Genomic DNA, 57671 nt, shown 5'->3' with positions numbered 1-57671 from the left:
AAGGTGATTCTTTTGAGAAATATTACGCCTTTCAAGGAACTGGATTTTGCCAAAACCAATTTTATTGCAACTATTTCTCACGAATTGAAAACTCCGATTTCAGCAATAAAAATGGGAGTTCAATTGTTGGGAAATCAAAAATTTGGAGCGCTTAACGAGCAGCAGCAAGAATTGTTGAAGAGTATCAATGAAGATGGACAACGTTTGCTGGATATCACCGGTGAATTGCTCAATCTTTCTCAGGTAGAATCCGGAAATATTAGATTAACCGTAGAAAAATGTTCTCCCAAAGAAATTGTACAGACCGCAGTGAAAAATGTTGAGAAATTAGCGGAACAAAAAAATATTTCAATCAATACAGAATATCTTTTGGAAGATCAGGATTTTGTGGCTGCAGACTTTGATAAAACAGTGTGGGTGATGAATAATTTTCTTACCAATGCCGTAAAACACTCTTTCCAGGATGAAGAAATTAAAGTTTTTGTGGAAAGGATAGAAGATTTTATCCAGTTTAGTATTATTGATACAGGTAGCGGGATTGATGAAAAATACCATCGTCAGATTTTTGACCGTTATTTTCAGGTTCCGGGAGAACATCAGAACGGTACCGGACTCGGTTTGGCCATTTCTAAAAACTTCATTGAAAAACAGAATGGCGAAATCGGTGTAAAGAGTGCTTTGAATAATGGAAGTACATTTTATTTCAGACTTCCTATTGCTTAAAGTTTTCTATATTTGAATTATATCAAAATAGAGAATTCTAAAAGCATATGAAAGAGCATCATTTTTATTCCAGTAAAATTAAAAGCATTATTTTGCTGATTATTTCATCTGCTTTTACGATAGGACTTTCTCAACTTAACTTCGGAGATGAAAATCTCTTTGTAATGGTGATGCTTTCTTTGGGGATTAGTCTTTTTTCATTTGGAATCCTGTATTCTATATTACTGTTGGTACGAACAGAACCTTTACTTACGGTAACGGATAAGCAGATTATTGTTTATAATGTATTAAGAAAGCCCACGTTTATCCGTTTTGACGATGTTGCCTTATTTTTTATATCAGATATGCGTCATTATGGGATTAAAACTTCGGAATATATTTATGTTATCATGAAGAAACCTAAAGAAAATGAGAATATCATAGACAAGGTAACTTTAACAATATTTCCTCAGTTTAAAGGAATCCGTTACAGTATCCAGACTGATATGTTGAATGTGAAAGCAAAGGTTCTACTGGAGCTGTTGAATAGTAGAATAAGACCTTATAATTTATAGGATAGCGAAAATTTTAAAAATCTTAAGATAGGCTAAATAAATTTGATTATCAATTCATTTATGATGAACACATCAGACTTAAAACTTGATTTAATCAATCGTATCGCTCAATTAAAAGAAGCCGGGATCGTTGAAGAGATTCAGAATCTTTTAGATTTTGAGTTAGATCAGAATGAATATATTCTTAATGAAGCTCAAAAAGAAAGGGTAGCTGAAGCAAGGGAAGAATATAAAAATAAAGCATATCTTACTGAAGATAAAGCCAATCAGGATATAGAAGAATGGCTAGGCGAAAAATAATCTGGACTTTTAAGGCTAATGAAGAACGGAAAAATATTCTTGAATATTGGATACTTAGAAATCAATCCAAAGAATGGAAGAAGAAATAGTAAATAAAGAGGTCATTTTTGATCTCTTTATTTTTTTATCTATTTTTATCTTTGTCGGCAAAATTAAAATACATGAGAAAAGCTTTAGGCGTTTTGGTTATATTATCTGTTTTATCATGCATTCGTGCACAAGCTCAGGTTTTCAGTTTGGAACAGTTGAAAAATTTCAATACCCTTAGTATGCCGGAATTTAAAAAGGAAATGAAAAACCTTAACTACAGGTTCTATGATAAAACTGAAGGTCTAGGCTTTGTGCTGGCAGAATATGATGCCCCTGATTATCAATCGAAAATTGGAAAATTTGAGTACAAAGATCAATCTGATGATAGAATCGAGTATGAGTTTAAAAACAAAAAAGAGTATGATCAATACCTTAAAATAATCATGGATTCCGGGTATAAAGAAACCGTAAAAGGGAAGACTATTACTAAGGAACCTTATATTGATTATTATAAAAATAAAGAACATATCAGGCTGATTATGCCTAAGGCAGGTGTGAACAATCCTTATACGATCCTTATTTTTAGATAATTGGAGAATAATCAAACTACTATTAATACTGAAAGATAGTTTTAGTAATTGATAATTTTATCTATGGTCATGCCTCCAATGAATAAATTTAGCTGTCGATTCCGGATCACTTTTAAACCATAGGTCCATATCTTTTAAAAGCTCTGCATTTTCTTTAGACATGATCACGTTATCTTTTAATAGTTGTTCTTTATATTCTTTCTGATTTTCTATTTTAGTTTCTGGCCCTTTAAAGTAAAGAAAAAAGAACACTCCAAAGCTAATAATTAACATGATAAAAGAAGATAACCATATATACAGATTTAAATTTGGAACTTTTAAACGTGAATTAATACGTTTTATATTTTCTTCAGTCCTTTCCATATAAAAAGAGTTCAGATGGCTTAAATCAGGCTCTATATTTATTGTTTTAAGTTCTACTATTTTATATTCAAGCTCCGTTATAGCATCCTGAATATCTTTGGTTAATTTATTATTTATATAATCTTCCATTTTAATTTTTATTTGAATAACCAAATTAATAATTTATTATTTCACCTAAATTTTTTTATAATTTTTTAACCATTATTGATAACTATGTTTTTTTATTTAATGATTTTTATATGTATGTAACTGTAAGATTTGCAATTATTTAACATAAAATAATAATTCTCACTCGATTAGATTTATTGTTTATATTTGAAATGAACATTTAATTGATAACTAAAAAAAATTATTATGAAAAAAACATTATTAGTAGGAGCTCTATTTGTAGCTGGTGTAATTAGTGCGTTCCCATTCAGAACATCTTGTGGACAAGTTATTATGGTAAATGGTGCAGAAGGAATGAATACAACTCACCTAACAAACATTTTAGAATCAATGAACTATGCTGTCTGTGGAACAAGAGCAGAAATTGTTCTTTATACTCACTAATTATTGATTATTAATAAAACACGAATCCATAATTAGTTTTATGGATTCTTTTAATTTTATTTTATGAAAAAAATCACAATATTTTTTATCTTATTATCTATAAAGTTAATGTCGCAGGCAAGTTTTAATGTTATTTATGAAGCAGACTATAAGTTACAGTATAAAGACCAAAACATACAAAATGCTATAGTCCAAGAGGACGCATTTGCTTTATTAATAAATGAAAAAGAATCTTACTTCAAAAATATGAATAAATATGTCGGAGACTCTTTACGATATGAAAAAAAATTGAATGATAATAGTAATGTAAATGATCATTTTAAATACTATACTTTTTTTAGAGAAAACATTGGTGTAACTAATGGGAAAATATATGTCACAGCCCCTATTTCTAATAAGAATTTCAAGTACGAGGAAACCAATGATATAAATTGGAATCTAGTAAATGAGTACAAAACTATCGGAAAGTATAAAACTCAAAAAGCTACTACAAAAAAATACGGTCGAACTTGGATAGCATGGTTTACTAAAGATATTCCTTTTCCTTTCGGTCCTTATAAATTTAATAAATTACCTGGGTTAATCTTAGAAGTTTATGATGACAAGAATGATTATCATTATACATTATATAAATTTGGAAAAAGGAAATATTTGTGTAAGTCAGCGAATATGAACACAGATGCTACGCTTGTTGATAAATCCAGAATTTTTGACTATCAACGTAAAGAAATAGCTGATCAAAATCAATTCAATGATGTTATTGAGGATAAAGAAACTTTGAATTTCTTGAGAAAAAAATCTGCCGAAAAAGCTAAAAATTATAATCCCATAGAATTAAATATATATTAAGCAGCTTAAAAAAACAATCAAATTGTGTTTTCATTCGAAAAATAAAAATCGTTACAAAAATAAAGGCTACAGAATTTTCTGTAGCCTGTTTTTATGTGAGTTAGTTTAGTCTTTTTTAAATTTCTGAACAAATGTTTTGTCTTTAGTAAATATTTTAATGATATAATTCCCTTTAGAAAGTTCGGAAACATTCACTGAATTTCCTTTTGCACTCGTAGAATTGATAATTCTTCCCATCAGATCATATACTTCCGTCTTAATGATCTCATCTTTAGATTGTATATGCAAAATATCTTTTACCGGATTTGGATAGATCGTAAGCTGTTCAGTATTTCTGATGGTTTCTGAAGTTTTCAGAGTTCCTTTATTCTGAACGTTTGTAGTATACGTATTCGTAATAATCGGGTGATTATAATCGAAATAGATCTTTGCGGTATTGCTAAAACTATCACCAAGAGTGAGATTCGATTTGGTTTTGATTTTAAATAAAACATATCCGTCATTCTGAGTATCGTTGAAAGGTAGCTGGATATTCTCAAAGATGAATTCAACTACATTGGGTTGAGTGATTTTCGTTACGAAATCGTGGCTTCCGTTTAATGGTACCAGAGAAGAAATGTCAAATTTTGTGGCATCAATTTCATCCTTTACAACAATGTTTTGGGCATTGGCCGTTCCCGTATTTTCAAAACGGATCAGATAATGTACATAATCTCCGACTTTTGCCTGAGTAATAGAAGCTCCTTCCAGACAGGTTTTATCATTAGGATCAAAAGAATTGACAACAGTCTGATCCAACACAAATGTATTATCTAAAGGAGTCTCGTCTGTAGTTCCATTGATTTGTGCTGTATACTGAAGAAGGTCTCCACCATGTAAAGGAGGTGTTTGGGTAGGAGTATTGAGCTTTAAGCTAACAGTGATTTCTTTGGTTTCAAAAGGCAGAAGATTTGTAAAACTCCAGCTTAAAACACCTGAAGACTGTACAGTAGGAGGAACTGTTGAAGTTTGGTAATCCATCAGATTATCGTCATAATTAAATAGTAAAGTCCCTGATTGTGCGGTGGTTCCCTTGTTTTTGTAAATAATTTTATATTGGGAAATGAAGCCTGGTCTGGCAGCGGTTATAGGAATAATCACTGCTTCCAGATCATTGTGAATTCCATTAGGTGCCATACAGAAATTTTGATTGAAAGGGCTGGCCTGAGTAGGAAAATCTACACTGATACTCGTTGGAGAAATATTGAAATAAGAAGGATTCTCAACAACAGGACTGATAATACTTGTTCCATCTTGTGTTGCGATAGTATAATTTTCAGAGCTATTGGCAATATAACTGCTTGAGTTGGCTCCATTGATGATATTAAACTGCTGGAAAGATTTGATAGGATCATTAGCATCACATCCGTTATTGTTGATGTCATATTTTGTATTTCCCTGAACAGTATAAGTGGTTCCTCCCGGAATAAAAGAACAATAACTATTGACCTCAGTATTATTTTGTCCCTGGCTGATTAATGCAGCGGAAACCTCTTGCACTTTATTGGTATCACAACATACATACTTTAAGTTAGGTAAATAAAGAGGAGCAGCTGCATAAAAGTTCAAATTTGGATTTCCATTTTTTATATTAACATTGGTAAGAATATCCCCTTGTATGTTCAGATATTCCAGATTAGGATTCTGGCTTACATCAAGGCTGCTAACGAGATTTTCGCTTATACTCAGAATTTGTAATTCTGTAATGGGAGAAGTATCTAAAGAGGTCAGTTTATTTCCTCCGATAGCCATATTAATAATACCCGGAGTTCCGGTAAAGTTTATTGACGTAACTCCGTTTCCGCCGAAACTGATGCTTTGTAAATTAGGTTTATTTTGAAGATCTACGTTAGTGACTAATGGATTGTTAAGAACCAGTAAATTATTAAGATTAGTAGTATTTTGAATATTCAGAGTGTTGAGCAATGAATTATTATCTACATATAAATATTCAAGTTGTGCTCTATTCGAAAGATTTAATGATGCTAGCTTTGTTCTTTTTATACTAAAATATTCCAGTTGGTTTAATGGATTTAAAGTGAGTGAAGTAAGATTAGGTTTATCGATGATAATTTTTTTCAGATTAACATTGTTAGAAAGATCTAAACTTGTAAAATTAGGATTGAGAATACCTGTGTCTCCAATTTCCAGTTCTTCCAATGCCGTAAGATGAGAAATATTTACATTCGCCAAATGGGCATTGGTGATAAGCGTCAGTTTCTTCAGTGAAGGATTTTGTAAAAAATCCAGATTGTAGACAAATCCGGAGTTGTGTATCAACTGAAAATTTTCAAGCTGAGTACAACCTTGAGTATTAATTGTATGCATACCGCTGCTGTTAATAATTAAGAGCTTCAGGTTAGTCATATTACTTACATTGAGCTCATTAAGATGGCTGTTTCCCTGTACAGTAAGATGAATAAGGTTGGCAAAACTCTGAATACCCGTCAAATTAGTAATCTGGGTCTGGTTAAACGTTAAACTCGAAATATTCAAAGCTTCACTCAACTGTATTTCTCCGTCATTATTAGTGTCAATTACAGTAGGAGATCCGTTTAAATCATTGGCAACATGATTCCATTGATTGGCTGTAACAAGTTTTTCTTTGAAATAAGGGTCCGGAATGTTTATAATTTGTGCATCGATGGATAAGAGTGCTAGAAGTAGCACAAAAATGTAGAGTTTTTTCATGGGTTAGTGATTTTAGTTTTTGTAAATTTATTAAAAATATCAATTGAATAGTATTTTATTTTAAATTTTTATCTTTTTTAATTGATTATAATTTAATATTTTTCATTTAATTGTTGATTGTGTATTATTTTTTTCTTTTATATGAGCGTCTTTCCATGAAAAAAGCCGTGAATTTTCACGGCTCATATTTTTAATGATAAATTTATTTTATCTCAATTATTGTTTCTCAACCAAATCTAAAAATTGTTGTTCGTCCAAAATTTCGATAGTTCCGATATCCTGTGCTTTTTTCAACTTGCTTCCGGCTTTTTCACCTACAACAAGGTAATTAAGGTTTTTCGAAACCGCAGAAATATTTTTTCCGCCATGTTTTTCTACCATTTCCTCAGCAGATTCTCTGGTGAATAAAGATAATTTTCCTGTAAAAAGGAATGTTTTTCCTTCCAGAACATTGGACAAAACTTCATTAGTGTTTTCTCCTTTTTCAAGTTGTACACCATAGTTTTTTAAACGTTCAATCATCAAAACATTTTCTGAGTTTTGGAAAAATTCAACAATACTCACTGCAATTTTAGCTCCGATATCTTCTACCTGGCAAAGTTCTTCTACAGAAGCATTTTTCAATTCCTCTACAGTAGGGAAGTTCTTTACCAGTTTTTTGGCAACCGTTTCTCCTACGTGTTTAATTCCAATTCCATACAACACTTTTTCAAACGGAATATCTTTTGATTTTTCAATTCCTGTGATGATATTTTGAGCCGACTTTTCAGCCATTCTTTCCAATGGAAGAAGTTGTTCTTTTGTTAAAACATAAAAATCAGCGGGATTTTCAACCAGCTTTTCTCTGTAAAGCTGTTCAATGGTTTCACTTCCTAGATTTTCAATATTTAAAGCTTTTCTGGAAACATAATGAATCATTCTTCCTACAACCTGTGGCGGGCAATGAAGCTCATTTGGGCAGAAATGAATGGCCTGATCCTCAATTTTTACCAGCTCTGTTCCACATTCCGGACAGTGTTTGATGTATTCTATCTCTTTACTTTCTTCGGTTCTCTTGTCCGTATTTACGCCTACAATCTTTGGAATAATTTCACCTCCTTTTTCTACATATACAAAGTCATTCTCGTGCAGATCCAGTTTTTTGATGATATCTTCGTTGTGAAGGGAAGCTCTTTTTACGATAGTTCCGGCTAGCAAAACAGGTTTAAGATTGGCAACCGGAGTGATGGCTCCTGTTCTTCCTACCTGATAAGAAACGCTTTGAAGCTCTGTTTCTACCTTTTCAGCTTTAAATTTATAAGCCATTGCCCAACGTGGAGACTTTGCCGTATATCCAAGCTGTCTTTGTTGTTGCAGAGAATTTACTTTTAATACAATACCGTCAATTTCAAAAGGAAGGTTATGGCGTTCTGTATCCCAGAAAGTGATAAATTCTTTTACTTCATCCAATGTTTTGCATAGCTTGGCCTGTTGGGAAGTTTTGAATCCCCAGCTTTTCGCCTTTTGAAGAAGTTCCCAGTGGGTTTCTGCCGGAGTTTCTTCAGAGATAAATTGATATAGTACGGAAGATAATCCACGTTTTCTTACCTCAGCACTGTCTTGCATTTTCAAACTTCCGCTAGCTGTATTTCTTGGATTCATAAAGGGATCTAATCCTTCCTCTTCACGAAGTTGATTAAGTTTATCAAAGTTTTTTCTGGTCAGATAAATTTCTCCACGCATAAAGAAATGAGATGGGAAATCACCTTTTAAAGTCAGAGGGATATCTGAAATCGTACGGACATTCGGAGTGATTTCATCTCCCTGGAACCCATCACCACGGGTTACAGCCTGTGTCAGTTTTCCGTTTTCATATAAAATGGAAATAGAGGCTCCGTCATATTTTAGTTCGGCAACAAATTCAACCGGGTCATTGATTGTTTTGATAATCCTTTTCTCCCAATCCTCCAGATCATCAAAATCGTAAGAATTATCCAAAGAATACATTCTGAATTTATGTTGAATAGTTGGGAAAACTTTTGTAATTCCACCACCTACACGCATTGTGGGTGAGTTTTCATCATAGAATTCAGGGTGTTTGGCCTCCAGATCCTGAAGTTCCTGCAGAAGCATATCGAACTCATAATCTGTAATGGTAGGAGTATCCAGTAGGTAATAATTTTCGTTATGTTGATGAAGCTCCTTGCGAAGCTGTTCTATCTTTTGTTGAATGTTTTCAGACATTGCTTTTCTATCTTTTGAGCAAAAATAACTAAAAGTAATGTGAAATTCGATATGAAAATTTTAAAACGCTAAGAATACGCAAGGGATTTTCATGAACATTTTTCCGAATATTTTCGATCGCAGGGCCATTCCATTTAGCAAGGGACAATATTGTTTCTCAGCTGAGTGTTAACGTCCTTGCGAACGTATAAATTTATTTTGATTCAGAAATTTTGCGAACTCTTTGTGTTTAAATAGCATCATTTAAAAAATAATACTAAGGCAATAGGTTCGAAATGATTAAAACATTTCAAATCAATAAAATAGAAATTATTTTTTTAAATATTGATTATTAAGAAGTTGTGTTGTTTGGTGCAATTGTTTTAAAATCCCATAGGGATTATCTGTTCATAGATCTCGGAAATATTCCGATCATATCAAAGCTCCGTAGGAGCGACCTATTAATCAAATTATCAGGCCGCTCCTACGGAGCTTACCTATATATTCTATAAACAGAATGCTCCTACGGGGCTCATTGAAAAAAATTAAACGACTTCAAATTTCTGTGCAAAAAAGAAATTTTATAAAGCTATCACACTTGATTTATTAAAATATTGAAAATTAATGAGATAAAAATTGTTCAATATTTTATGAAAATTCTAATGATGGGTGTACTATAAAATTTAATGAGATTACTATAAAATAGCACAATTAAGTAGTTCTGGAAAATTAAAAAGCTGTAACACTCCTCAACAAGCTGGTCCTGCAAAGGATAAAAAGAGTGTTTAAGATAAATTAACATAACGTTGTTATTTAATTAAAAAAAAGTTAAAATTCTCTTAAACAAAAGCGCCGTAAGTCAAAATACCTTTGCACATCTAATTTGAGGTAATGAAAAAAGTAAAGATTGTACTGGGATTATTGTTTTTAGGACTTGGAACGTTGTCATATGCACAGACAACACAAGCTTCTATTGTAGGAAAAGTAACCGGACCGGGAAGTACGGCTCAGGAAAAAGTGAAAGTAACGATCGTTAATGAATCTACAGGATTCAGAACCGAAACCGAAACCAATTCAAAAGGAGAGTATATTTTTAAAGAAATTCCTCTTGGCGGGCCTTATACAGTTATTGTCAATGAGGATAAAAAAGAAGGCTACAATGTCAATTTTGGTGATCAGGTTACTGTAAATATGGATTTAGGTAATGAAAAACATATTGAAGAAGTAAAAATTACCGGAAACCTTAAAAACAAGATCGGAAATCTGGGTGCAGCTACAGCTATTTCAGCTAAGAATATCAGTATGCTTCCTGTAAACGGAAGAAACTTTGCGAATCTAACTGAATTGTCGCCTCTAAGTGGTAAAGGTGGAAACCTTTCCGGGCAGCTTGGCTCTTCCACAAACTTTACAATTGACGGGATGACTGCAAAAAATCCAACTTCTGCAGGGGCTACAACCAGCCGAAGTGGGGCTCCTTTTTCAATTTCTATTGAAGCAGTACGTGAATTCAAGATTACTACGAACCAATATGACGTTACTTTAGGAAGAAGTGGAGGAGGAACTGTAAGTGCAGTAACCAAATCAGGTACAAATAAGTTTTCAGGAAGTGCCTGGGAATATTTAAGAGCTAATTGGCTTTCCAGTCCTTATGACATCAGGGGAAACAAAAGACAGAATGATTTCTCTACTTCTCAGTTCGGATTCTCTTTGGGTGGACCGATCATCAAAAATAAACTTCACTTCTTTGTAGCATGGGATCACCAGCTGGACTCAAGACCTTTGATTATTGCTGATATCAGATCCAAAGAAGATGAAAAGAGATTTAATACCACAACAGAAACACTTAATAAGTTCTTAGATATTGCAAGATCTAAATATGGGGTAGGAAACACTCCTCAGTTCGGAAGCTTCGATAAAGTGAGAAATTCTGATGCCGCATTTTTACGTTTAGACTGGCAGATCAATGAGAAGCATTTATTGACATTAAGAAACAACTTCACTTACGATCTCAATAAAAACGGGCTTGGTGATAATACCAATATCAACTTTTTTGAATCTTACGGGAATGATAAAAACCTTGACAATAGTTTGTTAGTGACTTTAAGATCTAATCTAAAGTCTAATTTAACAAATGAATTGAAGGCTCAGTATTTATATACTTTCCAGGATAGTTATCAGAATGATGAATTAGGAAGACCTGTACCAAGAGCCATTGTAGAAGGGGTAGCATCAAGTGCCGGTTCTACAAATATTCAGATCGGAGGACACCGTTTTGCACAGGAAAGCTTCAGAAATAATGTATTTCAGATTGTAGATAACCTATATTACAACACAGATAAAGTAAAATATACTTTCGGTGCAGATTTAATGTATACCACTTCAAAATCGGTTTACGGAAGTGAAGTGAACGGAAGGTTCCACTTTAAGGAAGACGCGGATAAAAAATTAAGCAGCCTTGATAATTTTAATAACCTTACCCCTTACAGATTCTATAGAGAGGTTCCTTTAATGGATGATCCTTCAGTAAGGTCTAATATCTGGAATATTGGTATTTATGGACAGTTCCAGACTAAAATTGCAAAAGGGTTAGATTTGATGGCGGGTCTGAGATTAGATTACGGAGGTTATCCAAAAGCTGAATTCAACCAGAAATTATTTGATGAGATGGGAATCAGAACAGATAATAAGATCAAATCTTTCGTGATTCAGCCAAGATTCCAGTTTGAGTGGAATATCAATGAACAAAATAAAGACTTCCTGAAGTTTGGAGCCGGGATATTCTCTTCAGATATCAACAATTATATGATTATCAATAACCTGGTGTTCGATGGGAAACATTTAGCAACAGTAGATGTAGATCCTGCAACAGTTGGATTGACTCCTGATTTTGTTAATTATAGAAATAATTATGGTGCAATTCCTACCCTTGCTAAAGAGCAGGTTCCAACCATTAACTATACTGGTAAAGATGCTAAAATTCCAATTGTTTACAAAGCGAATATCTCTTATACCCACTTCTTTAATGATAGATTCAGAGCAGGATTAGCAGCCTATATGGCTTTAGGTAGAAATAACTACTATTACTATGACCGAAATATGGTAGCTAACCCATTCTTTACATTGGATAATGAAGGAGGAAGAGGAGTATATGTTCCTACTTCAGCTATAAACGGAGCAAAAGTTGACTGGAAAGAAGGAAGGATTAATAAGAACTTCGGAAGAGTATTAGAATTGGTAAGTGATGGAAAAGTAAATCAGTTCTCATTTGTAGTAGATACCAGCTACCGTTATTGGAAAGATGGGGAAATCACAGCAAGTTATACCTGGTCTGATATTAAAGACAATACCTCATATAATGGTAACGTAGCCAATTCAGCAACATTATCCACAATGGTTCAGGGAGATCCTAGAGATTTAAGAATGACGTATTCAGACAACCAGTTCCGTAATAAAGTGGTTATTTATGGTAACTCACCTACGATTGCAGGATTTACATTAGGAATCAGGTATTCAGGAATCGGAGGAACTCGTTTCTCTATGACTGCAGGGGGGAATATTAACGGAGACTTTGTAGACAGCAATGATCTTGCTTACATTTTCCCTAATATAGCACAATCTATTCTTGATGATCCGAGTGTTGGAAAAGCATTGAAAGATTATGTGAGCGAATACAATGGTAAAATCGCAGAACGTAACGGAGGTAAGAATGGATTCTATGGAGTTTGGGATTTGCGTATTGCTAAGAAAATAAAATTTGATAAAATAGGAGCATTTGAACTTTCAGTAGATATCTTCAACGTTGCCAACTTGCTTAATAAAGAATGGGGTGTAAACGAATCGTATGGAAATACTTCTATGTATAAGATTAAAAGTTTTGATCCTGTAACTAAACAGTTTCAGTATACGAAAAACATCAGTGGTAGTGGTTTAGCACCCCTATCAGGAAATCCATACCAAATTCAAATTGGAGCGAAGTACAGTTTTTAATTTATAGTAGTAGTTAGCAACCACAAAAGACAGGACTCTTAAAGAAAGTAATAAGACCTTTCTTTTGTGGTTTTATATTTCTCAATAAGTCCTATTTAACTACCTTTATCAAAAGTTTCAGGACTTTGTATTAATTATCTAAATTATATTATGAAAAATTTTATCTTAGGGTTAGTAGTTTTAAGTACAGTTTTGATGAAAGCACAAACCCAGATCATAGCCCATAGAGGGTATTTCCAGGCTCAGCCTCCTACTACGGAAAACTCGATTAAATCCTTAGAAAACGCTCAGAAACTCAAAGTCTACGGCTCAGAGTTTGACGTGAGAATGACAAAAGACGGGGTATTGGTAATCAACCATGATGAGCATCATGGAGATATGGAAATTTCTGAAGCCTCTTTCAAGGAATTAGAAGCTGTGAAATTATCAAACGGTGAAAAGTTTCCGACTTTAAAAGATTATTTAAAACAAGGGAAAAAAGATGCCTCTGTAAAATTAATTGTTGAAATAAAGCCTGCGAAAACTCCGGAACTGGAGAATGAAATTACTCAGAAGACCATCAAAATGATCAAGAATATGAAGCTGGAATCTCAGACTGAGTTTATTTCTTTCAGTTTAAATATTTGTAAAGAGATCAAAAAGCTTGCTCCAACATTTAAAGTACAATATCTGAACGGAGAATTATCGCCGGAACAGATCAAAAAAGAAGGATTGGACGGGATGGATTATCATTACAGTGTTTTCCAGAAAAACCCTACCTGGATTTCTGAAGCTAAGACACTCGGACTTATTACCAATTCATGGACGGTAAATGATGTCGCTATTTATGATGAATTGAAAAAGCAGGGAATCGGATTTGTGACTACAAATATTCCTGAGCAACTGAAAAATAAATAAGCAAATAACAGCCGATAATTTTCCAAGTCTGCCCCTTCCAGGGCAGACTTTAATTTTATAAAATTTTGAATCCGGATTAATAATTATTCTTGTATTAGCAGCAAAAAATAAGAGTCTTTTGTCAACGTGGAGAGCGCAAATATTTTGCTGGGTGAAACGCCCTTGTGAACATTATTAAAGTATTTCAATCAACGCTTTGCGAGCACTGCGTTTAAAATGTCTTTCGTAAAAGTGATAAAACGGATCATATCGTTGCTCATGAAAAAAATGCATTTACTATATTGATTGAGAGTAATTTATCTTTATATTTTGTATTATTATCTCAGGGCAAGACAATAAAGATACACAAATAAACATAATTTGGAAATAGTGTTAAAAATTCTTAATTTCATAAGTGTTTGTTAATCAGTTTTTTGTCTAGTATTGTTAAGGAATACTTAATATACTATTCAATAAACATTTAATAAACGTTAAAACGTTGTTAAAATCTTACTCATAATGTCGTTTTAATTTTGCGCAAACAAAAAGGATATGCGTAAAGAGACACAAAAGTTGTTGGTTTTGTCGCTGTTAGGATTAATCAGCGTCAATCTGACGGCTCAGCAGAAAGCTAAAAAAGACACAATTAAAGGACTTGATGAGGTCGTGGTCACTGCTTTAGGAATTAAGAGACACGACAAATCTTTGGGATATGCCACCCAGACTGTTAAATCTGATGAAATTTTACAAACCCAGAACAACAACTGGGCAGCAGCTTTAGAAGGTAAAGTTGCAGGGTTGAAAATTCAGACTGCCGGAGCAGGGCCTCTTGGAACATCCCGTATTACTCTTCGTGGAGATATTTCCATGAATATGGGAAATAATGATGCCCTTATTGTTGTGGATGGCGTTCCTTTGAGTGGAAAGAAAACCGGAACAGGAACCGCTGCTTATGGTGCAGGTTCAGGAGGCGACTTACCGATTGATTACGGAGATAGTTTCAATAGTATCAATCCTGATGATATTGAATCCGTTACTATTTTGAAAGGACCTACAGCATCCGCATTATATGGATCAAGAGGATCAAGAGGGGCTATTATGATCACTACCAAATCCGGAAAATCCAGAAAAGGGAAAATTCAGGTAACCTTAAATTCTTACACGAGTTATGATACGGTATTGAAATGGCCGGATTATCAGTATGAATACGGACAGGGAACCCAACAAAGAGACAAAAACGGGAATTATTATTATTCTTACGGAGCTTCAGCAGACGGGGTAAATACAGGTTCTACCAGTAGTGCTTTCGGACCTAAATTTGACGGGCAATATTATTTTCAATATGACCCGACAGTAGAAGGACAAAGCCTTGAAAGAAAACTTTGGCAACCCTATAAAAACAACATCAAAGATTTTTGGCAGGTAGGTTCTAATTATTCCAACAGTTTATCTATAGAGCAATCCAATGAGACTACAGCATTCAGAACCTCTCTTTCTTACCTGAAGAATGAATGGATGATGCCTAATACTGGTTTCAATAGATTAAATGGAGCTTTGTCTTTCGACCATAAGCTGAGTAGCAAATTAAAAATCGGAGCTAAGGTTAATTTCAGCCAGACAAAAAGTGATAACCTTCCTGCTACAGGATACAACAATCAGTCGATTTCATATTTTATGATCTTCCAGAATCCAAACGTGGATTTGGCATGGTACAGACCTATCTGGAAAAGCGGTCAGGATCAGGTAGATCAGATCCATCCTTTCAGTTCATATATAGATAATCCTTATCTGATTGCCTATGAAAACCTGAATAGCGTTAATAAAAAACTTCTTACCGGAAATATTAATATCAGCTACCAACTGTCAAAGCACTTTGATATCGCCTATAAAACAGGTTTGGAATGGAATAATGAATTCCGTACACAAAGAAGACCTTGGAGTTCTGCTAATTACCCGAAAGGATACTACAGAGAACAATATATCAGATATTTTGACCTGAATAATGATATTTTATTAACCTATAAAAATAAATTCGGAAACTTTGGGGTAACAGGATCTGCCGGTGGTAACATCAGATATCATGAATATACTATGAATGATTACAGAGCCATCGGATTAAACAGAGCAGGGCTTTACCAGCTTTCCAATGCAACATCTCTGGACAACAGACTTCCAAGCCCTAACGATAACCAGGTGAATAGTGTCTATGCATTAGCTAATTTCAGCTATAAAGACATGATCTTCTTAGATGTAACGGCAAGAAATGACTGGAGTAGTACATTGCCAAGCCGCAACAGATCATATTTTTATCCTTCATTGGCATCCTCTTTCGTGCTGTCGGATATTTTTAAGCTAAAATCGGATAATTTTAATTTCTGGAAATTGAGATTATCATGGTCAAAAGTAGGAAATGATACCTATAACTACATGCTTGAAAAGTACTATGAAAATAGCGTATTTACAGGATCAGTAGAATCTCCTTTATTGTATCCGGATCCTAACTTGAGACCGGAAATGATTACGAACATTGAAGGAGGTATGGATTTTACCTTCCTGAAAAATAGATTGACATTCAATTTTACGGCTTACCAAAACAATTCTAAAGATCAGTCGATTATAATTCCCGTATTATATGAAACCGGATACAACAGAAGAATTATCAATGCCGGAGAATTGAGAAACCGAGGAATTGAGTTGACATTAAATGCCTATCCCATCAAAAATAAAGACTTTTCATGGAGTGTGAATGCCAACTGGTCGATGAACCGAAATAAAATTCTTTCCCTTCCGGAAGAATTTCAGGGACAGCCTTATACAATGGGAAGTGTAGGAGGAGTAGCTTATTATAATGCAGTAGTAGGCGGTTCTCTTGGAGATATGTATGGGTACGGATTGATGTATTCTCCGGATGGCCAGGTGATCTATGGTAGCGACGGTTTAACGGGAAAGCCTAACGATATGAAAAAAATAGGCAATGTGTATCCGAAATGGAGAGCAGGACTCCAGAATGAATTCAGATATAAAAATATTACCATTAGCTTCTCTTTTGACGGACAATACAAAGGAATGGCCTATTCTCATTCTCACCACAAAATGTCTGAACAAGGAAAACTTACCCATACTCTAGTAGGAAGAGATAATCCTGGTGGTCTGATTGTAGGGGAAGGAGTAGTTCAAAACCCTGATGGAAGCTTTTCTACTAATACGAAAGGAATACCGGTTTCTACTTACTATGGAGATTACTACAGAAGAGCCAATATAGAAACCAATTCATTTGATACCTCATTTATCAAGTTGAGAGATGCCAGAATTGCTTTCTCTTTCCCAAAATCTGTGATTGAACCTTTAAAAGTAAGAGAGCTTACTCTTGCTTTATTCGGAAGAAACCTTTGGATGTGGACGAAATTTCCAATGTTTGACCCGGAAGTTGCAACCCTTGATAATTCTACAATTACACCGGGGGTTGAAATGGGTCAGCTGCCTACATCCAGAACAGTGGGAATACAATTAAATGTTAAATTTTAAAATGAAAAAAATGAAAAAAATAATCTATATATGTTCATTCTTTGCCCTTGTGGGGAGTACTGTTTCGTGTGATAGAAGTCTTGATGAAATTAATAAAGATACAAGTAGAATCAACGAACCTGTGGCCAGTTCCTTATTAGTTCCTATACAATACAATATGGCGTCCGTAGGCTATAACAGAGCTAATGATTTTACTTTTGATATCATGCAGGTCTCTTTGGATTTTCCTAATGAAGGAAATTCATTAAGCCGCTATTATCTTACAGAAAACACAGGTTCCGGTTTCTGGAATAATTCTTACAGATGGCTAAAGCAAGTTGATGACCTGAAAAAGGCAGCCACTGCAGAAGGAGACAAAAACTATCAGGCTATCTCAATGGTGTTGAATGCATGGATTTATTCTAACCTTACAGACACTTACGGAGATGTTCCATTCTCAGAAGCGTCACAGTTGGATAATAATATCTCTCAGCCAAAATTTGATAGACAAAAAGATATTTATGTACGTCTACTGGATGATCTAAAAATGGCAAACACTCTATTTGTTACCAATAAAACACTTGTCGGAGGTGATTTGTTTTATAAAGCAGATACAGATGTTAATGGAATCACCAACTGGAAAAAATTCTGTAATTCGCTTTCTCTAAGACTGTTGACCAGAATATTAAGCAAAGATGGAGAAGTGAATGTAAAAGAAAGAATCCAGGAAATTATGAATAACCCTAGCATTTATCCTATTTTCCTGAGCAATGCCGATGGGACTAAATTGGATATTACAGGGATTTCTCCATTAATGCCTCCTATTGCAAGACCTCAGGATTTTACCACGGGAAGAGCGGCTTCAGACTTTTTCGTAAAGGCATTGCAAGCTAATAATGATCCCCGTATGGCAATGTTTTTTACACAGGCAAAGGACTTAAAAAATACAAATATTGGTTATGTGGGAGCGCCTTCCGGTTATCCTTTTGGATCTACATTCTCTTATCAGCCGTCGAACCTGAACCAGAATTTAGCAAAAGGACCTTTAAAAATCTTTGTTTACCCATATGCTGAACTTCAGTTTACACTGGCAGAATTGGCATTGAAAGGGATTATTCAGGGAAGTGCACAAACGTATTATGAAAATGGTGTAAAAGCTTCTATAGAACAATGGGGAGCTGCGGTTCCTGCTAATTATTTCAATAATCCGAATGTAGCTTATCAACCGGATATGAGTAGAATTATGCTTCAAAAATATATTGCGCTTTTCTTCGTAGATCAACAACAATGGTTTGAAAAAAGAAGAACAGGTTTTCCGGAGCTTCCTAATAATGGGGGATTGCTGAATAATGGAAATCTTCCTCAGAGATTAATGTATCCTCCCAATCCAAAAGTATTGAATAGTACCAATTATCAGACTGCCGTTCAGCAAATGGGTGGAGATAATATCAATGTGAAAGTCTGGTGGAGTAAATAATTTTTTAGAATAAAGAATAAAGATAACAATAAAAGAATAAGGATGAATATCAATATAAAATTTTTGATGCCGTGTATGCTGATTTCAACGATGGCCTTCTCACAATCTTCTGTTTCCGGGTATGTTTATGAGGACAGCAATAAAAATCAAAAAAGAGAAAACCGTGAAAAAGGTATTGAAGGAGTTGCTGTTTCCAACGGTATTCAGGTAGTTTTAACCGATAAAAACGGGAGGTATAGTTTACCTATTCAGGATGATCAAACTGTTTTTGTAATCAAACCTACAGGATATCAGACTGCTCTGAACAGTAATAATCTTCCTCAGTTTTACTATCATCATAAACCGAAAGGATCACCGGCAGACTTCAAATATAAAGGAGTGGCTCCAACAGGAGAGCTCCCTAAAGAACTGAATTTTCCACTGTATAGGCAAAATGAAAATAAGAATTTCGATATTCTGGTTTTTGGAGATCCACAGCCTTATACCGAAAAAGAACTGGATTATTTCAAAAGAGGAATTGTCAATGAAGTTAAAAATGCCAAGAAAAATGCGGTATTAGGTATCAGTTTAGGGGATCTTGTAGGGGATAACTTAAGTTTACAGAAACCTTATGCAGACGTAATGAAAGAAGTGGGGTTACCTTGGTATAATGTAATGGGAAATCACGACATGAATTATGATGCCAAAGAAGACAAGCTTTCAGACGAGACTTTTGAATCCAATTTTGGTCCGGCTAATTATTCTTTCAATTATGGAAATGTACACTTTATTATTTTAGATGATATTTTGTATCCGGACCCGAGAGATGGCAAAGGATACTGGGGAGGTTTCCGTGAAGATCAGCTTCAGTTTATCGAAAACGATTTAAAATTGGTAGATAAAAATAAACTGATCGTGGTATCTTTTCATATTCCATTGGAACATCATAACGAAGACAACTTCAGAAATGCAGACCGTCAGAAATTATTTGATTTTCTGAGTCCATTCCAAAATGCATTGATCTTATCTGCCCATACTCACATTCAACAACAGATTTTCTACGGAAAAAAAGCAGGTTGGAACGGAGCAAAGGAACTGCACGAATATAACGTAGGAACCACTTGTGGCGACTGGTATTCAGGGACACCTGATGATGCCGGACTTCCTACCTCAACGATGAGAGACGGTACAGCTAAAGGATATTCTTTCATCAGTTTTACGGATAATCAGTATAAAGTAAAATATAAAACAGCGGGAAAACCGGAAGATTATCAAATCAAACTCTATGTTCCGAAAGCGATTCCTTTCCCATCAAAAACATCTGCAAAAGTATTGGCAAACTTCTTTATGGGAAGCAAAAAAGATAAAGTAGAATACAGAATAGATAACGGAAAATGGGAAGCAATGGAATATGATGAAACCATCGATCCTAATTTTGCTCTTTCTGTTTTCAAATGGGATACCACAGAGAAAATCTTATCAGGAAGAAGACCATCTAATCCTGAAATGTCGAAACACATCTGGGTAGGAGATTTTCCTAAAAAATTAGCACTGGGAAAACATAAAGTTGAGGTAAAAGCAGTAGATATGTATGGAAATGAATTTTCTGCGTCCGAAGAATTTGATGTGCAAAATTCTATTCAGATTCCTTAAGCCTTCTATTTTTTAATATACATTTTTTGATTTTTAAACCGGTTCGTAATGAGCCGGTTTTATTTTGTTGCAAAGGTTAAAAATGATAAACTACAAAAGTCACAAAAGTTTTAATGTTTTTAGGATGGGAAAAAAAGTTCAGATAGGATGAAAATCATAGATTTTCATAAAACTTAAGTGCTCTTCTCAACGCAACGCCTTTAACTTAAAAAAACTTAAGTGGTTAAAAACTTTTGCGTCTTTTGTGGTTCAATAAAGACCATTAAAAAACTATTAAATATTTTTTCTTTCCACTCCATAAAATGTTCTTTCGTAACTTTGTAACACGAAAAGTATATTACTATGAATATAAACGGAAAAAATGCCATCGTAACAGGTGGCGGAAGAGGGCTGGGTAAAGCGGTAGCTTTAGCTTTGGCTAATGAAGGAGTGAACGTTGCGATCACAGGAAGAAACGAAGAAAACCTTAAAAATGCAGTTGATGAAATCCAAAAATTAGGAGTGAATGCAGCCTATGCAGTATTCAATATCGATGAAGAAGAAGCTGTAAAAGCAGGGATCAACAAATTGGCTGAAAGCCTGGGTGGAGTAGATATCCTGATTAATAATGCGGGGATCGGAGATTTCGGGACATTAGAAGAAATGCCGTCTGAAACCTGGGAACAGGTTATTAAAACAAACTTATTTGGAGTATACTATGCAGCTAAAGCTGTTCATCCATTTATGAAGGGCAAAGGAGAAGGAGATATTGTAAATGTGGCTTCTACAGCAGGGTTAAAAGGTGGTCCTAATATGTCAGCGTATGCTGCTTCAAAGGCTGCTGTGGTCTCTTTATCCCAATCTATGATGGCGGAATGGAGAAAACAAAATATCCGTGTCATTACATTAACGCCAAGTACCATCGCTTCTGATATGAGTATCCAAGGTGGACTTACAGACGGAAACCCTGATAAAGTCTTACAACCTGAAGACTTTGCAGAATGGGTAAGAGATATTTTAAAAATGAACAGAAGAGCGTTGATTGCAAATGGTTCTATTTTCTCTACAAATCCATAATGGGTTTAAGATTTAAAGTTTAAAGTTTAAAGTTGTCGGGAAATTCCTGAAGTTTATTTTAAACAATCAAATTCAATATAGGTGGGCTTTTGTCCACCTTTTTTATTACCGTTATCTATACAAAATTTAAAAAATAACATTAAGCTTCTGCAGAATCATCCGTGTAAATTCGTGTCATCCGTGGTTAAAAATAAAAATCTGCATTATCAGCGAGATCAGCGAGAGTCAAAACTCTAAAGATTTATAAATACAATTCAATAGAAGAAGGCTTGTCCGCCTTTTTTATTATGGCTATGTAACGAAATTTTAAAAAATAACATTAAGCTTCTGCAGAATCATCCATGTAAATTCGTGTCATCCGTGGTTAAAAATAAAAATCGGCATTATCAGCTCAATCAGCGAGAGTCAAAACTCTAAAGATTTATAAATACAATTCAATAGAAGAAGGCTTGTCCGCCTTTTTATTACCGCTATCTATACAAAATTTTAAAAAATAACATCAAGCTTCCGCAGGATCATCCGTGTAAATTCGTGTCATCCGTGGTTAAAAATAAAAATCTGCATTATCAGCTCAATCAACGAGAGTCAAAATTCTAAAGATTTATAAATACAATTCAATAGAGGAATGCTTGCCCGCCTTTTTTATTATGGCTATGTAACGAAATTTAAAAAATAACATTAAGCTTCTGCAGAATCATCCATGTAAATTCGTGTCATCCGTGGTTAAAAATAAAAATCTGCATTATCAGCGAGATCAGCAAGAGACAAAACTCTAAAGATCTAGATGTAATTCAATAGAAATGGGCTTTAGCCCATTTAATAAATACATAAAATTCGCGGGCTTTAGCCAAAACTTACCCTTTCCATTTTTTTAGCAATAATAACATTAGTATTTTTGCAACAAATTATTCACATGCAAAATTATTTAGAATTCAATTTCAAAATTTCGCCATTACAACCTTGGAATGAGATATTAATGGCAGAGCTTATAGAAATAGGTTTTGACAGCTTTACAGAAGAAATTGATGGAATTTTAGGATATATCCAGGCAGATTTATTTCATGAAGATCAGTTGAAAGCTCTTCCCATCTTTGAAAACGAGAATGTAAAAATTGACTACACTTTCGAAGAAATGCCGAATATCAATTGGAATGAAGAGTGGGAAAAGAACTTTTCTCCTATCAATATTGATGATAAAGTACTGATTAGAGCAGAGTTTCATGAATCTGTGCCGGGAATGCATGAAATTATCATTCAGCCTAAAATGTCTTTTGGAACTGGGCATCACCCTACAACCCATTTGATGATCCAACAGATGATGGATATTGATTTTAATGGTAAAAAAGTGCTGGATATGGGATGCGGAACTTCAGTGTTGGCAATTTATGCAAAACAGCAGGGAGCAGGAGATACCAAAGCTATTGATATCGATGAATGGTCTGTAGAAAACTCAAAAGAAAATGCAGTAAGAAATGGTGTTGAGCTGGATATTGAACAAGGAACAGCTGAAAATTTAGGAAAAGAAAATTTTGAAATTGTTCTGGCTAATATCAACAGAAATATTTTGATTTCAGATATTCCAACCTATGTTTCTGTTTTGGATAAAGGAGGAAAATTATTACTTTCAGGATTATGTTTCTTTGACGTGGATGATATTCTGGAAGTATGTAAAGAGAATGGTTTAGAGTTGAAAAAACAACTTCAACGTGAAGAGTGGGTGAGCTTGCTATTGGAAAAATAAAAAAATAAACTATAAACATGAAAACTTTATGGACGGCTTTATTATTATTGACGTTGCAATTTTTTGCAGCCCAGGAAAATGAAGTTTATGCAGATGGTGTTTTTAATTTTGAAGAAAATAAAACACAAAAGATTTTTACAGATTGGACGAGAATAAGAAAGGAGCCGAATGTCACTTCTCAGGTTTTGGATTCATTGCAGACTAATCAACAGGTAATGATCTTGAAAAAAGAAGAATCTATTTTAAAATTAGGAGAAAGAGGAGCCAATTGGTATAAAATATCTTATCAAAAAGGAGATACAACTTCTGAAGGCTATGTTTGGGGAGGTAATCTTTGTGTAGGATATCGTAACAAAAATGGGTATGATTTCCTTTTTGGGCTTTCCAAAACAATTGATAGGAAAAGTAAAGAATACAATGGCACCGAAAAACAAAATATTGCCGGAATAAAAGTTGTTGAAGGCAATGCACTGATCGATGAGGTATATTTTGATACGGGAAGAGGAGAAGAGTTAAGCTATGCGACCTTCAATATTGAAAGTAATCATAAACTCCAGAATGTTGAATTGACTCTGAAAGCAATGGTTTCCGGTGAAGCTTGTGGTATTGCAAGTTATGATCAATATGTTCTTTTTAAGGATAAAAAACTCATAGCGCTTCCTCAACTGATGAATGTAGGAGATGCTGATGTTTACTATCATAGTGAAGAATATATTTTTCCTAATGATAAAGGAGGAATTTCCGATGCTTTCATTTTTAAAATGGAAGAAATGGAGAAAGACGACAAGGATAGAGAGAAGAAAAAACGTTCTTCCAAAACCTACCTTTGGAACGGAAATTCTTATAAATTAAAATAAACTTTTGATATAAGTAAAAACCAAACCGCTGTAGATATTACAGTGGTTTTTTCTTTTATAAAATAAAAATATCATGTTGAGTATTTCAGTGGAAAACTTTTGTATCTTTTCTAGTTGAAAAATTCTGAACTTTAATTTAAAATAAATGCAAATGAACGATCTGCTTGATGATTTACTTCCTATTTTATTTTCGGTTTTTGTCGGTGGGATAATAGGAATTGAAAGAGAATATCAGTTGAAAGCTGCAGGACTTCGGACAATGATTTTGGTAACTCTGGGTGCGTGTATTTTCACAATGCTTTCTATGAATTTAGGAGAGTCGGGAAGTCCGGACAGGATTGCGGCAAATATCATCACCGGAATAGGTTTTGTGGGGGCGGGAGTAATTTTTAAAGAAGACAACAGGGTTTCCGGTCTTACGACAGCTGTTACCATCTGGATTTGTGCTTCTTTGGGAATGACGATAGGGGCAGGATATTATCAGGAAGCTGCAATAGGTTCTGTAGTGGTATTTCTACTGCTTATTATGTTCAAATACATTCAGGATATCATAGATAAGATTAGTGTACGTTATACTTATCAGATGACATTACCTTATGAAGATGGAGTAGTGGGGAAATACGAAGCTGTTTTCAAGGACCATGATTTAAAATCCCAGAGGGGAAAACAGGTGAGGAGTGGTGAGAAATATACCATAATGTGGCGTGTACAGGGAGCTGCAAAAAATCATGAAGTGTGTACCAAAGTTTTGCTGAACGACACTTCCATTGAGGAATTTAAGTTTTAAGATTACTCAAAATAAAAATCCGTCTCACATTACTAAAGTGAGACGGATTTGTTTTACAAAACGGTCAATGTTTATTTTGGTGTTGCAAAATTCAGGTTAAGATTATATCTGGTTCCCGGAGTAATTTTTACATTGCTCATTTTTATATTGGTTTTCGTCTTCCCGGCAATGGTGATACTGCCGATGTTTAATTCTGCTGTTGTAGTTAATGGAGAAATTAATAGTGTTGGAGTACTGTATACTACAGAAGAATTTAAGCTTGGAAATACAACAGGAGTTCCTCCCGGAGTTTGTCCGTTGTATGTGATGTTGTTGTCTGAGAAATTTAAATTGGCAGAGCTATTGGTAGGATATATTGTAACATTACTTACCGCCGTGATATTTCCAATTCCGGTAGCATCCAGTTTTGTTGTAATCTCACTATACTGATGCTTAAGTACTATTCCAAGGAAATTATTTCCATTAGACAAAGTCATATCCCTTCTGAAAAACATCAAATCTCCACTTACATTAGTCAATCCTGCATTTGTAAAGGAACTTGCACCTGAGGGGCTTACCGAAGGATTGTCCGATGTACTATTGATGGAATAGGCTACAAAGGTATAAGCTTTGCCTGTTTCCAGCCCTTGGACACCGCTTTGCTCCTCATAAGACTGCGAATAAAAATCTTTTTCTGTAACAAAAGCACCGGTAGCGCTATCATACACCACAATTTTATATTTTATTCCGGGTTGCAAATCGTTTTGGGTTGATACTCCTGATCTTGAAAAGGCTCCTGAAGCTGATTCCGGAGTTAAAGTAGCTGTAATAGTTCCTTCTCCAAATGGAATAGTTTGCGTTTGTACTTCTCCCGTTTCTCCGGAGTAGATCGATTTCACTCGATTTGTTGTTTCCCCTTTAGCCTCTGGTGCACTTACTTTTACTACAGTTTGTTCTTTGCCTTCATCCATTGGATTATCAGAGTTCGTACATGAAATTACCCCCAAGCCAAGGGCAGAAAATGTTAATAAGATTGCTCTTAATTGATGTTTTTTCATAGGGTTTAAGTTTTATTTTTTACTGATATTTATTTATGAATTCAAATAATAATTTATTCTCTACCTGTACAGAATAAAAAATACTTCTGATATTTTTTATTTAAATATACGTCATTTCAATATTTTTCACAAGGTGTTGACTTTTCAATATGTTTTTCGTTGAAATATATAATGGTGTAATTAATTGCTTATGGAAAAGAATACTATGCTGAAATAAGTTATGACGGACATAAAGAATAACCATTCATCTATTTTTAACTCCTTTAAAATAAAATTAATTATGCCGTTGGGCTGTGAATAGTTATAACTGAAAATAACTTCCAGCCTTTTAAATTTAATTTCCTTAATTCGAATTCAGATTATTTAAATAAAAAAATAGGACTGGAAAAACCAATCCTACCCAAACATGATTAAGTGTATAGTTTAGCCATTAATGGCTACAAGGAATTCAAAGTGCACAAAAAAGATTTTTATTGATCTTAATCGATGTTTCCTTAAAAAATAATCGAACTAACTTTAATGATTTTCAGTTATGTTTACTTTGTAAAAGTAGTATGAATTACCAGTCTTTATGGTAAAACTTAAGTTGATTCAGCAAAATAGGTTGTTGAAACGGTATTTTCATCCCATGAAACGTATGAGGGAAAATATTTTCTTAAAAGAAATGGTGTTATTCAAAGATTAATATTACAGTTCCTATAATGATTAAGATAGCACCAATAGCTGTTTTGAGAGTTAAAGATTCGCCAAGAAAAATAACAGAAAGAACAATAGTAAGCGCTACACTGAGTTTATCTACAGGAGCAACCTGTGTTACTTTTCCAGCTTGTAATGCTTTAAAGTAGAATATCCAGGAAAGCCCTGTTGCTAATCCTGAAACAATAAGGTAAATGAGGTTATGACGGGAAAGTGCTGAAATTCCCTTGTATTCGCTTCGTGCCAGAACAATTCCCCAAGCCACCAATAAAATAATAATACTTCTTATAGCGGTAGCCAGATTTGAATTAACTCCTGTTATCCCTATTTTTGCAAAAATAGCAGTTAGCGAAGCAAAAAAAGCTGAAAGAATAGCGTATACCCACCACATATTTTTAAATTTTAAAAATTATTGATCCGGAATATTGATAATCCTCTTCATTTAAATACCACTCTTCTTTTATATCATTACCTTAAAGTTAATCATAATAGGCCAGCAAAAATTGTTTTATATATATTTTTTACTGAACCCAATCTTTTAATGAAATAACATCGGCTTGCTTAGGGACAATTTTCTTCATCAGGACTTGAAGTACTTCTTCATCTCCATCTTTACAACAGTCCTCAATTACAGTAATTGTATACTCTTTATCTGAGGTTTCTCTCAGAGTAGATAAGACAACTTCTTAGTGTATTCTTGTTTTATGGATTAGCTTTGACAGCTTTATACATCATTGAATCTTTCTTCTGTTCGGTATAATCGTATTTGTAATTGTAAAATGAAGATTCCCAGTCTCCGTAACCGACATTAGGAATAATAATGAATTTTTTACCAAAATCAGCTGCTGAGTTTTTCACTGCTGTTGATCGCTCTGCCTCCGATTTTTTATCAAAAATATTGGAAAAATCGGCAAGATTATCTCCTAGAAGCAAGACGATATTATAATTTTTAGCAATATCTTTTCGTCGGTTTTCCTTACTGCTTTCTTTTGATCGAAGAATAAGATTGCTGTCATTTTGAAGTGGGAAGTTGTATCTTTTTAAGTTTTTCAATGTTCCTGCTCGTTCTTGTTCCACACGATTGGTTACATAGAAAACCTGTATACCTTTGCTGGCTGCATACTGATAGAATTCCTGAGAACCGGTTAGTGGTCTTGCAATCCCTTTTGCAGTCCATTCTTCCCAAGTTTTTTGATCATAGTTTTCTCCCATTTTTGCACGTTCAACAGCATAATAGGAGTTATCTAAAAAAGTCTCATCAATATCTGAAATAATAGCTAAAGGTTTATCCGATTTTTGTGCTAAAGCTTCATCCAAACGAAGTTTTGCAATGTTATAGGCCTGTAGACAAAGAGCTTCGTATTCTGCAGCTCGTTGCTGATAGAACGCAGCGTATATTTTTCCGTCACGCCCAAGGTCATGATAAGGAGTATCTTGAATGGTTGCTTTTGAAGTTGGAGCAGCTGTTTTGCACGACAATGTTAAAGCAAATAAGCTGCTTGCAAGTATAAGTTTGAAATTTTTCATTGAATTAAAATAGACAAGACAAAATTATAACAAATTGATTTTTATCACAACTATTTTCTAGCCAGATTGATTGTTACAAAATGTATTTAATTGTAAAGAATAGACCTTCATTTTGAGATAAGTTAGGGGAATGTCTGAAAAATATTCGAACAAAAAAGTCATTTTTGCTCATTTTACGCCTGTTTTTTTAAAGAAAATAATAAAATCCTTTGAGATAGAGGCTTTTGTGAAAAGTGAGCGCGAAAGGATTCGAACCTTTGCCCGTCCCGATTATAAATCGGAATAAGAGCAAAAGTTGTGGGGCTTAGAATATTTAGATCAGTTTAATTTTAAAATGTAACGCAAAGGATTTCTATTATCCAGTGTTGTATTTTAGTAAGCAAAGGCTGAATCAATTGTATTGATTCTTTCTAAGCGTACGCCTATCTACATCGCTTCATCAGCGACTTTTGTCACTTTCTTAGCTCTCTTATCAATAATGAATTGAATCTTATCTTTGCGTTGAATAGAATTTCAATATAAAGCTTAGAGGCGTGAAAGATAGAAGATTTTTCCTCTTTAGATTAACAAAACTTTTTGCGTAGTCCACAACTTTTGGGTCAGTCTCAAAAGTTGTGGAGAATTTGAATTTTATATTTAAATACAAAGAAAAACGACGATAAAAAATGGATGGGCTTGAATGGGTAATGTTTAATTGACCTAGGAAGCAGGAGCGTTAAAAAAATTGAGATTGAATCCGTTAAAAAATTTCCACTGTTCGAGCATGGCTGGAATTTTGAGTCGAAGAAGAAGGATTTGATTCCATGCGAGTTTGGAAATTTTAGGAGTCAATATCAATTTTTAGCGTATGATTCCAGTCTTGAATTTTTGTATACTTTTGTTTTAAGACAAAAGTATAAATAAAAAAATAATTTTAAATTGGCATTCATGCATTTCTATGTTGCCTCCAACTTTTGCGCTTTATCCAATTTAACTCATTACTATATAAATAAAAAAAACTCACAAAAAATTGTGAGTTTAAGTGAGCGCGAAAGGATTCGAACCTTTGCCCGTCCCGATTATAACTCGGGATGCTCTATCCAATTTATCTCATTACTATATAAATAAAAGAAAAACTCACAAAAATTTGTGAGCCTTTGTGAGCGCGAAAGGATTCGAACCTTTGACCGTCTGCTTAGAAGGCAGATGCTCTATCCAGCTGAGCTACGCACCCTTGAATTTTAAAAGTCGGGGCGGCAGGATTCGAACCTGCGACCTCCTGGTCCCAAACCAGGCGCGATGACCGGACTACGCTACGCCCCGAGGGTGTCATCAATAACGAGTTTTACTTCGTTTTTGCGGTTGCAAAGGTACAATACTTTTTTAAATAAAAAAATAAAATATGAGATAATTTTTAATTAATTTTTTGTGGTAACTTTTTTATTATCTTTACCCGATTAATAACCACAGACTTACCTTGTTGAAAGACGAAGACGAATTTTTCAAATATTTATCTCCACTTTTTGCTGACTTTATTTTAATGCTAATTTGTACATTACCGTTATTTCCTACTTTAAAATTCGAATGAGAAGTATAAACTCAGTGCTAGAATTTATTTGACGATTATCCAAGGTATTGGAAATAGATGTAAATTATATTTTATTAACCGAAGTAAGAAGCTCACGCTGGTAAGAGGAATTAAAAATTTGTAAAAGTATTAAAAGGCGTGTGCTTAAATAAAATATTTAATTAAAATTTTAAATAATTTATCGATTGTAAATTATTTGATTAATCCTAATGAATGCCGATCTTTAATTAATTGAAAGATTGGTATTTTATTTACATAATCCTATCTTTACCCCATGAAACGATTGATATTAGCATGTTTGTTTTCTCCACTGTTTATATTCTCTCAAACCAGTGGAAGAGTTATAAAAATTTCAGATGGAGATACCATTACTGTCCTTCTTGAGGGAAACCAACAAAAAAAACTGAGACTTGCCGAGGTAGATTGTCCTGAAAAAGGTCAACCATTTGGAAAAAATGCCAAACAGTTTACTTCAGATCAGATATTTGGTAAAACCATTCATTTTATTGAAACTGATACAGACCGTTACGGACGTTCTATTGCCAAAGTGTATTATGATCAAGATAAATATCTTTCCAAAGAGCTGATAAAGGCTGGAATGGGATGGTGGTATTTTCCTTATTCTAAAGATGCTTCTTTAGGGAAGCTACAGGAAAGAGCTCAGCGTAATAAAGCAGGGCTTTGGCAGGACGTCCATGCGGTTGCTCCGTGGGAATACAGGAAAATGAAAAGAGAAGAATCAAAAAATAAAAAATATGAAGCTTCTAAAGTTCCAATCAAAGGGAAACAGGTTGCTTAAACACTTACGAAAGCCTTAGGATCAATATTTCTAAGGCTTTTTTATTTAAAAAAACGTAAATCATTATATTTGTAATATACAGATTTTCTTATTTTTATGCGGTAAAATTTCCATTAATATTAGATTTAGGAAGTGGTGTAATGTTGTAAACTATTTAACTATGAGGCAAACGACTATTTTGATACTGTTATTTTTTTTATTCATTCAAAATGTAAACGGGCAAACACAAAAAGTTTCTCAAGATAGCTTCTCAATTTTTTTTAATGAGATTAAAACAGCATCTCAAAAGAATATTGGACTCTGGAATAAGGAGCTATATGGTCCCATACTTTTAATTAATCCAAAAACAAGAGAGGTTTTCGCTAATGAGCCTGATAAAATAGGGGTTTTAAAAAATAATGAAGGTGTATATTCGGGGACTTTACCGGTTGATATTAATATTGCGAATACTGCAATGAATTGGAGCGGAAAAAGATGGGCAATGATTATGCTTCCTCTCCCACAAAATAAAGAGAACAGGATAGGGTTATTAGCTCATGAATCGTTTCACGTGATACAGCCGTCATTAGGATTCGAATTGAATAATACTGAAAATAATCATTTGGATCAAAAAGAAGGTAGAGTCTATCTTCGTTTAGAGCTTGAAGCCTTAAAAAAAGCGATTCATTCAACTTTGGAAAAAGAATCAAAGGAGCATTTGACGAATGCATTGATTTTTAGAAAATACCGACATAGCCTGTATACTGATTCAGGTTCTCATGAAAACTCTTTGGAATTAAATGAAGGAATTGCTGAATTTACCGGCGTAATAGTAAGTGGTAGAAGTAAAGATCAAACGATTGCGTTTTTAACGAATGGGATTAATGACTTTTTTAAGAATGCCACATTTGTGCGATCATTTGCTTATCATACAATTCCTGTCTATGGCTATTGGTTGTATAATAAAGACAAAAACTGGAACAAAAAGATTACGGCAAAAACAGATTTGACGGATTATTTTATCAAGACATTTAATGTCAACATTCCAGCGAATTTAAATGAAATTGTTAAAAAAATAGCTGTTCATTACAATGGTTCGACAATTATTGAGGAAGAAATAAAGAGAGACGAAAGAAGAAAACAACTTATTGCTGAATATCAATCGAAATTTGTTGATCAACCTCATTTTGAAATAAAATTTGAAAAAATGAACGTCTCTTTCGATCCAAGAAATATCATGCCGATTGAAAATAAAGGCACCGTATATCCTAACATCAGAGTTACGGATAAATGGGGTATTTTGACGGTTGAAAATGGGGCATTAATGAGCCCGAGCTGGGATAAGATTTCAATATCCAATCCTACGGAGATGGGAGATCAAAAAGTGTCAGGTGAAGGTTGGATTCTAGAACTGGCCGATGGATATACCATTAAAAAGGACGAAACAAATAGTAACTATTTATTGGTAAAGAAAAATCAAATAAATAATTAAAATATGGAATTTTCACCATTCAATACTATTGTTAAGCTGTGTCTTCAAGGGATGAGTAAAGAAGAAAAAGGAGAAAATGAAGAAGCTGGTAAGTTATTTTTACAGGGCTGGAACGAAGCCACAAATGATTTTGAAAAATTCCTTGCCGCTTATTATATAGCCCGACATCAAAAAACTCCCTCTGAAAAGTTAAAGTGGCTTGAAACGGCTCTGGAGTATGCCTTGAAAACAAATGATGATACCGTGAAGAGTGCTTTTCCGGCTCTTTATTCAAACATTGCTCAATGTTATGAAGATTTATCCGATACGGGAAATTCAAAGAAGAACTTTGAATTAGCTATTTCATTTAAAAATAATCTTTCCGATAAAGGACCATTTTATCATGGTACGAAAGCGGATTTACAAGTTGGAGATCTATTGACGGCAGGTGGCCATTCCAATTACAAATCTGAATTCAGGATGAATCATATCTATTTTACGGCTTTGGTAAATGGGGCAGGGCTTGCAGCGGCATTAGCGAAGGGAGATGGTCGGGAACGGGTATATATCGTTGAACCGACAGGTGAGTATGAAAACGATCCGAATGTTACAGATAAAAAATTTCCGGGCAATCCGACCCGTTCCTATCGTTCTGAGTCGCCGTTGAAAATTGTTGGAGAAGTGGTAGATTGGGTGAAACCAAGTCCGGAAGAACTTCAGAGATTCCGTGAAAAATTGGACAATAGTAAAGGAAGTATAATTAATTAGCTTTGCCTCCTTAGAATATAAAATTTAAAAACTAAATATATTCGCATCTCATATGAAAAAAATAAAAGTAAAATGTGAGCCCGATTAGTGTTGGCTGGATCTCTGCGGGATGACAAGGTGAATGGATATGCATGTGCGGGCTATAAATAAAAGGTGATTGTAGAAATAGACAACATTACAGAATTACTGCATAATAAAAGACCTTACCATAAAATAGTAAGGCCTTGGGTGAATTTAAAAAGAGTATTAAGTGGTTTTGATAGGGTGTGTAATTGTATTATTCTTAAAATGAAATTACCATCAATCGTTTTCTACTAAAACAGAGGCTACCTCTTTAGCGGCTTGTACCATAGCAATTAAAGCTTTCTCTGTTTCATCCCAATGTCTTGTCTTTAACCCGCAGTCAGGATTTACCCACAACTGATCTGCCGGAATTACGTTTTGAGCCTTTCTTAAAAGCTCAACCATTTCTGCTTTTGACGGAACTCTTGGAGAATGAATATCATAAACACCCGGGCCAATCTCATTCGGATATTTAAAATCGGCGAAAGCATTCAAAAGCTCCATTTGTGAACGGGAGCATTCTATTGTAATCACGTCAGCATCCATATCAGCGATATTTTTAATGATATCATTAAATTCCGAATAACACATATGGGTATGAATCTGAGTTGTATCTTCAACTCCACTTGATGAAATTCTGAAGGCTTCTACTGCCCATTTTAGATAATTTTGCCAATCTGATTGTCTCAATGGTAACCCTTCACGAATAGCAGGTTCATCAATTTGAACGATTCTGATTCCTGCTTGCTCCAGGTCTACAACTTCGTCACGGATTGCCAGAGCAATCTGCTTACAGGTTTCAGAACGATGTTGGTCATCACGAACAAAAGACCATTGTAGAATAGTAACAGGACCTGTTAACATTCCTTTTACCCATTTTTTTGTCTGTGATTGGGCATATTGGGACCAGTAAACCGTCATAGGGTTTGGACGGGAAACATCTCCGAAAATAATCGGTGGTTTTACACAACGGCTTCCATAGCTTTGTACCCAGCCGTTTTTAGTAAATACGAATCCATTCAGTTGCTCTCCGAAATATTCAACCATATCATTACGTTCAAATTCTCCGTGCACCAGCACATCAATTCCGATTTTTTCCTGCCAACGAATTGTTCTCTCTGTTTCCTCCTTTAATAAGGTATCATACTGTTCTGCCGTTAACTCGCCTTTTTTGAATTTAGCCCTCCAGTTTCTTACTTCTGCAGTCTGAGGAAATGATCCGATTGTTGTGGTTGGAAATAAAGGCAGTTGCAAAGCTTTTTGTTGTTCTTCCTTGCGAATTTTGAACGAGTTTTTTCTTCGGGAATCTGCTTCTGTTACTGCACTTGTTCTTTGTTTTACTGCTTCATTGTGAATTAAAGGAGATGTTTTTCTGCTGGCGATTGCTGCTTTATTTTCTGCAAATTTTGCCAAAAAATTTTCATCTGAAGTTCCGTTTGCCAGCTCTTTCAGAGTTACTACTTCCTGTACTTTTTGTTTAGCAAAAGCCAGCCAGTTTTTAATCTCAGGATTAAGGCCGGTTTCAAAATCCAAATCACATGGTGAATGAAGTAAAGAAGAGGATGGCGCTATAAAGACTCTTTCGGAACCTAATGTTTCAACTGCTTTTTTGATGAAAGACAGCGATTTTTGAAAATCGTTTTTCCAGATATTTCTTCCATCCACAATTCCTAATGAAAGGCTCAGTGTTTCCGGGATTGTATTTAATATTTTATCTAATTGTTCAGGGTTTCTAACCAGATCAATATGCAGGACGTTCACTGGAAGTGAAACAGCAAGAGATGAGTTATCTTTTAAGCCATCAAAATAAGTAGCAACAATGAATTTTAGTTTTGGAAATTTATTTCTGATTTCACTATAAGCCCATTCATATTTTTCCTTTGCTTTTTCTGTTAAATCCAGAGCTAAAAATGGTTCGTCAAACTGAATCCACTTAGCACCTTGCTCTTGAAGCTTTGTTAAAATTTCAATATAAACAGGAAGAAGGTTTTGAACCAGATCGAGTTTATCGAATCCTTCTTCTTTTTCTTTTCCTAAAAGTAGATAAGAAACAGGTCCGATAATGACCGGTTTTACGTTAATTCCGGCTTGTTTTGCACTGGCAAATTCATTGAATATTTTATCTGAATTAAGTTTAAACTGTTGGTTTTTATAAAACTCAGGGACGATATAGTGGTAGTTGGTATCAAACCATTTTGTCATTTCCATGGCAGTGATATCCAACCCTTCTTTTTGGTAACCCCTTGCCATGGCAAAATAAAGGTCCAACTCTGTATTATTCTTTTTAAGAGCAACTTCATGATAACGTGTTGGGATGGCTCCTACTGTTAAAGTCATATCCAAAACCTGATCATAATAAGAAAAATCATTACAAGGAATCAAATCAATTCCGGCTTCTCTTTGAATAGCCCAGTTTTGATTGCAGATATTTCTTCCGGTATTTAGAAGTTCTTCCACAAGAATTTTACCTGACCAATATTGCTCGCAGGCTTTTTTGAGTTCTCTTTTGCTACCAATTCGCGGATAGCCCAGAATGTGCGTTTGCATTTTTTTACTTTTTAAATTAAACTTAAATTTGAAAAGCACTTTAAATGCTTCGTGCTGTTTACGATATTGAAATTTTGGAGAAAGAATGACATATTCAAACAGTACAACTCATATAGAGAAATGCACTTATAAAATATATTCATCTGTTCGACCAAAAGCTTCAGACCGCGAAAGCATTGTCAATTCAGTAAAGGCAGGTCTCCTGACTTGTAACGGTTTCCGTCATCCTTCCCGCTTTTGGCAGTGGATATGCAAGGACGAAACCTTTGATATGTTACTTACAGTTGCGCGACAGTTCGTGATTCTCACACGATTCCCTATTAATCTACCTTAAGTAAAACCTTTCCTGTTTGATGAAGTATGTAAAGAACTTATACTTTAATAATCTACAACATTACGAATGTTGATTAGATTATATTTTTGAACAAAAATAAATATAAAGAATAAAAATATTGTTATTTTTGAATAAATAAGAAAAATAAACTTTTTATATAAATTATTTACAGAAAATTTTTCTGTAAATTTGAATAATATCAACCTCTAAAAGAAAAATATACTGTGGAAAATATAGACGACAAAGATCTTCAATTACTTAAACTGCTACAAAACAATTCAAAATTGACGGTTAAGGAACTTGCAAAAGAGATCAGCCTTTCTCTTTCTCCGGTTTTTGAGAGAGTGAAACGGCTAGAGCAGGAAGGCTATATAAAAAGATATGCTGCTATTCTTGATGCAGAAAAACTCAACCGTGGATTTATGGTTCTTTGTCAGATAAAATTAAAAATTCATGATAAATCTGTAGGACATGACTTTGTAAAGGAGATCATGGAAATAGATGAGGTGGTAGAATGTTTCAATATTTCCGGTGATTATGATTTCTTCTTAAAAGTCCAGGCGAAAGATATGAAGCATTATCAGGATTTTGTATTTAACAAATTAGGTTCTGTAGATGCTATAGGAAGTACACATAGTACGTTTGTTATGGCAGAAGTGAAAAATTCACACGGTGTAAATATATAAGGAGACTGACAAGAGTAGATCGATCTTGTAAAAAAAAACAAATTGGTCTTTCAATTGCTGAACTTTTTTGAATGTACAATAATTGTTAGATTTAGATATTGGGTTTTATATGTAATCCACGTATTAAATTGTTGAAAAAAAAGTAAGTGAATAAAACGATTGTGAAAATGACTGCCATATTTGAAAAATATCTATCCTTAACAGGAGGATTATCAGTTGAGGAAATCAACTTTTCTGCACAGTTCTTTAAACCGATTCGCCTAAAAAAAGGTGATTTTTTTATTCGTGAAGATGAATATTGTCGTTATGTTGGATTTATCATTAGTGGAGCTGTAAAAGCATACGCTGTCGATAAAGAAGGGAAGGAAAATATAACCTGTTTCAAATTTGAAAATGAATTTGTTACCTCATTTCAGGAGTTTGTGATGCAAGGTAAATCCAGAAGAAGTATCAGGGCTATAGAAGATACTGTAATGTATAGAATAAGTTACCTGGATTATCAACACCTTCTTGGTCGGGTGACTGCTTGGAATGGAATTATAAAATCGGTGATAGAGCAGGAGTATGATCAAAAAGAACGCTATCTGCTAAATTACAATAATAGGTCAGCTGTGGATAAATACCGTCATATGCTATCTGAAGAACCGATGCTTGTTCAGCGTGTGGCGACGCAAGACCTGGCATCATACCTGGGTATCACGCAACGATCGCTTACACGGGCGAAGGGGCAAATACACAGATCTGGCGTATTATAGGACAAATGTCCTTACGCTGCTTTGATTTCTGATCTAGATTTGCATAAAAAAACTATGTTACATCAAATCGCTCCCGAAGTGTTTCAGATTTCACTGATGCCACGAAATAGTATCAATTGTTATATTGTTGAAGGTACATTGGTAGATTCCGGAATACGGACTTCATATGCCACTATAAAGAAGGCTATCCAAAAGATTCCTGTTTATCAGCATATACTGACACATGCACATGCAGATCACCAAGGCTGTAGTGATCAGATATGTGCTGAATTCGGGATACCTTTGCTTTGTCACCCCAATGAAATTTTTAGAACCGAAACAGGTATGGTTACCAGCGACTATCCGGCTCCGCAACATTGGATAGCAAAGCTTCAACAAAAATATTGGGCAGGTCAGGGACATAAAGTCGAACGAACAATTGCTGAAAATGATAGGATCGGAAGCTTTCAGGTAATAGAGACGCCCGGACATTCGCCTGGCCATATTTCTTTATTTCGAGAGCGGGATGGCATATTGATAATCGGAGATGTGGCAACGAACATGAACCTGCTCACGACGATGACTGGTTTGCATCTTCCACCAAGCATATTTACTTCAGATCAGCAGTGCAATATCAGATCGCTTCAGAAGTTAGCGGAGCTGAATCCTTCCATTATCTGCTTTGGTCACGGATCTGTCATGCGGAATGCAGATCGTAAGTTTGAACGGTTTGTGGCTAAATGTAGCGCAGCTATTTAGATCTGTTTAATTTTAAAGTTTCACGCAAAGGATATCAGTATCTGGTGTTGTATTTTAGGAAGCAAAGACTGAATCAATTGTATTGATTTTTTCTAAGCGTATGCATATCTACATCGCTTCATCAGCGACTTTTGTCGCTTTCTTAGCTCCCTTATCAATAATGAATTGCATCTTGTCTTCGTTGAAATAAAATTTCAATATAAAGCTTAGAGGAGTAAAAAGATAATTCATTTTTTTTCTTCAGATTAACTAATTTTTTACCTAGCCCCAAACTTTTGCACCTGATCCCATATTGGTTCAGAAAGGTGAAAGAGGTTGATTTTAAACCATTTTCTATCTTAAGAAAAACAATAATGAATCATTGTAGAGAGATTCTGAACTGCTTTGATAAAGAAGCACTAATGCTTCCGTAGAATCTTTCAATGCTAAAATTAAAAACTTCAGAATACAACTCAGAGGCGTGAAAGATAGAACATTTTTCCTCTTTAGATTAACCAAACTTTTTAGCTTAGTCCACAACTTTTGGGACTAATCTAATATGGATCAATCGCAAAAGTTGTGAAGAATTTGAATTTTATATTTAAATACAAAGAAAAACGACGATAAAAATGGATGGACTTGAATGGGTAATATTTAATTGACCTAGGAAGCAGAAGCGTTAAAAAAATTGAGATTGGATCCGTTGAAAAATTTCCACTGTTTGAGCATGGTTGGAATTTTGAGTCGAAGAAGAAGGGTTTGACTCCATGCGAGTTTGGAAATTTTAGGAGTCAATATCAATTTTTAGCGTATGATTCCAGTCTTGAATTTTTGTATACTTTTGTTTTAAGACAAAAGTATAAATAAAAAAAATAAATTTATATTCATGCATTTCTATGTTGCCCACAACTTTTGAGATTGATTCAAGAATGTCCAATATAATACTTGTTTAAAGATTTAGAGTAAAGAATATAGCAGTAGCACATGAAGCTAATATAAACAAAAAACCTCACCATAGAAATGATGAGGTTTTTTGTGAGCGCGAAAGGATTCGAACCTTTGACCGTCCCGATTATAAATCGGGATGCTCTATCCTGTTTTTTTCGCTAATCAGCTTTTGAATTTTCAATTTACTTTTCCAAGCTTTAATCTCTCGTTCTCTTTTGTATGCTTGAGCTTTAGAGCAGAATTTTTCAGTATAAACAATAATCCAATCTTTAACTTTCGAAGTAAATCCATTGTGAGCTGAAAGATGTCTTCTTAATCTTTCTTGTAAATTCTCACAAGAATGTCCAATATAATACTTGTTTAAAGATTTAGAGTAAAGAATATAGCAGTAGCACATGAAGCTAATATAAACAAAAAACCTCACCATAGAAATGATGAGGTTTTTTGTGAGCGCGAAAGGATTCGAACCTTTGACCGTCTGCTTAGAAGGCAGATGCTCTATCCAGCTGAGCTACGCACCCTTAAACGTTGATTTTGCTTAAGTTAATAAGCTCATTAAAAAGTCGGGGCGGCAGGATTCGAACCTGCGACCTCCTGGTCCCAAACCAGGCGCGATGACCGGACTACGCTACGCCCCGAGAATATATAAGAGAGCGGAGGGTAAGGGATTCGAACCCTTGCGACACTTTCGCGTCGACAGTTTAGCAAACTGCTCCGTTAACCACTCCGGCAACCCTCCTTTTTGTTTATTTTTTAATGATCGTTGTTCCGTTATTGCGAGTGCAAATATAGAACAGATTTCTTTATTTACCAAATAAAATTCAAGAAAAATTTGTGTATTTTTGAGGTAATAAATCATTCAAAAACCAAACTGATGCGTAAGACATTATATATCATCGGATTAAGCACTATCGTTTTTTCATGTACTTCCCAACAAAATGTGAAAAAAAATACTTACAAACCGAAAACACCCGTAGTACAGCCGAAACCTGTAGCTAAAACTCCGACTCCGGAAGCTCCAAAGCCAAAAGTAATATCTGATCATGGAGTAGACTTTTTTACTACGAATATAGCAGATCCTACAAAAAATGATAATACAGTAAGCTATGGTTCTATTGTATCTGCAAAGCCGGCTGGTTATAAAGTAGTGAAAACTTATTTTCCTGCTGTTGCTCAGAACTTCAGACAGCGTTATTTAATATTACATTATACAGCTATTCCGGATGATAAATCGATCACGGTTCTTACTCAACAAGCGGTAAGTGCTCACTATTTAGTTAATAATATCGGAGATAACGAAATTTATCAACTTGTAGATGAGAACAAACGTTCTTACCATGCCGGGGTAAGTTCATGGAGAAATGATAAAAATCTTAATGATACTTCCATAGGGATTGAAATTGTAAATGCGGGATATTCTACTGATGGAACAGGTAAAAGAATATTTGCTCCGTTCAGTGATGAACAAATAAAAAAAGTTGCAGCTTTGGCAAAAGATATCGCTACAAGATATCAGATTCCGGCAACCAATGTTCTTGCCCATGCAGATATTGCCCCTACAAGAAAGCAGGATCCGGGACCGATGTTTCCGTGGAAAAAGCTTTATGATGAGTATCAATTGGGAATGTGGTATGATGAGATGACGAAGCAAAACTTTTTCAATATAGCACAAGCGGATTTCACAACAAGATATAATGATTCTTCGTTCGTATTCCTTATTCAGACTGCATTGCAAAAGTTCGGGTACGGAATAGAGCCTAGTGGAAAATGGGATGATGCGACCAAGAAAACCATTGAGGCTTTCCAGTATCATTTCCGTCCTCAAAATTATGACGGGATTATGGATGCTGAGACCTGGGCAATCCTGCAGGCTTTAAATCAAAAATATCCGGTAAAATAATTCAAATTAAAACGCATCTAAACGATGCGTTTTTGCTATCTTTAAACCATCAAAAACAGTAAAATATCTGTAATGGAAAATTTCAGAAAAGAAAGTGATCTATTGGGCGAACTGAATGTACCAATGGATGCTTATTATGGGGTTCAGACACAACGAGCTATCAACAATTTCAAGATTTCAGGACAACTTTTGTCTTCTTACCCGGATTTTATTAAAGGCTTGGCTTTTGTAAAAAAAGCTGCTGCAAAAACCAACTATGAATTGGGGCTTCTTGATGAAAACCTGTATTTCAAAATAGCAGAAGCGTGTGATGAAATTGTAGAAGGTAAATACCATGAACAGTTTCCGGTAGACATGATTCAAGGTGGGGCAGGTACTTCTATCAATATGAATGCGAATGAAGTGATTGCTAACATTGTCCTGGAAAAACTAGGCAAAAATAAAGGCGAGTATGAATTCTGTTCACCTAATGATCATATCAATCTTTCTCAATCAACCAACGACGCTTATCCAACTGCAATTAAAATGGGATTATTGCAAATGAATGTTGGTTTGGTAGAAAGACTTGAGAGAATTATAGCGGCTTTCCGTGCAAAAGGGAAGGAGTTCCAGGATGTGATAAAAATGGGACGTACACAGCTTCAGGATGCAGTTCCGATGACTTTAGGGCAGGAGTTTGAGGCTTTCGCTGCTACTTTAGAAGAAGATATTTCTAAATTGAATAACAATGCCAATCTTTTTGTAGAGGTGAATATGGGGGCAACAGCTATCGGTACAGGGTTAAATGCTCCGGTAGGTTATGCAACGCTTTGTGCGAAAAACTTAGCTCAGATTACAGGTTTTCCAATCATTTCTGCACCGGATTTAGTGGAAGCAACACCGGATACAGGTTCTTATGTTATCTATTCTTCGGCAATGAAACGTCTTGCCGTGAAATTGTCAAAAATCTGTAATGATTTAAGATTGCTTTCTTCAGGACCAAGAGCCGGACTTTTCGAAATCAATCTGCCGCCAATGCAACCGGGATCTTCTATCATGCCGGGTAAAGTAAATCCTGTAATTCCAGAGGTAGTAAATCAGGTTTGCTTCAAAGTTATTGGAAATGATTTAACCGTAACTTTTGCAGCAGAGGCAGGGCAATTACAGCTTAACGTAATGGAGCCGGTACTTTCTCATGCCATTATGGAAAATATCAATTTCCTTTGCAATGCGATGGATACTCTTCATGATAAATGTGTAATAGGAATTACTGCCAACAAAGAAGTTTGCCTGAATATGGTGAAACATAGCATTGGTATTGTAACTGCACTGAATCCTTATATTGGATACAAACAGTCTACACAAATTGCTAAAGAAGCATTGGAAACCGGAAAAAGTGTTTATAATCTTGTTTTAGAGAAAAGAATTCTTTCTCAGGAAAAGCTGGATGAAATTCTAGATCCGAAAAACATGCTGAAACCGCATAACAAATAATAAAAAATAAGAGGCCATCTCAAAAGTGTCATTCTGAACGAAATGAAATGCAGTGAAGAATCTCATGTAATTGGTTGTCAAAGAGATTCTTCCTTCATCAGAAATCGAAGATTCGACGTAGCCAATGACAAAAGCCAAATTATTTGACTTTTGAGACAGCCTCTTTTTATTCATCATTTATATCATAATACGTGAGGTTTTTAATCATAATTCCTGCGCACAACGAAGAAAACAATCTCTCGTTCACTCTGGATTCTTTACAGCAGCAAAGCCATAAAGCTTTTAAAGTGGTTGTCGTGAACGACGGTTCCACAGATAATACTGCGGAAGTGATCCGAAAGTATACACAACAGGATTTTCGTTTTGAAACGATAAATCTTCAAAAATCAGAACACCAACCTGGCTCTAAGGTCGTTCATGCTTTTAAAAATGGCCTGCAAGCACAATCTTTAAATGATTTTGACGTCATTTGTAAGTTTGATGCGGATATTATCCTCTCTGAAAATTATTTACAAACCATAGAAAATGCTTTCGTTAATAATCCGACATATGGATTGGTAGGCGGATTACTATATGTAGAAAAAGACGGAAGTTGGGTATATGAAGGAAATTCCAATAAACATCACGTAAGAGGTCCCATGAAAGCCTATAGAAAAGAATGCTTTATCCAAATTGGTGGGTTGAGAGAGACATTAGGTTGGGATAATATAGATGCCATATTGTTAGAACATTTGGGCTGGAAAGAAGTGGTTCTTCCCAAACTGCATGTAAAGCTTATTAAGGTGAAAGGTGCTGATTATACTATAAGGCCGGCTGATTATTATGGACGTTATTTCTATTTTTTAGGATTAAACAGATTTCTGGCTTATATTGCCTCTTCCAAAGAAGCTATGAAAAGTAAATCAATCTCATTTTTCTTTGATATTATTTCAGCTTATGAAAATTGCAGATCTAAGAAATTAGAATTGAAGATTACAAAAGAAGAACAAAAAATTGTTAACAATCAACGCTGGACGATGTTGAAGAAGAAATGGCTGAAAATGTGATGTAAATCCAAGTAAACATCAATAGAAATGGGCTTTAGCCCATTTAATAAAAAAATAAAATATCCATTGGCTTTAGCCAAAACCCATAAAAACAAGCGTTCGGATTCAGTGAAAAAAATTGCCTATATAGAAATAGATACTCATGCTGAGATAGCACAGGCCTTCATGGATATTATGAAAGGGTCCGGAGATTTTGCCGTAGATTATTATTTTTCAAAAAAAATTAAAGATCAGATCTATCAGAATGATGAAACTGTATTTTTATCCGACAGTTCTATGATTTTGGATCAACTTAAGGAGAAAGAGTATGATTTAATTATTATCGGAACAGTTCATCGTTTTTTCAATACTTTTTTAGTCATTACTCAACAATACAATACTGCAATTATTACCCATAATCTGAACTTTGCAAAAGCCTCAAAATCCGATTTGATAAAGAGCGTTTTCAAAGGAGATGTGATGTACAGGCTAAAATTATGGTGGAAAGAAGGTTTGCTGTATTCTTCCAGGGTTTACCGGAAATCAAAATCTCTTTTGGTGTTGGATGAGGCTTTACTTTCGGGGGAATATCAATTTTTACCTCTGTTTTACACAAGAGATTTTATCAAAACTGAAAATAAAGATATAACCATTGTGATTCCTGGTGGTGTTTCACAGAAGCGTAGGGATTACCATTATATTTTTAAAACCATTCAGAATATAAACACAAATAAGAATTACGAATTTGTATTCTTGGGAAAAGCGAAAGATAATGAGTTAAATCAATTGAAAAAATTATCCGAAAAACTACCCGAAAATATTCATATTACTTACTTTTCCGAGAGAGTTTCCTCTGAAGATTTTGAAAGATGGATGCAAAAGGCAGACGTTCTTTGGTGCCCAATCCAACAGAAAACAGAATTCTTCAGTTTAAAAGAAATTTACGGACTTACCAAAATGACAGGTAACCTGGGAGATGCTATTGTTTATGGGAAATTAGCAGTTTTTCCTAAGAATTATCCTTCACAACTTGATTTTATTATTTCTGAAAAAGAAAATATCATCGAGCAGTTCGAAGCGCTTAAAAATACCCGCTTTGATTTCAAGAAAAAATACAGCAGAGAAGAAATTTTGCACAATTTGGAAAATACTTTAAATAATCTTCTTAAATAATATTTACATTGTTTTTTGTTGTGTTTCTTTTTACAAACTTATCAAATATTGTTTTTGATATTCCACACGCAAGAAAAACCCATAGGATAGCCTGAACATTGTCTGTCAAAAATGTTACTGAAAATATAATAGAAAAAGTAATTGTTGTGAATAACAGACCTGATGTAAATTTTTTCCTTTCCGGTATACTCATTTCAAAAGAATATTCTTTGTGCTTTACGATGGCTAGCCAATAAAGTATGTAAATACTAAGTCCTGCGAGAATATGATTTGCTAAAAAGAATCTAAAGGCTAATATGACAACATTTTTATTATCTACACTTTCAGCAAAAAAAGCAGTGGTGAAGGGGAAAAAAATGATGGGTAACAACATTATCATATTGGCAACAACAATTTTTTTATTATAGTTGTGAATATGTTTAAATAAAAAATGATGTCTCATCCAATAGGTTACGATCAGGAAAAAACTTAATAAAAGGGCAAATAGATTATATTTAAGATCAACCAGTTGTTTCCAAACATCATCAAAAGAACTTTCTTTTGTGACATGAGGAATTTTGAATTCTATGATAAGAAGTGTAATGGCAATAGCGAAAACAGCATCACTGAAAAAAGCGAGACGCTCCACTTGAAAATCCTGCTTAGGATGTTTATTATGGTCTGTATTTTGTCGCAGTTTCTGAGCCATAATGATCCCTGTATTATTACATATAATTTTTGCTAATGTAGCATTTTTTGTTATTTAAACTTAAAAATACTTTTAATAAATCTCATATTTAAATAATCTTCTATCGGGAATATCTTTGTAAAATAATTTCCGATATATATCAATATAAGCACTACAGAAGGTTTGTATATTAGATTGATAATGTTGCTGTTGAAATTAGGGAGAACAATCGCTACTGTGATAGCCAGGGTGCAAATAATGGAGACAAAAATCATTTCAATACTTAAAGGCGAAACTTTAAATACAATGTAATTGAATATGATTTTAACAATATTATAGATAGTTAGCGAAATGGCGGTAGATAAAGCAATTCCGATTAGTTTCAAATCTGTATTTTTTATAAAATAATAATTCAGTCCGATGGTTAAACCGGCTAATAAAAGCATTACCAGAATATTAAATCGGTAATATTTTGAAAGCGAAATAATATTACCATTGAAACCGGTGGCCAGATCTATTAAAACTGCGGATCCCCAAATCCATACTACAGGTTCGTATTCTCTAAGCATAGTCCCATTTTTCGGCATGAATTGCGTCAGATACGGAAACCCTACCATAATGCATGAAAATAATATAGCTCCTAGAAAGTATAGCGTTAATGAAGTTTTTTTGTGAAATCTATCGAGTTCCTCCATATCCCCATCAGCAAGAGTTTTATTAATGATAGGAGCAGAGATATTGAACAGCCCCAACTGAGGAATTGAAATCAGTGAAATCAGGGCATATAGAACAGAGTAAATTCCTACTTCTTCCATACCCATAAATTCTCCAATCATAAAACTGTTAATTGCCAGGTAATTCCCGAAAGTTCCTAAAAACCCAAAAAAACTATAGTTGAAAAATCTTTTCCACAGATCATCCTTTTTGAAATAATCCGTATTAAAATCAAAGTGAATCTTCTCTAATTTGTTTGTATAATAAATATACCCGAAGAGCATTAATGCAAATATTCCGAAGAAGAAGGCAAATGCAATTTTCTGTGATAATGCAAAATAATAAAACAAACAAAAAGCTCCCAGGTTAGCTATTTTCGGAAACAGATTGTCAAAAATATTGGAAACAACAATCCTTTTATAATTTGAAGTGTATTTGTTGAAAATAGCACAGAATGAGAGGATTAAAATTAATGGAAGAATCATTTCTTTGATCTTCCATGCTTCCGAGTGTTTAAATTTCGGATAAAAAAACGGCAGTATAAAAAATACTAAGGTGAAAATGAGAAAATTGATAAAAACAGTGAGCAATGACAATGATAGCATATTCTGTTTTTTGCCGTCTTTTTCCACCATGTGAAAAAACTTTACATTGGAATAGGAGATTCCCAGCACAACAAAAGGAACCAACATTTCAGCAGTAGGAAGAATATAGCGAAGTTTTCCATAAAATTCAAAATCATTCGGGAAGATGAATATTGCGGAAACTGTGCCCAGCAAAAAACCAATATAGCCAATAATGGAATATTTGAAGCCTTGTCTCGCTACTACACTCATAAGTTGTTTTTAATGTTTTTTAGGTATAAAAATAATATTGTTGATGTACTGAGTTTTATTTTTTTCGTCGTTTGTATTGTGTGATAGAATGTCTTCTGTAAGAGTTTCCAAAGTAAAAGTGTTCCTGTTAAGATACTGTACTTCATATCCCCAACTTTTTACTTCAGAAATGTCATTCCATATTGGTGTTTGGTGGTGTCTTTGTTCCATTTCGACCATTAAAGTCGGACGGAATTGTCGGATAGTTGCCTTAGCACCTGAAAGCGTTTTTATTTCATTTCCTTCAACATCTATTTTGATGAAGTCAATCCTGTTGAAATGTTCTATTGCTGCCCAATCATCTAGCTTAATCACCTTTACTTTTTCAGTGTAGCTTTTCTCTTCGCCTTTTTCTTTGTAAGAGGTATTTAAGGTACCGCGGGAAGCCACCGTTTTTCCGTTGATGACAGGAACTTTGAATTCGGCTGTCATATTTTCGTCAGAAAGAGCTAAAGGAAATATTCTCATTCTTGGGAACAATCTTTTCAATCGGCGGTATAACTTTTTATTAGGCTCAAAAGCATAAATATGCTCATGATCCAATGTATTTTCCAATTGATAAAGAAATGTTCCGACATTGGCACCAATGTCCAGTATTACAGCTTTTTTAGGAAGGTATTCCTTGATCCATACCAGTTCCGGTTCTACATTCCGCTCCGAAAAATTATCTTTATTAAGATTGTTTAAGGTCTTAAAATATCTTTTTTTGTAAAATCTCGGACTTATATATTGTAGTTTTTCTGCAATTTTTTGGTATAAAGACATCCTTTGCTTTTTGACGAACAGCAAAGATAAGGAAAAATGTAAAACTTATCTTAAAAAATGTTAAATATAATAAATTGAAAATCAGTCATTAAGTTTGTGGGTGTTTTTATAAAAGATATATTTCTTATCAACTATGAAAATGATTAGCTATAGGGTGTGTAGATATGTATGGCTGTTTTTGGGCTTGCTGATCAAACAGATTTCGCAGATTTATAAAAATCTCTGATTTTTTAAGACTTAAGTTTTCTTTTCAACGTAACCTTTTTAACTTAAAAACTTAAGTGTTTAATCTTTTGTGGTAAAAAAAAAAATTAATCTAAAAAAGGAGCATTAAGAAAGTCATTGAAAGGTTTCATCAACTTAAACACCTTGGTCATATTCTTCACTGCATTTTTATCTAAAACCTCTTCGTCTTTCAAATGATACAATACTATGAAATTCTTTAGTTTTAAATATTCTGCCATAGGATCATCTTTTTCGAAACCTTGAGGGACTTTTTTTAGTTTGTCATCCAGGTCTAATTCCGGGAAATGTTTTTTAAAATCTTTATGGTTTAAAATTTTGAGAAACTCATCTCCATACAATGAAACTTCTTTTCGTACTTCTTTTAAAACAGACGATTCGGGCATGTAAATTCCACCTGCCAGAAAAGATTTCCGGGCTCCATGTGAAGATAATAACCTCCCTTTTGATTTCCTTTTCCCATTCCTAAAGAAGCTCCAAAATTGGTTTTATAAGGAGATTTATCTTTTGAAAAGCGGGTATCTCTGTAAATTCTGAAAAGGGCTTTTTTACTGTCTAGTTTAGCCAATTCTTCATCAAAACCGGACATCTCTTTAATCAGTTCATCTAAAAATGAAACAACATTTTGCTGAGATTCTGTGTACAGATTTTTATTTTCATTAAACCAGTCACGGTTATTATTTTTATTTAATTTTTTTAAAAAATCAAAAGTTTTGGAAGAAATGTTGGCTGACATATTTTGTTGGGTGTTTTATTATTGTGATTATTTTTTATTGGCAACTGGTTGTTTTTATTTTGTGCCTTTCAATTCAAAATTACATAAAACTATTCATATCTCATTAGAGGTTTAAATGATGGGGAGTAGGGTGTATGTTTGAGGTCTCTAAAAGTAAATATTAAAAAGAAAAATTTGCGTTTCATGGTTTTATTTTTGAAAATTCATAAATAACACAGAAAAAATTAATCCAATTTAATAAAAAAAAATAATGTTTAACAAGTTTTTAACCTAAGGCTTGTTTTTTTGGATTTAATTTTCAAAAAATTAAAAATATATTAAAAGATTCTGAATTTAAGTTTGTATATTTAAAACTTTGTTCAAAAACAAGTCAAATATTTATTGTATCTTTGCAAAAATTTTAAAATAGTTAATGAATTTATTTACGGAAACCAATTTAAGTCCTGATATCCTTAAGGCAATTGGCGAACTGGGCTACGAAAGCCCAACAGAAATCCAAAAACAGACTATCCCTTTTATTCTTTCAGATATTCGCGACTTGATCGCACTTGCGCAGACAGGGACAGGCAAAACAGCAGCGTTTTCGCTTCCGATTTTGGATATGATTGACGATACGAGTCGCAAAATCCAATTATTGGTGCTTTGTCCGACACGGGAATTATGTCTTCAGATTTCGAAGGACATAAAGAATTACTCTAAGTATATGAAGGACATCAAAACAACTGCGGTTTATGGTGGAAGTAGTATTGTAGAGCAAATGAGATCTTTGAAGGATAAACCACAGATTATTGTGGGAACTCCGGGAAGAGTAATTGATCTTATCAACAGAAAGGCACTAGACTTTTCTGCCATTCATTGGTTAGTATTAGACGAAGCTGATGAAATGCTTTCTATGGGATTCAAGGATGAATTGGAAACCATCTTGAGCGAAACTCCGGAAACAAAACAAACTTTCTTATTCTCGGCTACGATGAATAAAGAAGTGGAAAGAATTTCCAAAAATTATCTTACAAAGCCACACCGTATTTCAGTAGGTTCTATCAACGAAGTGAAGAAGAACATTACTCACGAATATTATGTGGTAGGATACCGCCAGAAAAAAGAAGCATTGAAAAGATTAATCGATGCAAACCCTAACCAGTATTCCATTATTTTCTGTAGAACAAGAATGGAGACTCAGGAGGTTGCTGATTTCTTGATGCAGAACGGTTATGCAGCTGATGCCCTTCATGGGGATCTTTCTCAAGCGCAGAGAGATACGGTAATGAAGAAATTCAGATTGAAAAACATTGATATCCTTGTGGCAACAGACGTTGCAGCAAGAGGATTGGATGTAAACTCTCTGACGCACGTTATCCATTTTTCTTTACCTGATGATCCTGAAGTATTTGTTCACAGAAGTGGAAGAACAGGTAGAGCAGGAAGAGATGGTATTTCTATGGCTCTGATTAAGCCTGAGGAAAGCAGAAAATTGAAACAAATCAAATCTGCTACAAAAATTGAAATCCACGAAAGAACAATTCCTACAGGTGATGATATTATCAAAGCTCAGGTAGGAGGTGTATTCGAAAAATTATTGACGGAGCACGAAGATCTTTTCGAGTTTGATGATAGCTTAATTCCGGATCTAAGCAACTTTACTAAAGAAGAATTGGTGCATCAGTTGCTGCAATTCCAATTGAAAGACCTTGCTTTATACTACAAAGACAAGCATGACCTTGTTGAGCAGAAATTGAGCAGCAGAGATGACGACTACTCAAGAAGAGACAGACGTGACAGAGATAGAGGTCGCGACAGAGACAGAGGAGATCGTGGAAGAGACAGAGATCGTGGTGGAAAACCAAGAAGAAGAGATGAAAACATGGTAAGATTCTTCTTCAACTTGGGTAAAAAAGACCACTTAAAGAAACTTGATGTTTTAGATATTATCAACAAAGCTACTGCTGGCGGAAAGAGCAAGAAAAGAGCTGAAATCGGTGATATTGAAATTTTAGAGAAATTCTCCTTCTTCGAAGTTGAAAAATCGTTTAAAGACAATGTTTTAAGCAATATTCAATCCATGAAGTTCAAAGGAAAAGATATGAGGGCTGAAGTAGCAAACTAAACCTTCTTAATACCATACAAAACCGGCAGTAATGTCGGTTTTTTTATTTGATAATCAAGGGTTAATGTAATGTTAACAAAACTTAATGTTATATAGTTTCACGTACAATCCTTTTTTAAGAAATTTGCACACGAATTATAAATACTAAAAAATGGGAATTGGTAATATTTTCCACGCTTTTCAACCAAAAGATAAAATCTTCTTTGTACTTTTTGAAAAGGTAACTGAAAACCTAGTGGCAATGTCTGAAGAATTCAATGCCGGAATCAAGGATTTCGATCTTAATGATGATTCAATGTTAAAGAAGATGAGTGACTTCGAACATAAAAATGATGAGCTTACTCACGAAATTTTCGTAGAATTAGGGAAAAACTTTATTACTCCTTTTGATCGTGAAGATATTCACACATTAGCAACAGGATTAGATGATATCGCGGATTATATTTACGCTTCTACAAAATATATTTTCTTGTACAAATCTCCTGAGATGAAGGCTTATTCAGACTTCTCTTTATTGATTCATAAAGCATGTCTTGAAATTCAGAATGCGATGAAAAACCTTAAAGGGTTCAAAAATATGGAGCAGGTAAAAGAGGCTTGTATTAAAGTGAATTCAATTGAAAATATTGCAGATGATTTGCTTTCCAATTCAATGGTAGAATTATTTGAAACGAATGATGCCATCAATATCATTAAAGTTTCGTCTGTACTGAACTATCTTGAAATCGTAACAGATAAAGCAGAAGATGTTGCCAATACGATTGAGAACATCATGATTAAATACGCCTAAACAATACATAACAAACAATGGAATTTCCGATTTTACTTGTAGTTATTATTGGATTGGCTCTGATCTTCGATTATATCAATGGTTTTCATGATGCGGCCAACTCAATTGCAACTATAGTTTCTACAAAAGTTTTGACTCCATTCCAGGCTGTACTTTGGGCGGCGCTTTGGAACTTTGCGGCTTTCTTTATCGCTGCTTATATTATTGGAGAATTCAAAATTGGTAATACAATTGCCAAAACAGTTAACGAGAACTTTATCACACTGGAAGTTATATTTTCCGGTCTTGTAGCAGCCATTGCCTGGAACCTTTTGACATGGTGGTTTGGGATTCCTTCATCATCGTCGCATACGTTGATCGGAGGGTTTTTAGGAGCGGCATTAATGCATGCTTTTATGATGGATTATCATGATGTGGCAGCAGCGCAACCGGGATTAGGCTTTTGGGAAACGGCTAAGGAAGCTTTCGCCCAGGTAACTCACCAAAGTGTTGTCAAGTTTGATAAAGTAATTCCTATCTTCTTGTTCATTTTCATGGCACCGATTATAGGGATGATTATCTCCGTTATCATTACACTGATTATTATTCACCTTTATAAAAGATCAAATCCTCATAAAGCAGATCAGTCTTTCAAAAGATTACAGTTGGCTTCTTCGGCTTTATTCAGCTTAGGTCATGGTTTGAATGATGCGCAAAAAGTAATGGGGATCATTGGAGCGGCATTAATTTACTATCATGTGGAAATGCTTCACGATCCGGTTTATTTGAATATCCCTGCTGCTGGGCGTTTCGATTATTTTGCTCAACATTACCTTTGGGTTCCTTTGGTATCGTTCTTAGCAATTGGTTTAGGAACGATGAGCGGTGGTTGGAAAATTATCAAAACAATGGGGACTAAAATTACAAAAGTAACTTCATTGGAAGGGGTAAGTGCCGAAACTGCAGGAGCAATTACTTTATTTATCACAGACCACTTTGGTATTCCTGTATCTACAACACATACGATTACAGGTTCTATCATCGGGGTAGGATTGACAAAAAGAGTTTCAGCAGTAAGATGGGGGATTACGGTAAGCTTACTTTGGGCTTGGGTATTAACCATTCCAATTTCAGCTATTGTAGCAGGAATTACTTATCTTTTGGTGACTTTCTTTTCTTAAAATACAAATCATATTATTATATAAACTTTGTCCGCGAGGGCAAAGTTTTTTTGTTTTTATACTTTACCCATCAGCTAAATTATAAAGGTTGTTAAGCTTAATTTTCACAAAATGGTTATTTATTGTTTAAAAAATAACATCATTTTGTGATTGTTATTTATTGTATTTTTAAAATTAATGATGTATGTTAAAATGTTTAATACTAAAGCGTTTGTGCTGGTTTTAGATATGCATTTTACTACCTTTGCAAAATTAAAACACAATTCACTATTGATTAGAAATATCTCAATTTTTTCAATTTTAAAATAAACTTATATACTATTATATGAAACGAACATTACTAATTGCTGGAACAATATTTTCAAGTCTAATTTATGCTCAAAACGCAGGAGGCCTAACTATTCATGATACCAGGAGTATTAATGATTTACCATCTGTCTATAAAGGTGAGCTCAAGGCAGAATTTAAATTCAGAGATGTAGTAGGCGTTCCAGGTACAGGTAATTATTCTGGAATGCTAACGATTGCTCCTTGGAATGATAATTCAGGAAATAAGAATCATCAACTAAACTTTAATGATGGAGGGGTTTTTTATAGAAATGCTTTATCAAATGATCCCCAATGGGGAAGTTGGAGTCGGCTTGTTATGCAGTCTAGTGATGGAAAAGTAAGAATAGGCTATATTAATGATAATGATATAGAGGGAGATTCTCCTTTAGTTAAGCTTAATGTTAATGGAAATGCTAGATTCAGTGATTTTATTAGTACAGGAAGTAATTCATGGATTTTTCACACTCCTGATGATAGTAGAAAAACATTACATATTGCTCCAAGAAATGCTGGTAATACTGATTGGGACTGGTTAAAGTCATTTGTAATCAATGGAGAGAACGGAAATGCATTACTGTTTGGAAAATTTGAAGCAAAGGAAATGAAAATTACTTTAACCCCTACAGCAGATTTTGTATTTGAAGAAAGCTATAATTTACCCAGATTAGAGGATATTGAAAAACATATCAAAATGAAAAAGCACCTTCCTGAAATTGCTTCTGCAAAAGTAATGGAAAAAGAAGGTGTAAATGTTGGTGAGTTTCAGATTAAGTTATTACAGAAAATCGAAGAGCTAACCCTTTATTCTATACAACAAAATAAGGAAATCAAAAAACTTCAGGAAGAAAACCAAACTCTAAAATCACAATCTGAAAAGATTGAAAAAATGGAGAAACAGGTTCAAAAGCTTTTATCTGCTCAAAAATAGCATCAATAAAGAAATCTTGCAATATATTCAGGATCTCTGTTATTCTAAAGAAGCATAACGGAATAAAGAATCTGGAAAATAATGCAGTGATTTTATTCGATAAAATGCTCTTTTTTAAACCTCATAAAATTCATTAAAGACAAAATAATATCCAGATGAAAAGAAAACTACTTTCTATATTCTCTCTTCTAATAGGATTTCTAGGTTTTTCACAAACAGAAGTCTATTTCAAATACGACGAAGCCGGAAATCAGAGATACAGAGGAACTAATGCCGCAGCCAAAAAAGCTGAAGAGGCTATTCCGAAAGAAATGAAATTACAAGAAAAAACGGCTGCCATTACCCAACAGGCTCCTGCCATTGATGAAAAAACATTTTGGAAACAGATCAGATTATATCCTGTTCCGGTAAATGAGTATTTAACGATTGACTGGACAGAAGAAGTAGACAGTTTAATAGAATCTGTATCACTCTACCAACATAGTACCGTTCATTGGAAGTTTCAACAACAAAATGCACCCGGGCTAAATCGTCAGGTTAAGATTAACATGACCGGATACGACTGGGGTGTTTATATTCTGCGTTTTACATTGAAGGACGGAAGAGTCTTTGGTCGAAATGTTACCAAAAGATAGAAGATAAGGAAAGAAATTTAAAGATTGAAGCATTGAAAGATTTTAAAATTATTCTTTCTCTGCATCTCATACGGTTTCTACTTATCAACGATCATTCATCAATTATCATTTAAACAACTAATACAAATATGAAATTTATTTCATCCTTTATACTGTCTTTGTGTTCAGTGATGGGTTTTTCACAGACCATCCTGTATCAGCCAGAAACTACATCCCGTACCGTTCAGGATCCGCAGGCGGTCATCCTTGCACAGGGCTTTGTAGCCAAATCAACGACTTCTAATCCTTTTATAGCTAAACCCGGACCTGCTACAGAAAATGCAGGAGGAGGTCCTGTAGATTCCAATGCAGGAGCTAATAATCCAAGTGGAACGTCTGCACCGGCAGGACAAAGTTTTCATGATACAAAAGGAAATATAGATGTTAATGGAGCGGGACAATTACAATTTACATTGCCGATTGCATTACCTCCTGGAGTGAAAAGTGTTGCTCCTCAAGTAAATCTTATGTATACCAGTGGTTCAGGAAACGGAATTGCCGGATATGGATGGAATTTATCCGGAATTACGTCTATTTCAAGAATAGGAAAGAATATTGAAAAAGATGGTGAGGTTAAAAAGATCCAATTAGATTATTCTGACTATTACAGTTTCAATGGACAAAAATTGATTTTAAAATCCGGAGAATATGGAAAAGATGGAGCGGAATATGTTACGGAGAAATATTCCAATATAAAAATAAAATCCTTTGGTTCTGTAATCGGACAAGTGTGGCAAGGACCTGAATATTGGGAAGTTACTTTTGAGGATGGTTCGCAAGCATGGTATGGAGCAACCGCTTCAGGACTTAGTAATGCCAGAACTCCTATCGAGTACAATATTGTAAAGTGGAGAGATATACAAGGAAACTATATTTCATATAATTATTCTCAAACTGCTTTTACGAATATCGCTATTATATACAATATAGAGTGGGGAGGAAATGAAATGCTGAGCAAGCCCCATTTTAATTCTATTGATTTCACCTATTTTGATAGAGATTTGAAAGAAAAGACTTATGTACAAGGTTCAGAATATATACAAAATAAGATTTTATCAGAAATTAAGGTGAATTCAAACGGAAATCAGTTTAAAAGGTATACCATAGATTACCTTAAAAGCGGAACAAATTATCAGTTTGTTAATAAGATTACCGAATATAATGCAGATAATAGTCCCGCAAATCCAATTTCTTTTACTTATCCCGTTTCTACTTCTCCAGATCTTGAATATGCTCCGGCTCCAGGCAATGCTGAAAGTTTTGAGAATGTGAAGCTCTCCGGAGATTTTAATGGAGACTCTTATCTTGATTTTGTAATGAATAATGGTACTGTAAAGCTAGGCGCTTTTAATGAAACCTTGTCAAACATTTCCACTAATAAAACTTTTGCGGACAATGCTAAAGTTGTAGGAACTTTATTGGATGAAGAAGGTCAAATATATAATGGCAATGGTATTGTTGAATATAATGATGGTAAAATTTTAGGATATATTTTCAGAAATAATACTTTTGTTAAAGTATTTGAAAAAAATATTCCTTCAACATCATGTACAACATGTAATGTTAGCTTAAATGAAGGAGATATCAACGGCGATGGAATTTCTGATATATTTCTTACATTAAAGAGTGGAGGTTCAGGAATTGGATTTGTTGATCGATTTATCGTAGATTTGAAAAACCCAAATACTCCTGTTTCAACTTATTCAGGAAATTGGGGATTGGATGAAAACTCTTATACAGACCAAAGGTATATGGATATTGATGGTGATGGAAAGGTAGATATTATTAATGTGTCCGGTACAACTTATACGGTATTTGAATTTATAAAAACAGCTCCTACTGAATATTTGAAAAAAATCAAATTTTCCGGGAATCTTCTTGAAAACAAAGATTCCGAAACTCCAATATTGTTTGGAGATTTTAATGGAGATGGTATTCTTGACTTTACAATTCCAACAACAGATAATAAGGATGCTGATAGTTGGAGATTTTATTTAGGCACAGGAAAAGGATTTGATAATTTTTTTAAAACAGACTTTATCAAATTCAGAAAAGGAGGTTCTTCCAGTGGATCTCTGGTTGACCGTTATTTCTATTCTATTTCTGATATTAATAAAGATGGAAAGTCAGATATTGTCTTTACATATTCTTATAATAAAATTGGACAACAAAATTCAAACGGAAATTCAAATTACAGAGAATTTGGATATGAGATTGCTACTTATACATCTAATGGGTATCAGATAGATAAAAGCCTTGAGTTTTCTGTATTCAAGAAGAAGGGAACACCCTATACAACACTCAATTGGAATGAATATGGAATATTTGCTCCTATTACTGCACAAATAAAGGCTAATAATAACTATTATGATGTGTTTTTATTTTGGAAAGAAAGAGTTCATAAACTTAAAGCTCCTTCTTCCATCGGAAATTTATCTCGGATCCAATCCATTGCTCAAGGAGGAATTACTACGTATGTTGATTACCTGGAAGTCATTCCTGAGAATATAATTAATCCTAATTTTTACAAAAAAAATAAAAAAGAATACTATCCCTATGTATCTTTAAGCAGGTCGGATCAATCTTATGCTGTGTCACAACTTAGACAGGAAAGCAGAAAACAAGATTTCAGGTATAGGGGATTGACTGCTCATTTACAAGGAAAAGGGATTATAGGATATCATCAGACAGCTCGTTCATCTTGGTATGCAGATGGATTTGAAAACACAAAAATATGGAGTGGAACAGAAATAAATTCATTAAATGAAGGAGTACCTGTAAAGGAATGGTCAATCAAAACCAATGATGAATCTAAGGTCTTTCCTACAGATCTGTCTGAAAGTAATACCCAACTGTTAGGTCTTAAATCTGTAATTTATAAGACTTACCAACAGGTCAATGGACAGGAGGTTTCTGTAGTGGCCGAAGTTGACAAACCAAAGGTTGTAAAAGCAATACTTCCTGAAAATACCAGGGCTAAAGATTTTCTGACAGGTACTATTACAGAAAGCACTATTACTTATGGAAACTATTATCTTCCTGCTCAAACTATATCTACGATCAATGGCGGATATTCTACAACGACTTCCACCTTTGAATATATTCATAATCCATCTGGTATTGGATCCAATTATTATATTGGGCGTCCAAAATCTAAAGTTGATGTAGTACAGGCTTATGGAGATACTAAGTCGGCTAAGGAAGAGTACATTTATGAAAACAATTTGTTAAAAACCTTAAAAAACTGGAATCGTGATAACACAGGATATTTGCTTGAGACGTATAATTATGATGGTTTCGGAAATATGACCCAGAAGATAGTCAGCAATAGTTTAGACTCACAAACCCAAACAAGTGGAGCCTTGTATGACCCTAAAGGAAGATTTGTTGTAAAGAAAACAGATAATCTG

44 protein-coding genes, 5 tRNA genes, 1 pseudogene and 1 riboswitch (1 of these 51 running past the window's edge) are annotated in these 57671 nt (G+C 34.3%); of the genes and pseudogenes, 31 read left to right on the top strand and 19 right to left on the bottom strand.

What is annotated here, in order from left to right:
* From CW752_RS07575 to CW752_RS07555, 4 genes are all read left to right on the top strand, one after another.
* Positions 1-723, top strand: partial view of an ATP-binding protein gene (locus CW752_RS07575; protein WP_101239140.1) — the 3' end only. The gene continues 993 nt to the left of window position 1, outside the view; 723 of the gene's 1716 nt are visible here — the last part of the coding sequence; its start codon lies off the left edge, out of view; it ends in the stop codon at positions 721-723.
* Between the two features lie 47 nt (positions 724-770).
* Positions 771-1277, top strand: a complete 507-nt coding sequence (locus CW752_RS07570; RefSeq protein ID WP_101239139.1) for an STM3941 family protein — start codon at positions 771-773, stop codon at positions 1275-1277.
* A gap of 63 nt (positions 1278-1340) precedes the next feature.
* On the top strand, positions 1341-1577 hold the full coding sequence (locus CW752_RS07565; RefSeq protein ID WP_101239138.1) for a hypothetical protein: 237 nt from the start codon (positions 1341-1343) through the stop codon (positions 1575-1577).
* Positions 1578-1738: 161 nt separating this feature from the next.
* Positions 1739-2197, top strand: coding sequence for a hypothetical protein (locus CW752_RS07555; RefSeq protein WP_101239137.1), 459 nt, complete (start codon positions 1739-1741; stop codon positions 2195-2197).
* A gap of 57 nt (positions 2198-2254) precedes the next feature.
* Here CW752_RS07555 and CW752_RS07550 read toward each other — a convergent pair whose 3' ends face one another.
* Positions 2255-2689 (bottom strand): hypothetical protein, encoded by a 435-nt coding sequence (locus CW752_RS07550; protein WP_101239136.1) that lies wholly within the window; start codon positions 2687-2689, stop codon positions 2255-2257.
* Positions 2690-2914: 225 nt separating this feature from the next.
* Here CW752_RS07550 and CW752_RS07545 point away from each other — a divergent pair, with 225 nt between their 5' ends.
* Positions 2915-3112, top strand: coding sequence for a hypothetical protein (locus tag CW752_RS07545; RefSeq protein WP_101239135.1), 198 nt, complete (start codon positions 2915-2917; stop codon positions 3110-3112).
* A 63-nt stretch (positions 3113-3175) separates the two neighbouring features.
* Positions 3176-3961 carry a GLPGLI family protein gene (locus CW752_RS07540; RefSeq protein WP_101239134.1) on the top strand — a complete coding sequence of 262 codons (786 nt, stop codon included), beginning with the start codon at positions 3176-3178 and terminating at the stop codon, positions 3959-3961.
* A gap of 105 nt (positions 3962-4066) precedes the next feature.
* Here CW752_RS07540 and CW752_RS07535 read toward each other — a convergent pair whose 3' ends face one another.
* Positions 4067-6691, bottom strand: coding sequence for a T9SS type A sorting domain-containing protein (locus tag CW752_RS07535; protein WP_101239133.1), 2625 nt, complete (start codon positions 6689-6691; stop codon positions 4067-4069).
* Between the two features lie 216 nt (positions 6692-6907).
* The gene (gene ligA / locus CW752_RS07530) at positions 6908-8914 is read right to left on the bottom strand and encodes an NAD-dependent DNA ligase LigA (RefSeq protein WP_101239132.1); all 2007 of its coding nucleotides are present in this window, start codon (positions 8912-8914) and stop codon (positions 6908-6910) included.
* 870 nt (positions 8915-9784) lie between these two features.
* On the opposite strand from ligA, the gene CW752_RS07525 reads away from it, so the two are divergent.
* From CW752_RS07525 to CW752_RS07485, 9 genes are all read left to right on the top strand, one after another.
* Positions 9785-12880: a TonB-dependent receptor gene (locus tag CW752_RS07525; RefSeq protein WP_101239131.1), complete on the top strand. Its 3096-nt coding sequence runs from the start codon at positions 9785-9787 to the stop codon at positions 12878-12880.
* Positions 12881-13030: 150 nt separating this feature from the next.
* A complete protein-coding gene (locus tag CW752_RS07520; protein WP_101239130.1) occupies positions 13031-13777 on the top strand; it encodes a glycerophosphodiester phosphodiesterase family protein in 747 nt (248 codons plus the stop codon).
* 531 nt (positions 13778-14308) lie between these two features.
* Positions 14309-17281, top strand: coding sequence for a SusC/RagA family TonB-linked outer membrane protein (locus tag CW752_RS07515; protein ID WP_101239129.1), 2973 nt, complete (start codon positions 14309-14311; stop codon positions 17279-17281).
* A 10-nt stretch (positions 17282-17291) separates the two neighbouring features.
* A complete protein-coding gene (locus tag CW752_RS07510) occupies positions 17292-18737 on the top strand; it encodes a SusD/RagB family nutrient-binding outer membrane lipoprotein (RefSeq protein WP_101239148.1) in 1446 nt (481 codons plus the stop codon).
* Positions 18738-18803: 66 nt separating this feature from the next.
* Positions 18804-20369 (top strand): calcineurin-like phosphoesterase C-terminal domain-containing protein, encoded by a 1566-nt coding sequence (locus tag CW752_RS07505; protein WP_101239147.1) that lies wholly within the window; start codon positions 18804-18806, stop codon positions 20367-20369.
* A 342-nt stretch (positions 20370-20711) separates the two neighbouring features.
* The gene (locus tag CW752_RS07500) at positions 20712-21425 is read left to right on the top strand and encodes a 3-ketoacyl-ACP reductase (RefSeq protein WP_101239128.1); all 714 of its coding nucleotides are present in this window, start codon (positions 20712-20714) and stop codon (positions 21423-21425) included.
* Positions 21426-22338: 913 nt separating this feature from the next.
* Positions 22339-23166: a 50S ribosomal protein L11 methyltransferase gene (prmA, locus tag CW752_RS07495; RefSeq protein ID WP_101239127.1), complete on the top strand. Its 828-nt coding sequence runs from the start codon at positions 22339-22341 to the stop codon at positions 23164-23166.
* Positions 23167-23183: 17 nt separating this feature from the next.
* Complete coding sequence (locus CW752_RS07490) at positions 23184-24023, top strand: SH3 domain-containing protein (RefSeq protein WP_101239126.1); 840 nt, start codon at positions 23184-23186, stop codon at positions 24021-24023.
* Positions 24024-24174: 151 nt separating this feature from the next.
* Positions 24175-24810, top strand: coding sequence for an MgtC/SapB family protein (locus CW752_RS07485; protein ID WP_101239146.1), 636 nt, complete (start codon positions 24175-24177; stop codon positions 24808-24810).
* 71 nt (positions 24811-24881) lie between these two features.
* Here the strand turns inward: CW752_RS07485 and CW752_RS07480 are convergent, their stop codons facing one another.
* The 5 genes from CW752_RS07480 to CW752_RS07460 form a co-directional block, all read right to left on the bottom strand.
* Entirely contained in the window at positions 24882-25847 is a 966-nt protein-coding gene (locus CW752_RS07480; RefSeq protein ID WP_101239125.1) for a fimbrillin family protein, read from the bottom strand.
* 670 nt (positions 25848-26517) lie between these two features.
* Positions 26518-26934: an EamA family transporter gene (locus CW752_RS07475; protein WP_101239124.1), complete on the bottom strand. Its 417-nt coding sequence runs from the start codon at positions 26932-26934 to the stop codon at positions 26518-26520.
* A gap of 311 nt (positions 26935-27245) precedes the next feature.
* Positions 27246-28070, bottom strand: a complete 825-nt coding sequence (locus CW752_RS07470; protein WP_101239123.1) for a 5'-nucleotidase, lipoprotein e(P4) family — start codon at positions 28068-28070, stop codon at positions 27246-27248.
* 1139 nt (positions 28071-29209) lie between these two features.
* A tRNA-Arg gene (locus CW752_RS07465) sits at positions 29210-29283 on the bottom strand.
* Positions 29284-29297: 14 nt separating this feature from the next.
* Positions 29298-29372 (bottom strand) — tRNA-Pro (locus CW752_RS07460).
* Positions 29373-29911: 539 nt separating this feature from the next.
* Here CW752_RS07460 and CW752_RS07455 point away from each other — a divergent pair.
* The 3 genes from CW752_RS07455 to arr all read left to right on the top strand — a co-directional run bounded on the left by CW752_RS07455 (position 29912) and on the right by arr (position 32654).
* A complete protein-coding gene (locus tag CW752_RS07455) occupies positions 29912-30436 on the top strand; it encodes a thermonuclease family protein (RefSeq protein ID WP_101239122.1) in 525 nt (174 codons plus the stop codon).
* 178 nt (positions 30437-30614) lie between these two features.
* Positions 30615-31907 carry a hypothetical protein gene (locus tag CW752_RS07450; protein WP_317044725.1) on the top strand — a complete coding sequence of 431 codons (1293 nt, stop codon included), beginning with the start codon at positions 30615-30617 and terminating at the stop codon, positions 31905-31907.
* 339 nt (positions 31908-32246) lie between these two features.
* Positions 32247-32654 carry an NAD(+)--rifampin ADP-ribosyltransferase gene (arr, locus tag CW752_RS17125; protein ID WP_410493638.1) on the top strand — a complete coding sequence of 136 codons (408 nt, stop codon included), beginning with the start codon at positions 32247-32249 and terminating at the stop codon, positions 32652-32654.
* A 300-nt stretch (positions 32655-32954) separates the two neighbouring features.
* Here the strand turns inward: arr and metE are convergent, their stop codons facing one another.
* Positions 32955-35264 (bottom strand): 5-methyltetrahydropteroyltriglutamate--homocysteine S-methyltransferase, encoded by a 2310-nt coding sequence (metE, locus tag CW752_RS07440; protein WP_101239119.1) that lies wholly within the window; start codon positions 35262-35264, stop codon positions 32955-32957.
* A gap of 174 nt (positions 35265-35438) precedes the next feature.
* A riboswitch (cobalamin riboswitch) is annotated at positions 35439-35624 on the bottom strand.
* A gap of 198 nt (positions 35625-35822) precedes the next feature.
* Between metE and CW752_RS07435 the strand changes: the two genes are divergently transcribed.
* From CW752_RS07435 to CW752_RS07425, 3 genes are all read left to right on the top strand, one after another.
* Positions 35823-36284: an Lrp/AsnC family transcriptional regulator gene (locus CW752_RS07435; RefSeq protein WP_101239118.1), complete on the top strand. Its 462-nt coding sequence runs from the start codon at positions 35823-35825 to the stop codon at positions 36282-36284.
* Positions 36285-36451: 167 nt separating this feature from the next.
* Positions 36452-37039, top strand: a complete 588-nt coding sequence (locus CW752_RS07430; RefSeq protein ID WP_101239117.1) for a Crp/Fnr family transcriptional regulator — start codon at positions 36452-36454, stop codon at positions 37037-37039.
* 54 nt (positions 37040-37093) lie between these two features.
* Entirely contained in the window at positions 37094-37777 is a 684-nt protein-coding gene (locus tag CW752_RS07425) for an MBL fold metallo-hydrolase (RefSeq protein ID WP_101239116.1), read from the top strand.
* Positions 37778-37885: 108 nt separating this feature from the next.
* Here CW752_RS07425 and CW752_RS17075 read toward each other — a convergent pair whose 3' ends face one another.
* The 5 genes from CW752_RS17075 to CW752_RS07400 all read right to left on the bottom strand — a co-directional run bounded on the left by CW752_RS17075 (position 37886) and on the right by CW752_RS07400 (position 39443).
* Positions 37886-38008 carry a hypothetical protein gene (locus CW752_RS17075; RefSeq protein ID WP_262496352.1) on the bottom strand — a complete coding sequence of 41 codons (123 nt, stop codon included), beginning with the start codon at positions 38006-38008 and terminating at the stop codon, positions 37886-37888.
* An 820-nt stretch (positions 38009-38828) separates the two neighbouring features.
* Positions 38829-39101: a GIY-YIG nuclease family protein gene (locus CW752_RS07415; protein WP_101239115.1), complete on the bottom strand. Its 273-nt coding sequence runs from the start codon at positions 39099-39101 to the stop codon at positions 38829-38831.
* 50 nt (positions 39102-39151) lie between these two features.
* Positions 39152-39225 (bottom strand) — tRNA-Arg (locus CW752_RS07410).
* 42 nt (positions 39226-39267) lie between these two features.
* Positions 39268-39342: transfer RNA gene (locus tag CW752_RS07405), tRNA-Pro, on the bottom strand.
* Positions 39343-39358: 16 nt separating this feature from the next.
* Positions 39359-39443, bottom strand: a tRNA-Ser gene (locus tag CW752_RS07400).
* A gap of 135 nt (positions 39444-39578) precedes the next feature.
* Here CW752_RS07400 and CW752_RS07395 point away from each other — a divergent pair.
* From CW752_RS07395 to CW752_RS07380, 4 genes are all read left to right on the top strand, one after another.
* Positions 39579-40604 carry an N-acetylmuramoyl-L-alanine amidase gene (locus CW752_RS07395; RefSeq protein WP_101239114.1) on the top strand — a complete coding sequence of 342 codons (1026 nt, stop codon included), beginning with the start codon at positions 39579-39581 and terminating at the stop codon, positions 40602-40604.
* 72 nt (positions 40605-40676) lie between these two features.
* Positions 40677-42077 (top strand): aspartate ammonia-lyase, encoded by a 1401-nt coding sequence (gene aspA, locus CW752_RS07390; protein WP_101239113.1) that lies wholly within the window; start codon positions 40677-40679, stop codon positions 42075-42077.
* A gap of 191 nt (positions 42078-42268) precedes the next feature.
* A complete protein-coding gene (locus CW752_RS07385) occupies positions 42269-43123 on the top strand; it encodes a glycosyltransferase (RefSeq protein WP_101239112.1) in 855 nt (284 codons plus the stop codon).
* 27 nt (positions 43124-43150) lie between these two features.
* Entirely contained in the window at positions 43151-44275 is a 1125-nt protein-coding gene (locus CW752_RS07380) for a hypothetical protein (RefSeq protein ID WP_228401667.1), read from the top strand.
* On the opposite strand, the gene CW752_RS07375 is transcribed toward CW752_RS07380, so the two are convergent.
* From CW752_RS07375 to CW752_RS17065, 5 genes and pseudogenes are all read right to left on the bottom strand, one after another.
* Entirely contained in the window at positions 44268-44963 is a 696-nt protein-coding gene (locus CW752_RS07375) for a TMEM175 family protein (protein ID WP_101239111.1), read from the bottom strand. The two genes, CW752_RS07380 and CW752_RS07375, sit on opposite strands and share 8 nt — an antisense overlap.
* 50 nt (positions 44964-45013) lie before the next feature.
* Positions 45014-46492 (bottom strand): lipopolysaccharide biosynthesis protein, encoded by a 1479-nt coding sequence (locus tag CW752_RS07370; protein ID WP_101239110.1) that lies wholly within the window; start codon positions 46490-46492, stop codon positions 45014-45016.
* Positions 46493-46501: 9 nt separating this feature from the next.
* On the bottom strand, positions 46502-47296 hold the full coding sequence (locus CW752_RS07365) for an FkbM family methyltransferase (protein WP_101239109.1): 795 nt from the start codon (positions 47294-47296) through the stop codon (positions 46502-46504).
* 311 nt (positions 47297-47607) lie between these two features.
* Positions 47608-47964 (bottom strand): annotated as a pseudogene (locus tag CW752_RS17070) (DUF2461 family protein); the annotation flags it as partial.
* Entirely contained in the window at positions 47904-48275 is a 372-nt protein-coding gene (locus CW752_RS17065; protein WP_262496351.1) for a DUF2461 domain-containing protein, read from the bottom strand. The pseudogene CW752_RS17070 and the gene CW752_RS17065, both read right to left, overlap by 61 nt.
* 412 nt (positions 48276-48687) lie before the next feature.
* Here CW752_RS17065 and CW752_RS07355 point away from each other — a divergent pair, with 412 nt between their 5' ends.
* From CW752_RS07355 to CW752_RS07330, 6 genes are all read left to right on the top strand, one after another.
* The gene (locus CW752_RS07355) at positions 48688-50379 is read left to right on the top strand and encodes a DEAD/DEAH box helicase (protein WP_101239108.1); all 1692 of its coding nucleotides are present in this window, start codon (positions 48688-48690) and stop codon (positions 50377-50379) included.
* A gap of 151 nt (positions 50380-50530) precedes the next feature.
* Entirely contained in the window at positions 50531-51169 is a 639-nt protein-coding gene (locus tag CW752_RS07350; RefSeq protein ID WP_065393534.1) for a DUF47 domain-containing protein, read from the top strand.
* A gap of 17 nt (positions 51170-51186) precedes the next feature.
* Entirely contained in the window at positions 51187-52329 is a 1143-nt protein-coding gene (locus CW752_RS07345; protein ID WP_101239107.1) for an inorganic phosphate transporter, read from the top strand.
* 325 nt (positions 52330-52654) lie between these two features.
* On the top strand, positions 52655-53587 hold the full coding sequence (locus tag CW752_RS07340; RefSeq protein ID WP_101239106.1) for a DUF4200 domain-containing protein: 933 nt from the start codon (positions 52655-52657) through the stop codon (positions 53585-53587).
* 155 nt (positions 53588-53742) lie between these two features.
* The gene (locus CW752_RS07335; RefSeq protein WP_101239105.1) at positions 53743-54222 is read left to right on the top strand and encodes a hypothetical protein; all 480 of its coding nucleotides are present in this window, start codon (positions 53743-53745) and stop codon (positions 54220-54222) included.
* A gap of 128 nt (positions 54223-54350) precedes the next feature.
* Positions 54351-57671 (top strand): FG-GAP-like repeat-containing protein (locus CW752_RS07330; RefSeq protein ID WP_185117592.1); only part of this gene is annotated, 3321 nt, incomplete at its 3' end.

Source organism: Chryseobacterium sp. PMSZPI, assembly GCF_002835665.1.
Classification (GTDB): Bacteria; Bacteroidota; Bacteroidia; order Flavobacteriales; family Weeksellaceae; genus Chryseobacterium.
The sequence above is the reverse complement of the archived record's forward strand: the minus strand, read 5'-3'. Positions and strand labels throughout refer to the sequence as shown.

Bases quoted from the DNA above. Each gene is read 5' to 3' on its own strand.
- CW752_RS07570 (WP_101239139.1), top strand. From the start codon at position 771: ATGAAAGAGCATCATTTTTATTCCAGTAAAATTAAAAGCATTATTTTG.
- CW752_RS07565 (WP_101239138.1), top strand. From the start codon at position 1,341: ATGAACACATCAGACTTAAAACTTGATTTAATCAATCGTATCGCTCAA.
- CW752_RS07555 (WP_101239137.1), top strand. From the start codon at position 1,739: ATGAGAAAAGCTTTAGGCGTTTTGGTTATATTATCTGTTTTATCATGC.
- CW752_RS07550 (WP_101239136.1), bottom strand. From the start codon at position 2,689: ATGGAAGATTATATAAATAATAAATTAACCAAAGATATTCAGGATGCT.
- CW752_RS07545 (WP_101239135.1), top strand. From the start codon at position 2,915: ATGAAAAAAACATTATTAGTAGGAGCTCTATTTGTAGCTGGTGTAATT.
- CW752_RS07540 (WP_101239134.1), top strand. From the start codon at position 3,176: ATGAAAAAAATCACAATATTTTTTATCTTATTATCTATAAAGTTAATG.
- CW752_RS07535 (WP_101239133.1), bottom strand. From the start codon at position 6,691: ATGAAAAAACTCTACATTTTTGTGCTACTTCTAGCACTCTTATCCATC.
- ligA (WP_101239132.1), bottom strand. From the start codon at position 8,914: ATGTCTGAAAACATTCAACAAAAGATAGAACAGCTTCGCAAGGAGCTT.
- CW752_RS07525 (WP_101239131.1), top strand. From the start codon at position 9,785: ATGAAAAAAGTAAAGATTGTACTGGGATTATTGTTTTTAGGACTTGGA.
- CW752_RS07520 (WP_101239130.1), top strand. From the start codon at position 13,031: ATGAAAAATTTTATCTTAGGGTTAGTAGTTTTAAGTACAGTTTTGATG.
- CW752_RS07515 (WP_101239129.1), top strand. From the start codon at position 14,309: ATGCGTAAAGAGACACAAAAGTTGTTGGTTTTGTCGCTGTTAGGATTA.
- CW752_RS07510 (WP_101239148.1), top strand. From the start codon at position 17,292: ATGAAAAAAATAATCTATATATGTTCATTCTTTGCCCTTGTGGGGAGT.
- CW752_RS07505 (WP_101239147.1), top strand. From the start codon at position 18,804: ATGCCGTGTATGCTGATTTCAACGATGGCCTTCTCACAATCTTCTGTT.
- CW752_RS07500 (WP_101239128.1), top strand. From the start codon at position 20,712: ATGAATATAAACGGAAAAAATGCCATCGTAACAGGTGGCGGAAGAGGG.
- prmA (WP_101239127.1), top strand. From the start codon at position 22,339: ATGCAAAATTATTTAGAATTCAATTTCAAAATTTCGCCATTACAACCT.
- CW752_RS07490 (WP_101239126.1), top strand. From the start codon at position 23,184: ATGAAAACTTTATGGACGGCTTTATTATTATTGACGTTGCAATTTTTT.
- CW752_RS07485 (WP_101239146.1), top strand. From the start codon at position 24,175: ATGAACGATCTGCTTGATGATTTACTTCCTATTTTATTTTCGGTTTTT.
- CW752_RS07480 (WP_101239125.1), bottom strand. From the start codon at position 25,847: ATGAAAAAACATCAATTAAGAGCAATCTTATTAACATTTTCTGCCCTT.
- CW752_RS07475 (WP_101239124.1), bottom strand. From the start codon at position 26,934: ATGTGGTGGGTATACGCTATTCTTTCAGCTTTTTTTGCTTCGCTAACT.
- CW752_RS07470 (WP_101239123.1), bottom strand. From the start codon at position 28,070: ATGAAAAATTTCAAACTTATACTTGCAAGCAGCTTATTTGCTTTAACA.
- CW752_RS07455 (WP_101239122.1), top strand. From the start codon at position 29,912: ATGAAACGATTGATATTAGCATGTTTGTTTTCTCCACTGTTTATATTC.
- metE (WP_101239119.1), bottom strand. From the start codon at position 35,264: ATGCAAACGCACATTCTGGGCTATCCGCGAATTGGTAGCAAAAGAGAA.
- CW752_RS07430 (WP_101239117.1), top strand. From the start codon at position 36,452: ATGACTGCCATATTTGAAAAATATCTATCCTTAACAGGAGGATTATCA.
- CW752_RS07425 (WP_101239116.1), top strand. From the start codon at position 37,094: ATGTTACATCAAATCGCTCCCGAAGTGTTTCAGATTTCACTGATGCCA.
- CW752_RS17075 (WP_262496352.1), bottom strand. From the start codon at position 38,008: ATGAATTATCTTTTTACTCCTCTAAGCTTTATATTGAAATTTTATTTC.
- CW752_RS07415 (WP_101239115.1), bottom strand. From the start codon at position 39,101: ATGTGCTACTGCTATATTCTTTACTCTAAATCTTTAAACAAGTATTAT.
- CW752_RS07395 (WP_101239114.1), top strand. From the start codon at position 39,579: ATGCGTAAGACATTATATATCATCGGATTAAGCACTATCGTTTTTTCA.
- aspA (WP_101239113.1), top strand. From the start codon at position 40,677: ATGGAAAATTTCAGAAAAGAAAGTGATCTATTGGGCGAACTGAATGTA.
- CW752_RS07380 (WP_228401667.1), top strand. From the start codon at position 43,151: ATGGGCTTTAGCCCATTTAATAAAAAAATAAAATATCCATTGGCTTTA.
- CW752_RS07375 (WP_101239111.1), bottom strand. From the start codon at position 44,963: ATGGCTCAGAAACTGCGACAAAATACAGACCATAATAAACATCCTAAG.
- CW752_RS07370 (WP_101239110.1), bottom strand. From the start codon at position 46,492: ATGAGTGTAGTAGCGAGACAAGGCTTCAAATATTCCATTATTGGCTAT.
- CW752_RS07365 (WP_101239109.1), bottom strand. From the start codon at position 47,296: ATGTCTTTATACCAAAAAATTGCAGAAAAACTACAATATATAAGTCCG.
- CW752_RS17065 (WP_262496351.1), bottom strand. From the start codon at position 48,275: ATGTCAGCCAACATTTCTTCCAAAACTTTTGATTTTTTAAAAAAATTA.
- CW752_RS07355 (WP_101239108.1), top strand. From the start codon at position 48,688: ATGAATTTATTTACGGAAACCAATTTAAGTCCTGATATCCTTAAGGCA.
- CW752_RS07350 (WP_065393534.1), top strand. From the start codon at position 50,531: ATGGGAATTGGTAATATTTTCCACGCTTTTCAACCAAAAGATAAAATC.
- CW752_RS07345 (WP_101239107.1), top strand. From the start codon at position 51,187: ATGGAATTTCCGATTTTACTTGTAGTTATTATTGGATTGGCTCTGATC.
- CW752_RS07340 (WP_101239106.1), top strand. From the start codon at position 52,655: ATGAAACGAACATTACTAATTGCTGGAACAATATTTTCAAGTCTAATT.
- CW752_RS07335 (WP_101239105.1), top strand. From the start codon at position 53,743: ATGAAAAGAAAACTACTTTCTATATTCTCTCTTCTAATAGGATTTCTA.